This window comes from Microterricola pindariensis (assembly GCF_002936985.1).
Lineage (GTDB): Bacteria > Actinomycetota > Actinomycetes > Actinomycetales > Microbacteriaceae > Microterricola > Microterricola pindariensis.
On sequence record NZ_MPZN01000007.1, the window covers coordinates 1 to 55,338 of the forward strand.

A 55,338-nucleotide genomic window follows, 5' to 3' on the forward strand; every position below is an offset into this window, starting at 1 on the left:
TTGAAGCCGTGGCCGCCCCACGGCGGGTTGAGGTGTGCGGAGTCGCCCACCAGATAGACGCCGTCGCGGCCGTAGCTGGCGGCGAGGAGCATCCTGGCCGTCCAGCGGTCGGTCGCGATCACCTCGATGTCGACGTCGGTGCCGACGAGTTCCGTCACCAACGCCGCGGGGTCGGGGTGTGCGTCGGGCTCGATGTTCTGGATGATCACCCACCAGGTCGCCTCGAGGTCCATCCGGCCGATCATGCCGGCCGCGGACGGCCGGAGCACCCAGTACTGCACGGCGGGGTCCAGCGCAATCGTCTCGGCCAGGCGCTCGGAGCGAAACAGGAAGTTGAAGTTGGACTTGGCGGCCGAGCCGCCCTCCATGGCGATGCCGAGCTCGTGCCGCGCCAGCGAGGAGCCGCCGTCCGCGCCGACGAGGTGCTCGCACTCGACCCAGCGGGAGGCGCCGTCCTCGTCGACGACGAGGGCGCGCGGCCGGCGCCCCGGTGCGGCGTCGATGCGCTCGACCCGCAGGGTCGTCGCGAGCGCGGCCAGCGGCGAGGCGTCGACGCCGGCGCGCAGCACCTCCTCGACGATCGGCTGCGACACCTGCTGCCCGCACTCGGGCTGCAACTCGTAGCGCCCCCGCGCCAGCTGGAACGCATTGCGGAAGCGGGCCAGCTCGTGGCCGGTCAGGCTCGAGCAGAAGATGACGTCTTCGGAGTAGTCGGCCGTGAGCGGGGCGGCGCTCCGCAGCGGAGCGGCCAGGCCGAGCCGGCGCAGGTGGCTCATGGTGCGGGCGTTGGTGGTCTTCGCCTTCGGGCGGGTGTGGTCCACCGCGTCGCGCGGCTCGATGACGAGGCTCTGCACGCCGCGCCGGTCGAGATCGGCCGCCAGGAACAGGCCGCTCGGTCCCCCGCCGACGATCAGCACCGGCACGAAGTCGGGCAGCGCCGCGAGGGCGCCCTGGCCGGGCGTGGCCGTCGCGGACCCCAGGCCCTCAGGCACGGTCTCGGGCCGACGCGTCGACGATCGGCGTTGTCAGGGTTCCCAGCCGGTCCACTTCGACCTCGACGATGTCCCCCGGCTGCAGCAGCCACGGCGGGGTGCGCACGTAGCCGACGCCCTCCGGCGTCCCGGAGACGAGGACGTCTCCCGGGTGCAGGGTGAACGTCTGGCTGACGAGGGCAAGGATGTCGCCGACGGAGAAGATCATGTCGCGGGTGTTGCCGTTCTGCACCTCGATGCCGTTGACGCGCGTGCGCAGCTGCAGGCCGTCTCGCAGGTCGCCGACCTCGTCGCGGCTGACGAGCGGCCCCATCGGGCCGGAGAAGTCGCCGTTCTTGCCGAGCGTCCACTGCGCGGTGAGCTTCTGCGCGCGGCGCGAGGTGAGGTCGTTGAAGACGGAGTAGCCGAAGACGGCCGACTCGGCGGTGGCGGCATCCGCTGACTGGATGCGGGCGCCCACGACGGCGGCGATCTCACCCTCCCAGTCCAGGCCGGCCTCGCCGGTGGGAACGGGAGCCGGCACGCCTCCGACGCTGAGCGAGGCCGTCCAGCGGCCGAAGATCGTCGGGTATTCCGGCACCTCGAACTTGCCCTCTGCCGCGTGCGCCTTGTAGTTCAGGCCGACGCAGAGCACGCGGGCGGACGCGGGCACCAGCGGCACCTCGCGGACGCTGCTGAGCGGCAGGGCGGCACCCGCGGCGCCGGCCGCTGCGCGCTGCTGCCAGGCGAACGGGTCCTGCCAGAACTCGACGAGCGTGGTGAGCGGTGCGACCGAGTCGCCCTGAACGACGCCGATACGAGTGTCGTTGCTGTCATCGGCGGCGATGCCCATGAACTTCATGTCGTGTCCCTACTGCTTTCGGCCGGATCGGTGCGATCCAGCTGAGTTCAGCGTGGGCGAACGGCAGGGTTCTGAGGTACCCGCTTTTCATTGGATGGAACTTCGACCCCGGAGCTGCCGGCCGGCGCGGCATCCGTGGGGTGGCTCCCCCGTTTCCATTGCCCGGCAGCCACCCCGCTCCGGACGGTGGCGGCTCTCTACGGTGGGAGGGCCGCACATCGTCCGAAGGAGAGCACATGCCGAGCGCCATGAAGGTTCCGCACGCCGATACGTCCGCCGGGGCGCTCTCCGGCATCCGCCTCACCACCCCGCACGGACCGGTGGAGGCCTTCCTCGGCGTTCCCTACGCCACGCTGGGGCCCGGCCGACTGCGGTTTGTTCCCGGCCGGGCACCCGACGGGTGGGCGGGAGCGCGTGACTGCAGTCGGCCGGGGCCCGCAGCGCCACAGAACCCCAGCCCGTTCGGCAGCGGCGCGGATTCACCGAGCAGCCATCAGGACGACCTGCACGGGCTCAACCTGAACATCTGGGCACCGGCGGGTGCGAAACGTGGCCGGCCGGTGCTGTTCTGGATCCACGGTGGCGCCAACATCATCGGTTCCAACTCCGAGCCCCTGCACGACGGCGCTGCGCTCGCTGCCGGCGGTGACCTCGTCGTTGTCGCGGTCAACTACCGGCTGGGCGTCTTCGGCTTCCTCCATCTGGAGCGGGCCGCACACGGCAGCGCGCTCAGCAACGGGGCTGTGCACGACCTCATCACGGCTCTGAGGTGGGTCCGCGACGAGATCGCTCAGTTCGGCGGCGATCCCTCGAACGTGACCATCGGCGGCCAATCGGCTGGCGCGGCACTCGTCGGCACCCTGCTCGGGGTGCCGACGGCGACCGGGCTCTTCCGTCGGGCGATCATGCAGAGCGGAACCGCCGAACGGGTGCACGCCCCGGCTGAAGCGTCGGCGGTGACCTGCGACATCCTGCGGCACCTCGGCATCGATGTCTCGGAGGCGAGCACAGTGTTCGACCGGCCGACCAGCGAACTCCTCGCGGCGCAGTCCGCCGTCTGCCTCGAGTATCAGTCGCGGACAGTGGGGCTCTCGGTTCCGTTCCAGCCGGTCGTCGACGGCACGCTGCTGCCGGCCTCGCCGCTGGACGCCGTCCGCGCCGGCTTGAATCGCACCGTCGACCTCCTCATCGGCACGAACCGGAACGAGGCCTCCCTCAGCCTCGCCTTCGGCCCGCCGCGCGAGCCGAAGGAACTGGCCCGCACGTTGCGCGGGGAGATCGCCGCCGATCTGGGTGGGGCACTCAGCCCGGAGCAGTACGTGCGGGCAGTTCAGTCGGATGTCGGCCACCGCCCGTCGGAGGCCGAGGCCCTGGAGGCGTATCTCAGTGATCGCAGCTACCGTCAGCCGAGCAATCGACTCCTCGAGGCGCGCCTGGGCGGTGAGGGGCTCAATTTCTGTTACCTCTTCGATTGGGCGAGTCCGGCCATGAACGGTCGTCTCGGCGCCTGCCACGGTGCGGAGTTGCCGTTCGTCTTCGGCACACTTGACCGGGCCGCCGCGGCGTTCTTTGTCGGCGTGCAGCCGCCTCCGGAGCTGAGCTCACGGATGATGACGGCGTGGGCAGCATTCGCCCGCACCGGGCGCCCTGGCGGCTGGGCGACGTATCGCGAAGGATCCCGCCACACACAGGTCTGGGACGAGAACCCGATTGGTCGCTCGGATCCCAGGCCGGCGCTGCGAGCACTGTGGTCGGCTGTCTCGGCGCAGAGCCGCTCGGCGTAAGTCGTCGAGCAGCGCGTCATCCGTGATCGACGGTCGAGCCCCCGCCGCTCCGGCCTGGGGCTACGCGGCCTTCTTGCGGCCGAAGATCAGGCCCCAGATCAGGAGCACGATGAAGGCGCCGCCGATCGCGAGCAGCCACGACTGGATCGACCAGAAGTTCTCGAGGTCGGCGCCGAACAGCAGGCCGCCGAGCCAGCCGCCCAGCATCGCGCCGACCACTCCGAGCAGCAGGGTGGCGAACCAGCCGCCGCCCTGATTGCCGGGCATGATCATCTTGGCAATGGCGCCCGCAATCAGGCCTAGAAGGAGAAAAGCAAAGAACCCCATCGTCGTACTCCCTTCACCGTGCGAGCGTCACCGCGTGAACTCGACGCCGGTCACCGAACCCCACCAGTCCGCGAACGGCGTGCGTTCCCAATTTGGCACGCGCGGGTCGACAATGCAACCCTTTTGGGGGTCAGCGCGCCGGGGGTGCGCGGAGCGCGTGAGCTGGCGCTCAACCCTCGACGCGGATGCCGATGCTCTCGGCCAGCGCCGGGGCGAGCATGCCGAGCTGCAGCCCGTTGATGGTGACCCCGGCGAGGTTGCGGATGCCGGCGATCTCCTGCACGTCGGCCCCGCGCAGGTCGAAGTCGCTCAGGGTGGCCTGTTGCAGGTCGAGCGCCCGCACCGAGCAGCCGTCGAAGGCGACCCTCGCCGCCGTGGCCTGACCGAGGTCGAGTTCGTCGATGGTGCAGTCGACGAAGAGCACGTCGTTGAGGCTCGCGCCCCGCAGGTTCACATAGCCGAGCTTGCAGTTCTCGAAGCGCAGAGCCCGCAGTCCCGTCTCGTACAGCTCGGCGGAGCCGATCCGGGAACCGCGCACGACGACGTCCCGCCACGTGGAGCGGGCGGCACGGAGCACGGGCACGTTCACCGACTCCAGCACCGTGTCGACGATGCGGACGCTGCGCAGCTCGGCCTCGTCGGCGGTGACGCCGGCGAAGACGCTCTCGCTCACGGTGGCGTAGTCCAGCGCGAGACTGTCGAGTTCGAGCGCCTCGAAGGAGAGGCCGTCTACGGTGGAGTTCGCGCCGAGATCGCCCGCGTAGCCGGCGCCGAGGTTCTGCGGGTCTACCCGGTCGAGGCGGGGCGCCTTGGTCTGGGTGTTGCCGGTGCTGCGACGTGTCTGAGCCATGCTGCACCCCCTCCCGGTGGGCGTTCCCCCAGCCTACGTCGCGGCGCCGCGGGTGAATTCCTGCTACCGGGGATGCCGGCTAACGCTGCACGGGGGCCGGACTCACGGCAACGGCCGGCCGGCGCCGGCGCACCCGCGCCGGCAGCGCGGCGAGCCCCCACACGGTGACCCGCAGCATCGCCTCCACCACGATGCCGGCGCTCATCTTCGAGCTGCCATTGACCCGCTCCACGAAGGTGATCGGCACCTCGACCACGCGCAGCCCCTGCCCGACCGCCTGCCAGAGCGTCTCGATCTGGAAGCCGTAGCCCTGGCTGGTGGAGCGCTCGGCCCCGATCCGCGCCAGCGCGGGGGCGGTGAAGGCGCGGAATCCGCCCGTGGCATCACGCTGCGTCACCCCGAGGGCGAGGCGCGCATACTCGCTGCCGGCCAGGGAGATCAGCTTGCGGTGGGCGGGCCAGCCGCGCACCGCGCCGCCCGGCACCCAGCGGGAGCCGATCACGACGTCGGCCACGCGGAGCCCGTCCAGCAGGCGCGGCAGCTGCTCCGGCAGGTGCGAGCCGTCGGCGTCCATCTCGACGACGACGTCGGCGCCGTGCCCCAGCACCCAGGCGAAGCCGGCCCGGTAGGCAGCGCCGAGGCCGTCCTTGCCCGGGCGGTGCAGCACATGGATGCGCTCATCAGCGGCGGCCAGGTCCTCCGCCAGGCGCCCTGTGCCGTCTGGCGAGTTGTCGTCGACGACGAGCAGCTCGACCGCCGGCACCGCGTCCAGCAGCCGCCGGGCGACGGCTTCGAGGTTCTCGATCTCGTTGTACGTCGGAATCACGACGATTGTGCGGGTCATGGCTGCTCCTTCGTGAGTTTGAAAACGGTGTTGGTGTTGATCGGCATGGCCGCGTCCACGCGGTATCCGAGTGCCTCGAGCGCGGTGACATCTGGGCGGTCCGTGCCGCGCTCGACGGCCCACACCGTACCGTGGCCCTGCACCCGGGCGCCGAGCTCGGCGAGCGGGCGCACGGTGTCCCACAACCGGGTTCGCTGCACGTAACGAGTGTCGAGCATCACGTCGTCGTAGCCGGCGAAGAGTGCGGGGTAGAGGTCGATCGCCAGGCGCGGGCGGAGCGAGGGCCGCACGGATTCGTCGAAGACGACCGCATCGCCGCGCTGCCCGTTGGCGGCGACGGTCTCGGCCAGCTGGCGCAGGTCGCTGCCGCCCTGGGCGAAGGGGGTGCGCTGCCCGAGGTAGCCGGGTGCGGCGAGCGCCGCGATGACGAGCGTGCCGGCCAGCAGCCCGAGCTGCTGCCGGCGCGCCGAGGGGCGCCCAGGGCCGAGCGCCCACATGACGACGGCGCGCAGCCCCACCGCCATCAGCAGGGCGGCGGCCGGCGCGCTGAAGGCGAGGTAGCGCACGCTGTAGACCGGCAGCGCGACCGCATTCACGAGTAACACCGCGGCGGTCGGCAGCACCAGCCACGCGGTGACGATGAGCACCGCGTCGCGGTGTGGCAGTGCGGCTCCCTCTGCGGCCGGCATCCGCTCGGCGCGCTGCACCGCGGGGCCGTGCGACGCGGGTCGGGCTCGCGCCGCGCCCAGCAGCGCAATCACGATCAGCGCCCAGGCGAGAATCGCGAGGCCCGGCCAGCCGAACCACTGCGACACGAGCACCGCGTCGGGCGTCGCGTAGCCGCGCCCGGCGAGGAAGCTGATCTGCGCCCTCTGCAGCACGGCGGCCACGAGAATGGGGAGTGCCAGCAGCAGTGTCAGCGCGGCCGAGCGCGCCCAGCCCACCCAGATGCGCCTCGGTGCGCGCAGGATCACCAGCACGACCGCCCCGACGGGCAGCATCAGCCCGAGGTAGAGGAAGAGGTAGATCGAACCGGCGGTCGCCACCCCGTAGCCGGTCCACACCCGGGGGCGCTGCTCCTGCCGGTCGATCAACACGAGCAGCCAGATCAGCAGCCAGGTGGCCGCCGCCATGGTGAAGGCGTACGAGCGTGCCTCCGCGCCCATGTGGGTGGCCTGCGGCAGCACGGCGAAGAGGATGCCGGCGAGGAGCCCGGTCGCGGGCCCGAACAGTCGGCGGCCGAGCACGTAGCAGCCGGCGGCGGCGACCCCGATGGCGACGGCGCTCGGCGCCCTGACCACCCACTCCCCCGTGCCGAGCAGCTGCACCCAGAAGTGCAGGAACAGGTAGTAGGCGCCGTGCACGGCGTCGATCTGCCCGAGTAGCCCGAACAGCCCGGGCAGGGTGCGTTCCGCCGAGAGCACGCTGGCCGCCTCGTCGCCCCAATAGGACGGGATACCGCTGCCCGCGAAGGAGAGCAGTGCCGCGCCGGCGCCGAGCAGTGCCGCGGTGCGCGCCGGGTGCGCGCTGGCCGCCGCGTGCGGCATCCGCATGGCCACAGCCGAGCGCACATCGATCATGTCGGCGCTCCTCTCGCTGCGGGCTTCGGGCATTTCTCATCGTCTGAGTGCCAACTGGACCGCGCATGATTTCTGATGAACGTTTCGTGAGAGCCCTTTCAGAGAGGCGGCGCCTGCCCGGTCTGGCCGAGCGGTTCCGGTCCTAGGATGTGTGCAAGCCGACGGAGGGAGTGCCGTGAGGATCCTGGTGGTCGATGACGAGCCAGAGCTCACCGCGCTGCTGCGCCGCGGCCTCGGCGCCGACGGGCACCAGGTGGCCGAGGCCCACGACGGCATTGCCGCGATGGCGCTGCTGGCCGCCGAGGACTTCGAGCTGGCCGTCGTCGACGTCATGCTGCCCGGCATGTCCGGGTTCGAGCTCAGCCGGCGGCTGAAGGCGCACGACCCGACCATGGGCGTCATCCTGCTGACAGCGCGGGATGCCGTCGGCGACCGCATCCGCGGCCTCGACGCCGGTGCCGACGACTACATGATCAAGCCCTTCGACATCGCCGAGCTCTCCGCGCGGATCCGGGCGGTGCGCCGCCGCGATGCGCTCACGGCGCCGCGCGCGCTGACGGTCGGCACGCTCACCATCGACCTGTTGCGCCACCGCGCCAAGGCCGGCGACCGCGAGCTGGCGCTCAGCCGCACCGAGTTCGACGTGCTCCGCGCCCTCGCCGCGCAGGCCGGAGAGACGGTGAGCCGCTCCGAGCTGCTCGCCCAGGTGTGGGAGACCAACGAGCACATCGACCCGAACGTCGTGGACCAGTACGTGAGCTACCTGCGCCGCAAGCTCGAGCACAGCGAGAGTGGGGCGCAGATCGTGACCGAGCGCGGCGTCGGATTCCGGCTCGTCGCCGCGGAGCCCTGATGCGGCCAGCCGCCCACCCGGGGGCGCCCCGTCCGCTTCCGCGGGTGCTGACGATCCGCAACAGGATCGCCGGCGGCAGCCTCGTGATCGCCCTGCTCATCTCCCTCGCCGCGGGCATCGTGTTCAACGCGCAGATCGAGCGGATCCTGCGCGACGGCTCGATTGCCGTGCTGCAGAGCGACAGCGCGGCCTACGTGAGCGCGTTGCAGAACCAGGACGGCGGCCCGCTGGACCCGCCAGGGCTCGGCCAGCACATCGCCGTGGTCGCGCCCGACGGCAGCACCCCGGTGAACACACTGCCGAGCGCGCTGCGCGACATGCTGCCGAATCTCGTCGCGTCGCACACGCCGCGCTCGGTGACGCCGGAGAGCGCCCAGTCCGCCGGCATCAGCTACCTGGTGCTGTCGACGCCGATCACCACCGCGGGCGGCGAATGGCATGTCGTCGCGGCGCGCAGCGGGCACGAGGAGTCGACCGTGCTCGACGAGATGCGGCTGCTGCTGTTCGTCGGCCTCGCCCTCATCGTGCTGGGCACGGCGGCCACCGCTTGGCTGCTCACGTCGGCGGCGCTCGCCCCGGTGAAACGGCTGCGCGCCAGCGCGGAGGAGCTGAGCGCGAGCCCCGGCACGGAGCTGTTGCCGGTGGCATCCGCCCGCGATGAGATCGCGGAGCTCGCCGAGACGCTCAACGAGTTGATCGTGCGGCTGCGCGCCTCGGCATCGCGCGAGCGGCAGCTGGTCTCGGATGCCAGCCACGAGCTGCGCACTCCGTTGGCGATTCTCACCATGCAGTTGCAGCTGGCCGAGGCCGAGGCGTCGTCGGTGGAGCAGCTCCTCGAGGATGTGGCGGGGGCCCGCCGCAATGTGGCCCGGCTGACGGCGCTGGTGAACTCGCTGCTCGAGCTCTCGACACTGGAGGGGCTCGCCGCGCGCGAGGACGGCGGGCTCTCGGACGCCGCCGAGCTCGACAGGGAGGCCCGCGACGCCGTGGAGCGGGCCCGCTTCCGGTTCGGGGCCGCCGCCATCGAGCTCAGCTACGAGGGCCTCGCGGTGCCTGGCCCCGGCGCGCAGTTCGCGATCAAGGCGGAGGACTTCGGCCGGATCATCGACAATCTAGCCAGCAACGCGGTGACGGCGATGCCGGGCGGCGGGGCGCTCACCGTGACGCTCGCGCTCGCCCGCGGCGCCCTGGTGCTGCGCGTGGCAGACACCGGCGGCGGGTTGGAGCCCGGATTCGAGGCGCACGCCCTGGAGCGGTTCAGCCGCGGCGACGCCTCCCGCGCCGCCGGCCGGGGCACCGGGCTGGGGCTGGCCATCGTCGCAGCCATCGTCACGAACGCGGGCGGCACCATCGCGCTGGAGAACAGCCCGGGCGTCGGCCTCACCGTGACGGTCACGCTTCCCGCCGTCGGGGCGCCGCCGGCCGCCGCGGCGCCCCGGTAGGCCCGTTGCTCCCTTCGAGCGTGCGACAGGCAGTGGCCCGGACTGCCTCGGCGAAATGCCGGCCGGGGCAACGGCCCCTCGGTACAGTGACCGGGTGACGCACACTTCCGTTCGAAGGTCGCTGGTCGCGACTGCAGCCGCAGCCGCTGTGGCGCTCGCGCTGCTGCTCTCCGGGTGCATCTTCTCGTCCCAACCGCACCGGACGCCGACCGATCCGGGCATCCCCGAGGCGCGCGCCGAGGCCGCAGCCCAGCTTGCGGAGATGCGGACCCGGCTCGTGCTCTCCGACCGCGTCACCCTGCTGGGTGATGTGCAACAGGACAACTGCGACACCGCGGAGAACTGGTGGTTCGACGACACCACAGACCTCGGCTACCGCTGCGAGTCGGCGTGGACGGCCATCGCCGTCATCCCCGACGCTCGGACGCCGCACGAGACCGCGGCGGCCGTCGACGCCGAGATGGCGGCAACGGACCTCCCGTTCTCCCCCGGCGGCATGGTTCGAGACGTGATGTCGGTGTACCCGCCGGTGCGACTGGACGCAGAGATCGTGGTGCCCAGCGCCGGCGGGCACGAAGGCCCGGTTGCGTTCAGGGTCGTCTCCTCCGAGTTCCACCCAGAGGAGTGGCACGCCCCGTGGGCGGGGAACGTCACCGTCGGCAGCACCGCCGGCACCAGCGTGGCCGGCATCACGGCCTCCGACATCATGGCCACCGGAGCCAACCAAGTCATCGAGTTCACGGCCAGCGTCGAGTACTGGAACACCACAGGCCTGCCCGACCTCGATGACGTCGAGCCCCCGGACGCCGTCGGGATCGAGACCTGGAGATACGGTGACGAGTACGTGCTCGAGTTGGCCGACTGGGCACCCGCCGAGGAGCCGATCGCCTGCATCGCCGACCCCGCTGTTGACGAGGCCGCGATCATCCGGGTCGACGAGCCGTTCCCCTACCTGCGTGCCCCCTTCGCGCCCGGCGCACTGCCCGCTGAACGCCAGCGCGTGGCCGATTGCGTGCTCGCCGCCCTGGCATCCGGCACCGTGGTGATGACCTCCCCCGGCGACTGAATCGACGCCTGGGCGGCGCCTCCCACGGCACGCGAAACCCCCTGTCTCTGATCGAGACAGGGGGTTTCTGGCGGGCGGATGGCGGCCCGCGCCCGCTTCAAGGCGGGTGTGCGGTGGCCCCCGCCGGCCCGGAGAGCCCGGGCCGGCGGGGGCCGCTACAGGCTGCGGCTAGGCAGCCTTCTTGCGACCGACAATGAGTCCCCAAACCAGGAGCACGACTATCGCTCCTCCGATCGCAAGAAGCCAGGTCTGGATCGACCAGAAGTCTTCGAGGTTGGCGTTGAACAGCAGCCCGCCCAGCCATCCGCCGAGCATCGCGCCGAGCACGCCGAGCAGCAACGTGGCGAACCAGCCGCCGCCCTGGTCACCGGGCAGAATCAGCTTGGCGATGGCCCCGGCAAGCAAGCCGAGGAGAAGAAATGCAAAGAACCCCATGATCATGTCCCTTCTTGTTGGGAGTCGGGCGGTTCAGGCCCGATCCCGCCCCGCCGATGAACGACGAGCGGGTTCCACCGTCCCACCCCGCACCGCCGAATGCAACCCATTCGGGGGGCATCCTCCGCTTGTGGACCGAGGCGATTCCGCTCAAACACTGGCCTCGGTCCGACATCCTGTGAAAAAGCTGTGTACGTGTTGCAGGCGTGGAGAGCCTGCGGCGCCGGGGTGGCGACGCCGCTCAGATCTCGGGCGTGGAGTTCTCGCTGCGCGTGAGCCGTTCGCCGCTGGCCGGGTCCACCTGGGTGTGCGTCGTGGCGACGCTGCGCCGACGGCGTGCGAGCAGGACGATGCCGATGATCACGATGACGGCGCCAGCGCCCATCAGGATGTAGCCGACCATGTCGATGTCGATCCAGTCGACGGTGAAGTTGAGCGCGTAGACCAAGATGGCCCCGATCGCGATCAGCGCGATCCCCAGTCCGATGCTCATCAGCTGTTCCTCCGTCCAGAGAGAGACCGAATCAGCCAGGCGATGACCGCCACGATGAGCAGCACGATGCCCACCCAGAGGAGGAAGTTCAGCGACTGAACGAAACCTCCGGTGATCGCGAGCACGATCGCCACGACAATGATGATGACAAGCAGGATATTCACTCTGTTGCTCCTTTCGGAATGGCCGGAACTGCGGTGACCCGCAGAACCTCTCGCGAGACGCTACCGAAGTGGCTTCGCTCCGCGCACACCCTTGTGGCGGCGACAAAAACCGTGTATGGGCAGCGGAGCCGCGGGCATCCTCCGCCGGCGACGGTGGCGCCGCGTCCCGCGCCCAGGAGGTCGGACGCGGCCGACAATGAAGAAGACCCCCTGCCTCTGCAGTTTTCACTGAGATTCAGGGGGTCTTTCTGGCGGTACCGGTGGGATTTGAACCCACGGTGGACTTTCACCCACACAACTTTTCGAGAGTTGTACCTTCGGCCGCTCGGACACGGTACCGAGGACAAGTTTAGTAGCCAGCGGCCCGCAGCGCGAATCGAGCGCCCGAGCGCGTGTCGGGCCCGGTGTCGGAGGGGCAAGCTACCCTCGGATCATGGCCAAATCCGTGAGTTCCTTCCGCTGCGTCGAGTGCGGCTGGACCAGCATCCGCTGGGTCGGCCGATGCGGCGAGTGCCAGCAGTGGGGAACCGTGCTCGACACCGCAGACCAGGGTGCCTCGGCCCGGGCGCTGAAGCCGGCGCAGGTGTCCGACGCCCGTGCCGCCCGCCCCATCACCGCCGTCACGACCGAGTCGGTGCAGCACTGGCCGAGCGGCATCAACGAGTTCGACCGCGTCCTCGGCGGCGGCATCGTTCCCGGCGCCGCGATCCTCCTGAGCGGCGAGCCCGGCGTCGGCAAGTCGACCCTGTTGCTGGAGGTGGCGGCCCGCGCGGCGGCCACCGGGCAGAAGGTTCTGTACGTCAGCGCCGAGGAGTCGGTGCAGCAGGTGCGCCTGCGCGCCGAGCGCACCAATGCGCTCGTGCCCACGCTGTTCCTCGCCGCCGAGACCGACCTGGCCACGATCCTCGGCCAGATCGACGCCGTCGGGCCGCAGCTGCTCATCGTCGACTCGGTGCAGACCGTCGCCAGCTCGCTCTCCGACGGGCTCGCCGGCCAACCGAGCCAAGTGCGCGAGGTCGCCTCCACGCTCATCCGCGTTGCCAAAGATCGCCACCTGCCGGTGCTGCTGGTCGGCCATGTCACCAAGGACGGCTCGATCGCCGGCCCCCGCCTGCTCGAGCACCTGGTCGACGTCGTCTGCCAGTTCGAGGGCGACCGCCAGACGGCGCTGCGCTTCGTGCGCGCCCTGAAGAACCGCTTCGGCCCGACCGACGAGGTCGGCTGCTTCGAGATGACCGGCGACGGCATCGCCGAGGTGCCCGACCCGAGCGGGCTCTTCCTCAGCCGCGGCGCCACCGGCGTCAGCGGCACCTGCGTCACCGTGGCGCTCGAGGGCCGGCGCGCCCTGCCGGTCGAGGTTCAGGCCCTGCTCGTCAAGTCCACCGGCCCGCAGCCGCGCCGCGTCGTCAACGGCGTCGACCCGTCCCGCGTCGCAATGATCCTGGCCGTGCTGGAGCGGCGCGCGAAGCTCTCCGGCGTCGGCCAGCTGGACGTCTACATCTCCACGGTCGGCGGGGTGCGCCTGACCGAGCCCGCCGCCGACCTCGCGATCGCCGTGGCCATCGCCTCCGCGATGCACGACCGGCCCGTGCCGCACGACATGGCCGCCTACGGCGAGATCAGCCTCGCCGGCGAGGTGCGCCCAGTCAACGCCGGCAAGCACCGCGGGGCGGAGGCCAGACGGCTGGGCTTCAACAAGATTCTGGATGCCGAGCTCGGCAGCGTCACCGCCGCGCTCGAGCGCCTGCGCCTGGCCGGCCCCGGCACGCCGGCCGAGCAGCGCGAGCGGCGCGTCGAGAACCGGGAGCGCGAGCTGGACCGGGCCTTCTAGGCGCCCCGGCGTTCGTCAACCGTTCCGGCCTCCTCCGCGGCCGGTGCGCGCTACAGCTCGAGGGCGGCCAGCAGATCGGCGGGCGATGCCTGCATCGGGTGCGGCCCGGCGATGTCGAGGAAGACGGTGGTGATCTGCTCGCCATAGCGGCCGAGGAACACCTTCAGCCACTCCGGCCCCTGCAGGCCGACCGCCGGCGGCAGGTTGGCCGGCTTGTTGCGCGCATCGCTGAACAGCAGCAGGGCGATCTCGCCCGTGTTCGGGTCGCGGTACGTCCAGACCTCGCCGGACTCCAACGGCCGGTCGCGGTCGCCGGCTTTCATCAGCGGCACGACGGTGTTGCCGTTGCGCAGCGCCAGGGCGACGGCCGCCATGTCCTGGCGCTCCAGTGCCTCGGCCAGCGCCTGCGAGCGGAACTCCTCAGCGGTCGGGCCGCCCTTGCCCGCCTTCGCGGCCTTTGTCGCGGGGTGCCCGCCGACGCGCTTGGACTTCTTCTGAGCTCCGGATGCCATTGCTCCAGCCTACCGAGGCTCCACGGCGCTGGCCGGGCTGTTCGCTGCTGGCTGCTGGCTGCTGGCTGCTGGCTGCTGGCTGCTGGCTAGTTGAGGATGAACTGCTTCGAGGTGGTCGAGGTGATCCCGTCGAGGCTCACGACGAGGTGGTACGACGCGCCGCCGGCCGCAGCGGCCTCGCGCTCGTCCGAGTCGCAGGTGTCCGGCGCTGAGCGGGTGCGGTCCCACACGATCGGGGCGGAGGACTTGACGGCCACGCCGGGCTGCAGCTCGAACGGGATGTCGCTGGACTCCGTCTGGCAGTCGGTCGACGTCCAGTAGACGTCCTCGCCGCTCTTGACCGTGAACACCTGGGCGGCCGTGCCGACGTTGAGTGAGCAGGCGGTCGCGCCGGTGTTCGTCACGACGAGCGAGAGCGCGGGCTCCTGTTCGCCGGAGTAGTCGCTGGCGTCGGTGACGGCTTCCACGCTGACGCTGCCCGGTGCGCAGGCGCCGCCTGCGGCATCCGCCGCCGGGGTGCTGCCCGGGTCGGGCGTCGAGCTGGTGCCCGGGTCGGTGGCCGGCTTCCCGGCCTCTGCGCTGCGCCCGGGGCCGACGATGATCAGCACGACGATGACGATCACGGCGAGCAGGCCGAGCAACACAACGAGCCTGCGGCGCCAGTAAACCTTGTTCGGCTGTGGCCCGACGGGGTGCTTGATCGTCGACATGCCCTCAGGCTAGCCAGCCCGCCCCGCTTTGCCCGGCATTTGGCCGGTGATTCAGCGCTTTGGCCCGCGGCGGCGCGGTGCGGCGGCCCCGCAGAGGTAGCTCAGAGGCAGCTCAGAGCCGTTTGAGCATGCGGGTGTTGCCGAGGGTGTTCGGCTTGACCCTGGCCAGGTCCAGGAACTCGGCGACGCCCTCGTCGGGCGAGCGCACGAGCTCGGCGTACACGTCGGGCGCCACGGTCTCCTCGCCCATGTCGGCGAAGCCGTGTCGTTCGAAGAACGGCACCTCGAAGGTGAGGCAGAAGACGCGGGAGAGTCCGAGCTCAGCGGCGTCCTCGAGCAGCCGGTCGAGCAGGGCGTGCCCGACGCCGGTTCCGCGCCAGTCGTCGGAGACGGCCAGCGTGCGCACCTCGGCGAGGTCCTCCCACATCACGTGCAGCGCGCCGCATCCGATGATCTCACCGTCGGCGCTCTCGGCGACCCGGAACTCCTGCACCGCCTCGTAGAAGACCACGAGGTCCTTGCCGAGCAGGATGCGCTCCTGCACGAGCGGCTCGATCAGGGCCTGGATGCCGCGTACATCGCTCGTGCGCGCCCGGCGCACCGTGAATTCCTGGGCCACCCTGGCACCTTCCTGTTTGCGTGGGTTCCAGCGTACTGCGGTGCCCCGGGGTGCCGCGCACCCGCCCCCGCACGGCCGGGCAGGGCGCGGCGCCGGGCCGGGCCGGGCCGGGAACAACGAAGGGCCAGAAACGAAGAAGGGCCCGCCAGCCGAAGCTGACGGGCCCTGCACACGCTGTGCTGACTAGCCGGTGATCGCGATGTCGGGCGTGACCGAGCCGGTGCCGAGGGCGGCGTTGGCGTTCACGTTCGAGGTCGCGGCCAGCTCGCGCTGCGTGGTCGTGAAGACGAACTTGCCGTCCACGAAGTCCACGTGCACGTGGTCGCCGGCGTTGAGCGAGCCCTGCAGGATCTCCTCCGAGAGCAGGTCCTCCACCTCGTGCTGCACGGCACGACGCAGCGGCCGGGCACCGAGGGCCGGGTCGAAGCCGACCTCGATGAGGCGCTCCTTCGCGGCCTGGGTGAGCTCCACCGTCATGTCGCGGTCGAGCATCCGCTCGCTCAGGCGCTTGATGAACAGGTCGACGATCTGCAGCAGCTCGCTCTTGGAGAGCTGCGGGAAGACGATCGTCTCGTCGACACGGTTGAGGAACTCGGGCTTGAAGTGCTTCTTCAGCTCCTCAACGACCTTGCCCTTCATGATGTCGTAGCCCACGGCGCTGTCACCCTCGAGCTGGAAGCCGACGGGGCCGCCGGAGATGCCCTTCGAACCGAGGTTCGTGGTCATGATGATGACGGTGTTCTTGAAGTCGACGACGCGGCCCTGGCCGTCGGTGAGACGACCCTCCTCGAGCACCTGCAACAGCGAGTTGAAGATGTCGGGGTGTGCCTTCTCGATCTCGTCGAACAGCACGACGGAGAACGGCTTGCGGCGCACCTTCTCGGTGAGCTGGCCGCCCTCTTCGAAACCGACGAATCCGGGAGGGGCACCGAACAGACGGGAGACGGTGTGCTTCTCGCCGTACTCGCTCATGTCGAGCGAGATGATGGCGTCCTCGTCGTCGAACAGGAACTCGGCGAGCGCCTTGGCCAACTCCGTCTTGCCGACGCCGGTCGGGCCGGCGAAGATAAACGAGCCGGAGGGGCGCTTCGGGTCCTTGAGGCCGGCACGGGTGCGGCGGATCGTCTTGGACAGGGCCGAGATGGCCTCCTCCTGGCCGATGACGCGTTCGTGCAGGGCCTTCTCCATGAAGACGAGCCGCGAGGACTCCTCCTCGGTGAGCTTGAACACGGGGATGCCGGTGGCCTGTGCGAGCACCTCGGCGATCAGGCCCTCGTCGACCACTGCGGTGGTCTTGACGTCGCCGGACTTCCACTGCTTCTCGAGGCGCAGACGCTCGCCGAGGAGATTCTTCTCCTCGTCGCGCAGGCTGGCGGCCTTCTCGAAGTCCTGGTCCTCGATCGCGGCCTCCTTGGCGGAGCGCACGACGGCGATCTTCTCGTCGAACTCGCGCAGCTCGGGCGGGCTCGAGAGGATCGAGAGGCGCAGGCGGGCGCCGGCCTCGTCGATCAGGTCGATGGCCTTGTCCGGCAGGAAGCGGTCGGCGATGTAGCGGTCGGCCAGGTTGGCCGCGGCGACGATGGCGCCGTCGGTGATGGACACCTTGTGGTGCGCCTCGTAGCGGTCGCGCAGGCCCTTGAGGATGTTGATGGTGTGCGGCAGCGACGGCTCCGCGACCTGGATCGACTGGAAGCGGCGCTCGAGCGCGGCATCCTTCTCGAAGTGCTTGCGGTACTCGTCCAGCGTGGTCGCACCGATGGTCTGCAGCTCGCCGCGGGCGAGCAGCGGCTTGAGGATCGAGGCCGCGTCGATGGCGCCCTCTGCCGCACCGGCACCGACAAGGGTGTGGATCTCGTCGATGAAGATGATGATGTCGCCGCGGGTGCGGATCTCCTTGGTGACCTTCTTCAGGCGCTCCTCGAAGTCACCGCGGTAGCGGCTGCCGGCGATGAGCGAGCCGAGGTCGAGCGAGTAGAGCTGCTTGTCCTTGAGGGTCTCGGGCACATCGCCCTTGACGATGGCCTGGGCGAGGCCCTCGACGACGGCGGTCTTGCCGACGCCGGGCTCACCGATCAGCACTGGGTTGTTCTTGGAGCGACGGGAGAGGATCTGCATGACCCGCTCGATCTCCTTCTCGCGCCCGATCACGGGGTCGAGCTTGCCGTCGCGGGCAGCCTGGGTCAGGTTGCGGCCGAACTGGTCGAGAATCTGCGAGCCACCCTGCGGGGTCGTCTGCTCGTTCGCGCCGACGGCGACCTGCTCCTTGCCCTGGTAACCGGAGAGCAGCTGGATGACCTGCTGGCGCACGCGGTTGAGGTCGGCGCCCAGCTTCACGAGCACCTGGGCGGCAACGCCCTCGCCCTCGCGAATGAGGCCGAGCAGGATGTGCTCGGTGCCGATGTAGTTGTGGCCGAGCTGCAGGGCCTCGCGCAGCGAGAGCTCCAGCACCTTCTTGGCGCGCGGGGTGAACGGGATGTGGCCGGTCGGCTGCTGCTGACCCTGGCCGATAATATCCTGCACCTGCTCGCGCACGGCGTCGAGGGAGATACCCAGCGACTCGAGCGCCTTGGCTGCGACGCCCTCACCCTCGTGAATCAGACCGAGCAGGATGTGCTCGGTTCCGATGTAGTTGTGGTTGAGCATCTTGGCTTCTTCTTGGGCCAAGACGACGACACGGCGGGCTCTGTCGGTAAATCTCTCAAACATCTTCTACTCCTCGCAATGCCGTACCGGATACAGCACCGATACATAGAGAGTAACCAGCGCGCGGCGTGCATATGCCGCTGTTCGCCCAGAGCATGACGATGAGAGACGCGGATGCCGCCGGCTCGCGTCCCCGATCGGGCCCGCTGGTCGCAGCCGTCGAAACCCCGCACCGCCGCCGTCCCCTTGACAGCCGCGGAACACAGCCCTAGCTTAACGATTATCGTTGTTATCGATAATCGTTAGGAGATGCAATGGGCACGCAAACGGCCGGCCACCAGCTGCGGAGGGCGGAGCGGGGGTCGCTCTTCTTCTTCGCCGTCGTCGCAGCGGCCTACGGCGTGCTGGTCGCCGTCGGGAGCGCCGCCCGCATCGTCGCGGTGCTCGTCGCCGAGACCATCGAGGTGCAGATGAGCGCCGTGTTCGCGGTTCCGGACAGCGCCGTCACCGGTCCCGCCCGGCTCGTCTCCGGCAGCTTCGACAGCGCGCTGCTCGTGCTCGCCGACGTCTCGACGCCCGCCCGCCTCCTGCTGGCCGCGTCGGCGCTGGCGCTCGGCCTCGCCCAGGTGCTGATCGCCGGCACCATCGTGTTCGCCAGCATCGGGCTGGTGCGCGGGCGCCCGTTCGGGCGCAGCATGACCTGGCTGCTGGCGACGGCATCCATCACCCTGATCGCCGGCGGCCTGCTCGGCTACGCGCTCGGCATCGCCGCCCAATTCACCATCGCCGCCGAGCTCAATCCCGACCCCGTCGGCAGCGTCTTCCCGTTCGCCGGCGGCTTCGACCTCACGATCGTGTTCGTGGGCGTCGTGCTCGGCGTCGTCGCGGCGGCCTTCGAGATCGGCGAGCGGATGCAGCGCGACACGGACGGACTCGTCTGATGCTCGCCTGGAACATCATCGTGCTCGGCTCCCTCGTCGTTCTCATCGGCGTCGCCGTCGGCTACTGGCTGCTGCGTCGGCGCGGCGACGACGTGGCCTTCGACGAGCGGATGCCGGCCAGCACCCGCCCCGCAATCCTCGTATTCACGCGCTTCGGCGCGACCGCCGCCGCCGGCATCGCCGCCGCCACGGCCCTCGCCCTCGTGCTCCAGTCGCTGACCGCCCAGGCCGTGAGCGTCACCATCCCGGTGCAGACGTTCTGGCCGGGCGTCTACCCCTGGGTGCGGATCCAGCAGGGCCCGGCCGCCACGGTCACCGGGGGCGGCTTCTCGAGCGCGACCGTCGACATCGAAGGTCTGGATGCCAGCACCCGTGTGCTCCTGGCTGGCGGCCACTTGCTGCAGGGCGCGACAGTCGCCGTGCTCGCCGCCGCGGTGGCCGTGCTCTGCCACCGGCTTCTCGCCAACGAGCCGTTTCGCCCGATCGTGGCCCGCAGCTTCACCGTGGGCGCCGTCGCCCTGATGGTCGGCGGCATCGGCTGGCAAATCTGCTTCGAGACCGCGGGCTATCAGGCCGCAGAGCAGGCGCTGCTGGTCACCGCGTGGAGCTCCGAGCAGATCAGCGTCGGCGGCAGCGCGCTCGAACCCGGCACCGACACGGGCACCGGCGGGGTCCCGTTCGGCACCTTCGACCCGCTCACGACGGGGCTGCCGCAGCCGACGATGGACGCGAGCATCGAGTTCTGGCCGGTCTTCCTCGGCCTGGCCCTGCTGGCCGTCGCGGCGGCGTTCCGGCAGAGTGAGCGGATGCAGCGCGACACCGTGGGGCTGGTCTGATGGCCCCGGCAGACACCGGCGACGACGGCATCCGCTGCCGGCTCGACGAGCTGCTCGCCGAGCGCGGCATGACCCTCACCCGGCTGAGCGAGCTGGTCGGCGTGAGCGTCGTGAACCTCAGCGTGCTGAAGAACGACCGGGCGCGGGCGATCCGCTTCTCGACGCTGCAGGCGATCTGCGACGCGCTGGACTGCGAGGTGGGCGAGCTGCTCGTGCGCGCCGCTCGCTGATCCGACCGGCGCTCGGCGGCTGCCTAGTGGCTGGTGTCCTGGCCCGGGTTGTACGACTTGATCGGCAGCTCGATGGTCTGGTCGAGCACCGTGATCTGCAGCGGCTTCGTGGTGGTGACGTCCTGCGGGGTCCAGAACTCGGTCGTGTGCGGCACCAGGTCCATGGTGCAGGGCTGGTCGGGCAGTGCCGGAACCTCGATGCTCACCGCGTTGCCCTCGTCGGCCTTCTTCACAACGTTGATGGTGCTGGCGATGTAGGGGCAGGTCGAGCTGCCGAAGAGGGTGATGGCGATCTTGTCGCCCTCCGAAACCCAGGCGGCCTGCGGCTCGCCGGTCACGTCGCCGCTCGGCTCAGTCCCCTCGGGGAAACCGGGGAAGTTGCCCGTCGGAGTGTTGCCGATCGGGGCGCAGCCGGTGAGCAGCAGGGCGGACGCCGCAACCACGGTTGCGAGCACGAGACGACGGGTACGCAGGGTAGTAGCCATGCCGCCACTCTAGTGGCGGCGGCGGCGGCGTCACCAGCATCTCGCCGGGCGTGGCTAACGGCGCCCGGGCAGGGTCAGGCTGGTGCCGTCGAGCACGATCGTGACGTCGGAGCTCGTCGCCGTGTCGCTCGGCGTCGTGAAGACCGTGGTGTGCGGCACGAGGTCGCGCGTGCACGGCTGGTCGGGCAGCGGTGCCTGCTCAGCGGTGAACGCGTTCGAGGAGGTCTGCGTCAGCGACTCGACGATTGGCGGGCAGGTCGAGCTGCCCCAGAGCGTGATGCCGATCTGCGCCCCGTCCTGCAGCCAGTACAGCTGCGGCTCGCCACTCGGGTTCTGCGGTAGCCCGACCATGCCCTCCGGCAGGCCGGAGTAGTCCTCGACGGCGCTGAGCGAGCCGCCCGATCCGGCGCCCGGCGTGCTCGCACAGGCGCTGATTCCCACGACGACGGTGGCCGCGAGAAGCAGCGCGGCAGCGGCACGAAAGCTCTTCATGCGGCCAGACTACCGGCTCGGCGCAGGCCTAGGCTGGAGCCATGAGCAACCTCGAGCGTGACCCGGCCGAGCTCGTCTGCGAGTACATCGCGGCGGTGACGGATGCCGGGCCGCCCCCGGTCGAGGTGTTGCTGCCGCGCGACGTACCCCTCGGCGGGCCGCGGGCCATGCCGGTGCGGCGCACCCTGCCCCAGCGCGGGCGCACCACGATCGGCGCCTGGTGCTTCGCCGACCACTATGGCCCGGACGACGTCGCCGCCACCGGCGGGATGGTGGTGCCGCCGCATCCGCACACCGGCCTGCAGACGGCCAGCTGGCTGTTCGAGGGCGAGATCGAGCACCGCGACAGCGTCGGCAGCCACGCCATGGTGCGGCCGGGCGAGCTCAACCTGATGACGGCCGGGCGCGGCATCTCGCACTCGGAGGTGTCCACCCCGGGCACGACTGTGCTGCACGGCGTGCAGCTCTGGATCGTGCTGCCGGATGCCGCGCGCACCGTGCAGCCCTTCTTCGAGCGGCACGACGCCCGCCGCCTGCAGCGCGGCGACGCGACGGCCCAGGTGTTCGTGGGCGCCCTCGCCGACGAGCCCGCCCCGGCCGTCGGCCCCGACGCGGCGGCGCCCACCGTCTTCTCCGCCCTGCTCGGCGCGCAGCTCGACCTGCCGGCCGGCGGCACGCTGACGCTCGCGCTCGACCCGGGCTTCGAGCACGGCCTGTTGGTGGACGCCGGGCCGGTCACGCTCGACGACGCCGCCGGCAACGGCGGCACGCTGCTGGCCCGGTCAGAGCTCGGCTACCTGGCCCCCGGCCGGGCATCCGTCACGCTGCGCGCCGGCGACTCCCCCGTGCGCCTCGTGATGCTGGGCGGCGAGCCGTTCCCCGAGCAGATCGTGATGTGGTGGAACTTCATCGGACGCAGCCACGACGAGGTCGTCGAGTATCGCGACGACTGGCAGCATGACGTGATCGCGGGCGCGGCCGCATCCGGCCGCTTCGGCACCGTCGCCGACTACCCCGGCCCGGCGCTGCCGGCCCCGGCTCTGCCGACCGTGCGCCTCAAGCCCCGCGGCTAGCCCCGCGCCCCCGCGCCCTTCCCCCGTCCCCCGCCCCACACCCCTCGTCGAGACTGCGCGACTTGTAGTTCACGGCGCTTCGAACTACAAGTCGCGCAGTCTCGACGTAGGGACAGGGACAGGGGGTGGGGTGCGGAAGGAGCGGGCGAGGGGCGGGGGCTACTGCAGCGCCGAGGTGAGGCGGGCCAGCCCGTCGAGCACGGTGGAGCGGAGCGGCTGCTTCATCCACTCGTCCAGGGTGAGCTCCTTGCTGACGGAGCGGTAGTGGTCCTCGACGGCGCGCATGTCGCGCACGAAGCTCTCTCCGCGCACGAGCATCGAGACCTCCATGTTGAGGCCGAAGGAGCGCATGTCCATGTTGCTGGAGCCGATCACGGCCACGTCGTCGTCGATCGTGAAGTGCTTGGAGTGCAGGATGTACGGCGACTTGTACTGGTAGATGCGCACCCCGGCCCGCAGCAGGGCCTCGTAGTAGGAGCGCTGCGCGTGCCAGACCAAGGCTTGGTCGCCGATCTCCGACACGAACAGGTCGACCGGGACGCCGCGCTCGACCGCCGTGGTGATGGCGTAGAGCATCGACTCGTCCGGCACGAAGTACGGGCTGGTGATGACGATGCGGTGCTGCGCGCCGTAGAGCAGCGCGAGGAACAGGCGCAGGTTGTTCTCGCCCTCGAAGCCGGGCCCGCTCGGCACCACCTGGCACTCCAGCAGGGCGGGGTCGTCGATCGACTCGAGCACCCGCGCCTCGTTCTCGAGCAGCTCCTCGGACTCGATGTACCAGTCGGTGATGAAGATGAGGTTGAGGGCGTCGACGACGGGCCCCTCGACGCGGGTGACCAGCTCCTGCCACTTGAGGCCGCGCTTGATGTTGGTGCGCTTGTTGTAGCTGCGGTCGATCAGGTTGAGCGAGCCCATGAACGCGGACTTCCCGTCGACGACGAGGATCTTGCGGTGGTTGCGCAGGTCCGGCCGCTGGAAGTGGCCGCGGAACGGCTGCACGGGCAGCATCTGATGCCACGTCGCGCCCATCTCGGTGAGGCGGCGTACCGTGTGCTTGAAGCCCTTGCTCCGCCAGGACGCCCAGTGGTCGAACAAGACGCGCACGGTCACGCCGCGCGCGACGGCCCGCTCGAGCGCGTCGAAGAAGACGGCCGTGGTCTGGTCGCAGGAGAGGATGTAGAACTCGACGTGCACGTACTTCGTGGCGCGGTCGACCTCGTCGGCCATCGCCTGGATCGTGCCGTCGTAGTCCTCGAGCAGCGTCGCGGAATTGCCGTCGACCATCGGCATCGAGGTGAGGTTGCGGTTCAGCTGGGCCACCGAGGCGAACCACTCCGGCCACTCCTCGTTGTGCGGCCGGCCGCCCGGCACATCGGAGTTGGCGCGGATGAACGCGTCCATCCGGCGTTGCTTGGCCATTCGCTTGCGCGGCAGCTTGGGGTTGCCGATCAGCAGGAACAGCAGGATCCCGATGTACGGGATGAAGAAGACCGCGAGCAGCCAGGCCATGCCGGCCGTTGGACGGCGGTTGCGCGGGATGATGATGATCGCCGCAACGCGGACCGCGAGGTCCACGAACAGCAGAAGGAAGATGATGACGAGCGACGTGTCCGAGGGATCCGTGAAGTCAATCAGCATGGAGCTCAGTGAGCCGGCTTGTCGAGACCCAGCCGGGCGCGCTCTTCGGCCTCAATCTTGGCGTACACCTTGCGCTCCGTGCGGTCTGCGCGAATGATCGAGCGCATCACGAGCCAGAAAATGCCTCCGACAAGCAGCGTCGGCAGAACCGACCACACCGCGTTCACCCAATAGATATCCATAGCCACTCCAGAATACGTTGCTTTCGGCGCCGCCGTGGGCGCACGCGCTGATTGAGGGGCGGATGCCGGCTGCACCGGCATCCGCACCCTCACATCAGGATCCGCCGGTGATGATTCCCCAGATGCCGCTGCCCAGCATGTACACGCCGATGCCGCCGGCGATGATCCAGAAGGCGAGCCGGTTGTTCGAGACCCGCTTGGGGTCCTTCGGCGGGTCCGTCTCGCTCTTCGGCAGGAACTCGTTGCTCATGGCGTGCCTCGTTCTACTTGACCAGCGGGAACAGGATGGTTTCGCGGATGCCGAGGCCGGTGAGGGCCATCAGCAGGCGGTCGATGCCCATGCCCATGCCGCCGGTCGGCGGCATGCCGAACTCGAGGGCGCGCAGGAACTCCTCGTCGAGGCGCATCGCCTCGGGGTCGCCGCCGGCGGCCAGCGTCGCCTGCTCGACGAAGCGCTCGCGCTGGATGACGGGGTCGACGAGCTCGGAGTATCCGGTGGCCAGCTCGAAGCCGCGGATGTAGAGGTCCCACTTCTCGACGACGCCCGGGATGGAGCGGTGGCCGCGCACGAGGGGGCTGGTGTCGACGGGGAAGTCCATCACGAAGGTGGGCCGCACGAGGTCGCCCTTGACGAAGTGCTCCCAGAGCTCTTCGACGTACTTGCCGTGGATCGGGTGGTCGATCTCGATGCCCTCGCGCTCGGCCAGGGCCTTGAGCTCGGCGATCGGGGTCTCCGGCGTGAAGCTGGTGCCGGCGGCCGCGTTGAGGCTGTCGTACATCGAGATGCGGTCCCACTGGCCGCCGAGGTCGAACTCGGTGCCGTCGGCCCAGGTCACGACGTGCCCACCCGCGATGGAGGTGGCGGCATCCTGGATCAGCTTCTGGGTGAGGTCGGCGATCGAGTTGTAGTCGCCGTAGCCCTGGTAGGCCTCCAACATGGCGAACTCGGGGCTGTGCGTGGAGTCAGCGCCCTCGTTGCGGAAGTTGCGGTTGATCTCGAAGACGTGGTCGATGCCGCCGACGACGGCGCGCTTGAGGTAGAGCTCCGGCGCGATGCGCAGGAACAGCTCGGTGTCGAAGGCATTCGAGTGGGTGACGAAGGGGCGTGCGGATGCGCCGCCGTGCATGACCTGCAGCATCGGGGTCTCGACCTCGATGAATCCGAGCTCGTCGAAGGTGCGGCGGAGGCTGGCGACGGCCTTGGCGCGGGCGATGACGTTGGTGCGGGCCTGCTCGCGGGCGATCAGGTCGAGGTAGCGGCTGCGCACCCGGTTCTCTTCGCTCAGGTCGTTGTGCAGGTTCGGCATCGGCAGCAGCGTCTTGGATGCGATCTGCCAGCTGTCGGCCATGATCGACAGCTCGCCGCGACGGCTGGAGATGACCTCGCCATGTACGAAGACGTGGTCGCCGAGGTCGACGAGGTCCTTCCACTCGGCCAGGCTCTCCTCGCCGACCTCGGCGAGGCTGACCATGGCCTGGATGCGGCTGCCGTCGCCGGCCTGCAGCGTGGCGAAGCAGAGCTTGCCGGTGTTGCGCAGGTACATGACGCGGCCGGCCACGCCGACGATCTCGCCGGTGGCGGTGTCGGGCTCGAGCTCGCCGAAGCGGGCCCGCAGTTCGGGGATCGTCGTGGTGACGGGGACGCTCACCGGGTAGGCGCCGCCACCGAGGTCGGCCGCGGCTGCGATGAGCCGCTCGCGCTTGGCCAGTCGCACGGCCTTTTGCTCAGAGACGTCTGCTGCAATCTCTTCGGCTGTGGGCTCGGGCGAGGTGGGGGCGTCGGCCATGTCTACTCCGTGAACTGGGGCTGGATGCGGGGTATCAAGACGTATACACACGCAGCTTCAAGAGTACCGGCAGTGGACTGGGCATCTGCCCGGCTGATTCGGCGGTGCACTTCAGCGCCGCCGCTGCCGTCCCGCACCCGGGCTGCCGCCCTCCCCGCCGGCTGGAGAGAGTGCCAGCCGACGCGCGCATCCCGTTGGCTCGAGGGAGCGCCAGCGACCGAAGCCCTGGGCGTCTCGCGGGATCGGGTTGCGCGCGTCTCGATTCGGCCGCGGGTCTACTCGACGAGCACGGGCTGGCGCTCGCGCTGCTGTTCGAGGAGGTCGGCCAGTTGGGTGCGGGACTTCGTGGATCTTCGCCACGGGGTGTCGGCCTCGCTGCGGCCGTTCCGCAGCCAGGGCGGCGGCTTCACGAACGGGACGCCGCCGATCATCAGGATGTGCCAGCCGCTGGTCTCGATGGTGCGGTGGTGGAACCAACAGAGCAGCACCCCGTTGCAGGTCTCAGTCTCGCCACCATCCCGGTACGCGATGACGTGGTGGATCTCCGACCACGCCGCGGGGATCGTGCAGCCGGGAATGATGCAGCCGCCGTCGCGGAGGCTGATCGCCCGCCGCTGGGCCGCGTTGAACACCCGGTCGGTGCTGCTCAGGCTGACCAGGCGCCCGTCGTCGCCGATCAGCACGTGCTGGAGGCCACCCGCACAGACGAACTGCTCGACGGCGCGCAGGGAGATTGGCGCCTCGCAGCCCTCAATGAAGCCGGCGCCGCTGCCGGCGGCCAGGTCGGCCTGCCGCACCGACACCAGCACGGTCGGGGCGGCGCCGCCCATCGTCGGGGCGGCCGCGCTGCGGGCGGCCCCGTCGATCAGGCTCGCGAAGACATCGTGCCGGGCCTGCGCGGTCGCCCGCGGGTCCTTCGGCTGGTCCGGGTCGGGGTCGGGGTCGGCGAAGGTGGGCTTCGAGCGCGGGCTCAGGTACGCGTTCAGCAGGGTCTCGAACTTGGCGTCGATCTCCGGCAGGAGTGCCATCTTGCGGTGCACCAGGCCGTCCCGGGTGAGGCCGCCGCTGATGCCGCGGGCGCCCATCGCCCGCTCCTCGGCCGGGATCGTGCCGTCCTCATCGAGGACGCTCTCCCAGACGCGGGCCTGGCCGCGGACCTCGTCGGCGCCGAACGGCAGCGCGGATTCGAGGGTGGGGCCGGTGGCGGCCGCGACGAGCGCGGTCTCAGCGAGCTCGACGTTGAGATCGCCGACCCGGCCGCGGATCGGGTCCAGGGTGTCGACGATGGCCAGGGCACTGTCGTAGCCGAGGGTGCCGGACCGGAGTGCCGTACTTGCCTCCGGGAACGCGGCGGGGAGAGTTTCGCCGCTCAGCGCGGTGCGCGGCCGGGTGGCCGCCCCGAGGCGCATCCGTTGCGTGATCGTCCGCTCGGAGGCCAGCGTCACGCGGGCGAGGAGTTCGACCCCGTTGCGGCAGCCCTTCTTGGCCGAGAGCCGGTCGTCGCCGAGTTCCCGGCGGGAGCGGGCGCCGACTTCGCCGGCCAGGCGCACCCGCCAGGAATCGACCAGCATCCCGACCCTCTCGACGGCCGCTGTCAGCTGCAGGAGCGGGCCGTCGTGCAGCAGCCGCTCGTCCACCCCGGACAGCGCCGCGGCCAGCCCGAGGTGGGCGGCGGCGACGTCTTCTGTGGCTTCCGGGATGGCTGTTCGCATACCACAATTCTACGGAAGAATGGGCGCCCCAAACGGATTAAATCCCTGATGTGGATAACTTTTAGTCGTGTCGGTCGGGTGCGGTAGCGTCGGAAGTGGCGCCGTGGCCGGGCTGGAAACCGGGCTTCGGTCGCTCGTTCCTCGCTCCCTCAGCCGACGTGGTGAGGCATCGCTCCCTCAGCCGACGTGGTGAGGCATCGCTCCCTCAGCCGACGTGGTGAGGCATCGCTCCCTCAGCCGACGTGGAGAGAGGGACGCGGGAGTCGCACGCTGGCTGGAGGGAGTACCAGCGACCGAAGCCAACACCGTTGAGCGGTCCCAGAAAGCTGAGGACCGCTGCCCCGATAAGCGGGTGAGGGCCGCAGGGTGGCCCCTCGCCCGAGCTCTCCGGACGCCCCTGCCGGCTGGCGCCGCGGGCGCGCGCCGAGTGAGGGATCTAGCCGATCGTGATGGCGGCGTTGTCGATCAGCCGCGTGGCGCCGACGCGGGCCGCGATGAGGGCGAGCGCCCGCCCGCGGTAGTGCTCGTCGACGGGCAGGAACGTCTCCGGGTCGACGACGACGAGGTAGTCCAGCGTGACCTGGTCGTGGTCGCCGAAGCTGGCCGTCGCCTCGGCGAGCAGCTCGACGAGGCCCTCGCGCGCCGCGGCATCCGCCGCCTGCAGGGCCGCGCTCAGCGCCAGCGCGGCCTCCCGCGCGGTCGCGTCGAGGAAGCGGTTGCGGCTGGAGAGCGCCAGCCCGTCGGCCTCGCGCACGGTCGGGACGACCTCGAGATCGAGCGGTAGGTTGAGGTCGGCGAGCATTCGGCGCACGAGGAAGACCTGCTGGGCGTCCTTCTGGCCGAACAGCGCCACGTCGGGGCCGACGATGTTGAACAGCTTGGCCACCACGGTGAGCATGCCGTCGAAGTGGCCGGGCCGGGTCGCGCCCTCGAGCAGAGTGCCGACGTGGCCGGCGGTCACCCGAGTCTCGCTCTCGCCGCTCGGGTACATCTCGCGCGCAGAGGGGGCGAAGACGAAGTCGACGCCCTCCGCGGCGAGCAGAGCCAGGTCGGCGTCGAGCGTGCGCGGGTAGGCGTCGAGGTCCTCCCCCGCGCCGAACTGCAGCGGGTTGACGAAGATCGACACGACCACGACATCGGCCAGCTCGCGGGCGCGGCGCACCAGGCTGAGGTGCCCCTCGTGCAGGGCGCCCATCGTGGGCACGAGGGCGAGGGTCATTCCCCCCGCCCGCTTCCGCTCGAGTGCCGCGCGGGTGGCGCGGACGGTGGTCAACAGCTGCGGGGCGGTCACGCCTGCTCCTCTGGGTCGTCGTTTTCGTAATACTGGCTGCTCGGGAATGCCTCGTCGAGCAGCTCGCGGGACGGCTCGGCTCCCCCGCTCTGCGCCAGGGCCCGCTCGACGGCAGAGCGCACGAGCGGCGCGAGCACGGTGCCCGGCGCCTCGACGCCGATTCCGGCCAGGATGCCGGCGGCCTGCTCGACGATGGCGGTGGAGAACGACACGGCGGTGTCGATGGCCTCGGCGTAGCCGGCGCGGTCGGCCTCGGCGATCACGAGCGGCTCGCCGCCCATCTCGACGACGAGGGCCTGCCCGATCGGGAGCACGGGGGCGGGAGCGGTCACCGCGAACCACGTGCCGGCCAGCCGGGCGAGGTCGAGACTGGTGCCGGTGAACGTCATCGCCGGGTGCAGTGCAAGCGGGATCGCTCCGGCCGCGAGGGCCGGGCGCAGCACGCCGATGCCGTACCGGGCCGCCGTGTGCAGCACGAGCTGGCCCGGCTGCCAGGCGCCGCGGGCGGCGAGGCCGGCGACGAGCGGCTCGAGCTCGGCATCCGGCACCGCCAGGATCACGAGTTCGCTGCGCTCGACGAGCACGTCGACGTCGAGGATCGGCGCCCCGGGCAGGATGGTCTCCGCCCGCTCCTTGCTCTCGGCCGAGATCGCCGAGATGCCGACGATCGCATGCCCGGCCCCAGCGAGGGCGGCGCCGAGGATCGGCCCGACCTTGCCCGCGCCGACGATGCCGACGCCGAGTCGGCCCGCACGTTGCCCGGTCATCAGAAAGCCTCCTGAGGGGTGCCCCAGTGGTGGCTGGTGTCGCTGGCACCGGATGCCACGGCGCCGGCCGCGAGCTGTTCGAACAGTTCGGCCGAGACCGCGCGGTCGATGACGCCGAGCCGGGCGGAGACGGGCCCGGCAACCGTGTGCAGCTGCACGCCGCCGAGGCCCAGCCGTCGCTGGATCGGCCCCTGCGAGGCTCCGACGCTCTGCACCCGGGCGAACGGCACGAGGGTGAGCTCACGGGAGATCACGCCGCGGCGCAGCAGCACGGTGCTCGCGGTGAGTGCGAAGCCGGTGCGGCGCCAGGAGAACGGCCGCAGCCAGGCGGCCCGGCTCGGCGCGTTGGTGTAGCCGTCGGCGCCGCCCCTGGAGGTGAGGCCGCGCTCGATGAGCGACGGCGTCGCCGCCACCGGGGCGACGGGCGCGGCGCCCGGCAGGCCGGAGAGTGCGCCGTCGGGTGCTCCGGCGAGTGCTCCGTCGCCGGCGGCGGGCGGCATTCCCACCGACACCGCGAGGGCGGGCGCCGCGGCATCCGCCGGCTCGGGCTGCAGCCCGGCCCCGGGCAGCAGCAGGGCCAGCACGCGCTCGACGTCGTCGATGCGACCGACCGGCAGCACCGTGGTGTTGGAGGCGTTCTGCCCGTTCTGCTGGGAGCGCCCGGCGGTGTTGATGCGGATCGTCCACCAGCCGAACGGCCGCCAGAGCAGCGGCTGGGTGACGGCGATGGCGTGCACGCGGCCGGGCGGGATCGTCTCGTTGCTGGTGGAGAGCAGGCCGAAGCCGACCCGCACGCCGTCCGGCGTTCCGGCGATCGTGTAGCGCAGCCCCTTGGTGAAGCGGTTGATGTAGTAGCTGGCGACACCGATCAGGGCGGGGATGAAGCTGAAGAGCATCCAGTACTGCCGGTTCGCGACGCCGATCGGCACCACGATGAACAGGGCGATGACCACGACGCTGAAGCCGCTGACCACGATGGAGGCGATCAGGCGCAGCGGCGGGATGTGCACCACCGACTCCGGCGGGGCGGCGTCCGGGTCCAGCTCGGGGGCGAGGAACTCGTTGGCGCGCTGGGTGACGAGGGCGCCGACGGATGCCGCGAGCCGGTGCCCGCTGTGGGCCCCCGCCTCGCCCTCGGGCCCCGCGTGCGGCGCCGTGTCGGCGTGCGCAGCGGCAACAGCTGGACCGGCCGCGGTCCCCGCTGTTGCCACCGCCTGCGCGCCGGAAACGGCACCCTGCCGCGCGCCGGAGGCGAGCCGCAGGATGTCGCGGCGCAGAGCGTCGGTGTGGCCGGATCCGAGGTAGGCCAGCTGGACGTTGGCGTCCTGACCGGCGACGCCGACCTCGAGCTTGGCGGCGCCGAAGATGCGCGGCAGCACCGGCCGGTTGATGTTGACACCCTGGATCCGGTCGAGGCGGGCCTTGCGGTTCGTGCGGAACAGGATGCCGCTGCGCACCTCGACGGCCTCCGGCGTCACCCGGAAGCTGTGCATCCGCCAGGACAGGTAGAAGCCGGCCATCACGAGCAGCAGCACGCCGAGCACGGCCAGCAGGGCCCAGCCGACCATGCCGCGGCGATAGATCTCGTCGAGGGGGTCGCCGCCGTAGGTGGGCACGCTGAAGAACAGCTCCAACAGGCGCTCGCGCAGGTTGGCGATCACGATTCCCGTGATCGCGATCAGCGCGACGCCGCCCTTCAGCAGCGGGGTGGCCGGGTGCAGCCGGTGCCACTCCCCGTCGGCGAGGCTCGTCTCCACGGCCCGCACCGCCCCCGGCTGGCCGGGCAGCGGGTCCTGCAGCGGACCCTGCGCCGAGCCCTGGGCCATGCTCACAGCCCCGCCCGGCGGCTCTCGGCCAACGCGACCAGCCGGTCGCGCAGCTCCTCCGCCTCCTCCAGGGGCAGGCCGGGGATCACGACGCCGGTGGCGGCGGCCGCGGTGACGAACTTGAGCTCGGCCAGACCGAGCGCGCGGGCGATGGGGCTCCGCGTGATGTCGACGAGCTGCATGCGCCCGTAGGGCACCGACACGAAGCGCTGGAACATGATGCCGCGGCGGAACAGCAGGTCGTCGGCCCGCAGCTGGTAGCCGATGGAGCGCACCCGGCGCGGCTCGACCACGAGCGTGACGAGGAAGATCGCGATGAGGCCGACGAGCACCCAGAGCGCCCACTGCTGGTCTCCGAGGATCCACACGGCGGCGGCTCCCGCACAGAACAGCAGCCCGCCGATCAGAGTGCCGACGACCTCGACGACGAGGTACTTCGGCGAGACCCGGTGCCACACGGTGGGGTCGCCGAGGTCGAGGCGGCCGGTGGCCGGGGCGGCGTCCGCGGCGGCCTCCGGCTCCGGGGCAGGTGCAACCGGTGCGGCCGGCGCTCCGGCGGGTGTCGTGGGTGCGGCATCCGTCATTGGCTCGGTCATGGCATCTCTCTCATCGGACGCGGGCATGGCGGCCCTACGCTTTCTCGGTGTCGGGGTCGTGCTTGTCTGGCGGCAGCGTGCAGAAGTGCTCGGCGACGAGCCCCGCGATGAGCAGCAGGGTTCCGCCCGCCGCGGTGGCGATCGCCATCCAGAGGGTCGCGGCCGGCGGTGTGCTCTGCCTGCTGAGCAGGTAGACGAGCAGGCCGAGCCCCGCCCCGCCGAGCAGCGCACCGGAGAGGCTGGAGGCCTTGGCCAGCACCGCCACGCGCAGCGCCCGGAACGGGTCGACGTGGGTGCTGACGGTGGCCTTGACGGCGCGGCGGATCGGCCAGGCCAGCGCGACGACGACCACGCCGAGGGCGACGAGCGTCAGGGCCAGCGTGATCGGGGGCACGATGATCGGGCGACCGGATGACGCGATCGCCAGCTCTGCCAAGAAGGCGAGCACCGTGCCGCCGAGCGCCAGCAACGCCAGCGTCGCCGGGGCGGTGCGTCTCATTGCGGGGCCCCGGAGCCGGGCGCCTGGCCGTCGGCCTGGGAGGCGGGCAGTGCGTCGACCCGACCGTGGCCGGGCAAGGTGGCGTCCGGGTCGAGCTCGAGCCAGGGCACCAGCACGAAGTCGCGCTCCGCGGCGCGCGGGTGCGGCAGGGTGAGGCGCTCGTCGCTCTGCTCCAGCTCGCCGTAGCTGATCAGGTCGAGGTCGAGGGTGCGGTCGCCCCAGTGCTCCGTGCGCTGGCGGCCGTGCTCGTTCTCGATGGCGTTGAGGGCGTCGAGCAGGGCGTGCGGGGCGAGGCTGGTGAGCACCGTCACCACGCCGTTGAGGTAGGCGGGGGCGTCGTGGTCGACACCGTGCGGCTTGAGCGCGGGGGTCTCGATCAGCGCGGAGACGCCGGTGAGCTCGGTGCCGGGGAGCTCGGCGATGGCCACGACGGCTTGGCTCAGCGTCTCGTCGCGGTCGCCGAGGTTGGCGCCGAGGGCGATGACGGCCGGCTGCATGGACTGGTCGGCGGTGCTCATGAGCGCTCCCGGGTAATCGTGACGGAGACGTCGTCGAAGGGCACCGTGATCGGTGCGTCTGGTTTGTGCAGGGTCACCCGCACGCGCTGGGCGGCCGGGTGGGCGAGCACGGTCGCGGCGATGCGCTCGACAACCGTCTCGATGAGGTCGACGGGGTCGCGCTGCACCGCGGCGGCGACCTCCTCGGCAAGCACGCCGTAGTGGATGGTTGCGGCAAGTTCGTCGCCGGCGGCGGCCGCGGCGAAGTCCAGCCACACGGTCACGTCGGCGACGAAGGCCTGGCCGTTCTCCCGCTCGAAGTCGAAGACGCCGTGGTGGGCCTGCACGCGCAGCCCGGTCAGCGTGATGTGGTCGCGCGCCGCCCAGTCCACGACGGCGGATGGGGCGTCAGGGCTCTGGCGAACCGCATTGAGATCAGGCACGTGCTCCACTTTGCCACGAAGCGAGCACATCGAGGGCAACCCGCGTGCCCGCCACGTCGTGCACGCGCAGCGCCCACGCCCCCTGCTGCGCGGAAAGCGCGCTCACCACGGCGGTCGCGAGGTCGCGCTCTGCGGGCGCGGTGCCGTCCGGCAGCAGCTCCCCGAGGAACCTTTTGCGCGAGGCACCGACCAGCACGGGGTAGCCGAGGGCCCGCAGCTCGCCGAGTCGGCCGAGCAACGCCCAGTTGTGCGCGGCGGTCTTGGCGAAGCCGAGCCCGGGGTCGAGGATCAGCTTGTCGGCGGCGACGCCGGCCGCCTTCATCACGTCGACGCGCGCGGTGAGCTCGGCGCACACCTCGGAGACCACATCGCCGTACTGTGCGAGCTGCTGCATGGTGTCGGCGTGCGCGCGCCAGTGCATCGCGACGTAGTGCAGCCCGCTCGCGGCAACGGCATCGGCCATCGCCGGGTCGGCCAGCCCGCCCGAGACGTCGTTGATGATCAGCGCGCCAGCGGCCGCGGTGGCGAGCGCTGTCGAGGCGTTCATGGTGTCGACGCTCACCGCGATGCCGGCCTCGGCCAGGGCGGCAACGACGGGGACGACGCGCGCCTGCTCTGCCGCCGGGTCAACGCGCGGGGCGCCCGGCCTCGTCGACTCCCCGCCGACGTCGATGATGTCGGCGCCGGATGCCACCAGCTGCCGCGCGTGGGCGACGGCCGCGCTCGGCTCGGCCCAGCGCCCGCCGTCGCTGAATGAGTCCGGTGTGACGTTGACGATGCCCATGACGAGCGGTGCGGCATCCGACCGGTCGAACAAGGCGTGGCTGGACGGGGTGCCGGCGGGGAGCGCCGGGTCAGACACCGTGGCCGCCCGATGCGATCAGCGCCATCAGCTCGGCGCGGGCAGCGGGCTCTGCGAGCTCGCCGCGGCTGGCGATCGTGACCGTGGAGCTGGAGGCCTGCCGGGAGCCGCGGGCGACGACGCAGCGGTGCACGGCGTCGAGCACGACGAGCACGCCGCGGGGGTCGAGCCCCTCCTGCAGCGCGTCGGCGATCTCCTCGGTCAGCCGCTCCTGCAGCTGCGGCCGGGCGGAGAGGGTGTCGACGACCGCCGGCAGCCGGCCGAGGCCGACGACGCGGTCGCTCGGCAGGTAGGCGATGTGCACGACGCCGACGAAGGGCAGCAGGTGGTGCTCGCAGACCGAGCGGAAGTCGATGCCGCGCAGCAGCACCGCGTCGCTGGTCTGGGGCGCCCCGTCCACGTCGGCGCCGATCGGCACCGAGTCCCGCAGGTGCTCCAGCGGGTCCTGGGTCAGGCCGCCGAAGAACTCCGCGTAGGCGTCGGCCACGCGGGCCGGCGTCCTGGCCAGGCCCGGGCGGGCCGGGTCCTCACCGATCGCGAGGATGATCTCGTTCACGGCTGCCTCGATGCGAGCCCGGTCGACTCCGCTCACGAGCGTCGCCTACGCCGTGGCCGGGCGGGGGTTGATCGTCGGGGTGCGGCCGGGCGCGGGTTCCGTGCCCACGCCGCCCGACTCCACGCCGCCGTCGGTCGCCCCGGGGTTCACCGGGGAGGTGAGCACGGGGAAGTCGATCGGGGGGCGCTCCGAGAGCGGCCGCTTGTCGCTGGAGAGCCACTGCGGGCGCTCGGGCAGCTTCTTCACGTCCTTGAAGATCTCGGCGATCTGGTTGTGGTCGAGCGTCTCCTTCTCGAGCAGCTCGGCGGCCAGGCGGTCCAGGATGTCGCGGTTCTCGTTCAGAACCTCCCAGGCCTCGTCGTGCGCCTGCTCGATGAGCGCGCGCACCTCCTGGTCGACACGCTCTGCGATGCGCTCGGAGTAGTCGCGCTGGTGACCCATGTCACGGCCGAGGAACATCTCGCCGCTCGACTGGCCGAGCTTGACCGCTCCGACGTCGGTGCTCATGCCGTACTCGGTGACCATCTTGCGCGCGGTGGCGGTGGCCTTCTCGATGTCGTTGGAGGCACCCGTCGTCGGGTCGTGGAAGACGATCTCCTCGGCGACGCGGCCGCCCATGGCGTAGGTCAGCTGGTCGAGCAGCTCGTTGCGGGTGATCGAGTACTTGTCCTCGAGCGGCATCACCATCGTGTAGCCGAGGGCGCGGCCGCGCGGCAGGATCGTGATCTTGGTGACCGGGTCCGTGTAGTTCATGGCCGCGGCCGCGAGGGCGTGCCCGCCCTCGTGGTAGGCCGTGATCAGCTTTTCCTTGTCCTTCATGACGCGAGTGCGGCGCTGCGGGCCGGCCACGACGCGGTCGATGGCCTCGTCGAGGGCGCGGTTGTCGATCAGCTGGGCGTGCGAGCGCGCGGTGAGCAGCGCGGCCTCGTTCAGCACGTTGGCCAGGTCTGCACCGGTGAAGCCGGGCGTCTTGCGCGCGACGACCTCGAGGTCGACGCCCTTCGCGAGCGGCTTGCCCTTGCCGTGCACCTCGAGGATCTTCTTGCGGCCGAGCATGTCCGGGGCGTCGACGCCGATCTGGCGGTCGAAGCGGCCGGGGCGCAGCAGCGCCGGGTCCAGGATGTCGGGGCGGTTCGTGGCCGCGATCAGGATGACGTTCGCCTTGGGGTCGAAGCCGTCCATCTCGACGAGCAGCTGGTTGAGCGTCTGCTCGCGCTCGTCGTGTCCGCCGCCCATGCCGGCGCCGCGGTGGCGGCCGACGGCGTCGATCTCGTCGACGAAGATGATGGCCGGGGCGTTCTCCTTCGCCTGCTGGAACAGGTCTCGCACACGGCTGGCGCCGACACCGACGAACATCTCGACGAAGTCAGAACCGGAGATCGAGTAGAACGGCACGCCGGCCTCACCCGCGACGGCGCGGGCGAGCAGGGTCTTGCCGGTGCCGGGAGGGCCGTAGAGCAGCACACCCTTGGGGATGCGCGCGCCGACGGCCTGGAAGCGGGCCGGGTCCTTGAGGAAGTCCTTGATCTCCTCGAGCTCCTCGATCGCCTCGTCGGCGCCCGCGACGTCCTCGAAGGTGACCTTCGGGCTCTCCTTGGTGACGAGTTTGGCCTTGGACTTGCCGAACTGCATGACCTTGTTGCCGCCGCCCTGCATGCTGGAGAGCATCCACCAGAAGAACAGGCCGATGAGCAGAACGGGCAGCAGGATGCCGAGCAGGGAGAGCAGCCAGTTGGGCTGCGGGACCTCGTCGTCGAAGCCCTGCGGCGGGTTGGCCGCGGTGACCGCGTCGATGACCTCGGTGCCGCGCGGGGCGACGTAGTAGAACTGCACCTGGTCGCCGAGCTTCGGGTCGGCCTTGCTCAGCGTCAGGTCGACGCGTTGCTCGCCATCGACGATCTTGGCACTGGCGACCTTGCCGTCCTTCAGGAACGCGAGGCCCTCCTGCGTGGAGACCTCTCGGAACCCGGACATAGTGATCAGGCTGGACCCGATCCACACGGCAACAACCGCGAGCACGATGTAGAGCAGCGGACCGCGAAGAAGCTTCTTGACGTTCATGGTGCTGCAAGGCTACCGCGACCGCGCTGCACGATTGCCGCATGTTCGCTGCAGGCTCACCCTGTGCCCTGCGCGGCCGCCTCTGCGGCCCCCGGCGGCGGGTCGAAACCCGGCCCCGCGAGCCGATTTCGACAGGCTCATTCAGCGGGGCGCCCGCTGGTTCAGCCTGTCGAGACCCCACCGGGGTCGCGGGAACGCGAAAGGCCCCGGATGCCGCGCGATGCGTCGTCCGGGGCCTGGGGTCTCGCGCCCAGAGAGGGGGCGCAGGCGCTAGCTGTAGATGTGCGGGGCGAGGATGCCGACGCTGCGCATGTTGCGGTACTGCTCGTTGTAGTCGAGGCCGTAGCCGACGACGAACTTGTTCGGGATGTCGAAGCCGAGGTACTTGACGTCGATGTCGACGCGGGCGGCCTCCGGCTTGCGCAGCAGGGCGCAGATCTCGACCGACTCCGGGCCGCGCGACTTGAGGTTGGAGATCAGCCAGCTGAGGGTCAGGCCGGAGTCGATGATGTCCTCGACGATGAGCACCTTGCGGCCGGTCAGGTCGCTGTCGAGGTCCTTGAGGATGCGCACGACGCCGCTGGAGGTGGTGCCGGAGCCATACGAGGAGACGGCCATCCAGTCCATGGTGACCTGCATGTTCAGCTCGCGGGCGAGGTCGGCCATCACCATGACGGCGCCCTTCAGGACGCCGACCAACAGCACGTTCTCGCCGGCGTAGTCGGCTTCGATCCGGCGGGCCAGCTCGGCCAGGCGGCCCTGGATCTGCTCCTCGGTCAGCAGGACTTCCTCGAGGTCACCGGCGATGTTGTGCGATTCCATGGACGTTCGATCCGTTCTGGCTTCGGCTGCGCCGAGGCCCTGCTGCTCTGTCGTGCGGGGAGTAGTGCCGTGTGGCTTGGAGGTCTGGCTAGGCGGCCGTGAACACGAGCAGCCCAGCGCTCCTCTCAACCCTAACGCCTGGCAAGTTGAGAGCCTTCTGACCGTGCCAGTCGGTGACCAGCCGGGCGACCGCCAGCGTGTGCACGCGCTCGAGCGTGACGCCGAACTCGCTCTGCACCACGAACCGGATGACGCGCTGCCGCAGGGCAGCCGGATTGGCCGCCAACGCCGCGGCCGAGACGGCGATGCCCGCCTCCGCCGGCTCGCAGATCTCCTCGATGAACTCGAGCACCATCTCGTCGAGCGCGGCGGAATCCTCGCGCAGCTGCTCGGCGGTGCGGGCCAGCGCCTCGGCGATCCCGGGGCCGAGCTCGGCCTCCAGCACCGGCAGAACGGTGTCGCGCACCCGCACCCTGGCGTAGGCGGGGTCGGCGTTGTGCGGGTCCCGCCACGGCTCCAGACCGGCATCCGCGCAGAACTGCACGGTGTCGGCACGGCGGATGCCGAGCAGCGGGCGCAGGTACGGGCCGGTCTGCGCGGCCATGCCATGCATGCTCGTCGGCCCGGAGCCGCGCGCCAGCCCGAGCAGCACCGTCTCGGCCTGGTCGTCCAGGGTGTGCCCGAGCAGGATGCCGCTGGCGCCGGCCTCGGCCTGCAGCCGAGCGAACGCGGCGTAGCGGGCGGCGCGGGCCGCGGCCTCCATGCCCCCCTCGTCGCCGACGGCGACCGCGACGACGTGCACGGGGTCGAGCCCGAGCCCGCGCGCCTGCTCGGCGGCCCGGGCGGCGATCGCGGCGGAGCCGTCCTGCAGCCCGTGATCGATCACGACGGCGCCGGCGCGGAGCCCGGCCCGCGGCGCCTCGAAGGCGGTCGCGGCGGCCAACGCCAGCGAGTCGGCGCCGCCGCTCAGGGCGACCAGCACGAGCGGGGAATCGGCGGCATCCGGCGCCTCAAACGCGGCGAGCAGCCCCTCGCGCACCGCCCGTCGGACGTCGGCAATGGCCGGGGTCAAACGGGGTCGGCGCAGGGATTCCATCAAGTAACCTTATTCCGGACTTTCCCCACTCGGGGTTTGCGCTGCATCCACACCCATTTCATGGATTCAAGGAGACCCCACCATGGCTGAGTACCTCGCCGTTATCGAGATTCCCAAGGGAAGCCGCAACAAGTACGAGGTCGACCACGAGACCGGTCGCGTCTTCCTCGACCGCGTGCTCTACACGACCTTCGTCTACCCGACCGACTACGGCTACTTCGAGAACACGCTGGGCCTGGACGGCGACCCCGTCGACGTGCTCGTGCTGCTCGACTACCCGCTGTTCCCGGGCGTCGGCGTCAAGGTTCGCCCGGTCGGCGTCTTCAACATGACCGATGACGGCGGCAGCGACGCCAAGGTCATCGCCGTGCCCGCCGGCGACCCCCGCTGGAACCACATCCAGGACGTCACCGACATCCCCGAGTTCCAGCGCAAGGAGATCGAGCACTTCTTCGAGCACTACAAGGACCTCGAGCCCGGCAAGTGGGTCAAGACCGAGGGTTGGGGCGACGCCGCCGAGGCCACCGCGATCATCGAGGCCGGAATCGTCGCCTTCCCCGGCCACTGATCACCGCCAGTACGCGCTACTGAACGCAGAAGGGGCACGCCGCATGGCGTGCCCCTTCTCGCGTCCCAGCCCGGCGGTTAAGGCTGACTGCCCCGGGCCCGACTCTCTTGGGCCGGGCGGATGCCGCGGCATCCACCCGGCGTCCGGCTCTAGCCCGGGCGCCCCACGTACGACACCACGTCGCCCATGCCCCAGATGAAGTACTCGCGCACCGGGGCGTTCTCGTTCGGCGCCTCCACGATGCGGCCGTTGCCCAGGTAGATGGCGACGTGGTAGACATCGCCAGGGCGCCCCTCCCAGAAGATCAGGTCGCCGCGCTGCCGCTCGCTGAACGGCACGAGCCGCCCCTGGTTGCGCATCGTGTTGTACTGGGCGGTCGCACCGTGCGACCCGATGCCGACGCCGGCGGAGCCGTAAGCCTTCATGGTGAGGCCGGAGCAGTCCCAGACGTCCGGGCCCGCACCGCCCAGCTGGTAGCGCTTGCCGGTCTGGCTGAGGGCGAAGGAGATCGCCTGCTCGACCGCACTGGCGTTGCTCGGCGGCGACACGGGCGGCGTCACCGGCGGCGTCACCGGCGGGGCCACCGGAGGGGTGACCGGGGTCGTGGGCGGCGTGACCGGGGTCGTCGGCGGGGTGACCGGAGTCGTGGGCGGGGTGGTCGGCTTGGGCGTCGAGCCTCCCCCGCTGCCGGAGCCGCCGTTGGAGCCGCCGGCCGGCGGCGTGATCGGGGGCGCGACGGGCGGCGGGTTCTTCGCGGCCTCCTCGGCGCGCTCACCCTCGACCCTGGCGCGCTCGAGCTCGGCGGTGCTGTCCCGCAGCAGCGCCAGCTGGGCGTAGAGCTCGTCGGACTTTCGCTGCTCGGCGTCGTAGGCGTTGACCGCCACCTGGGCCGTGCTGTTGGCGGTGTCGAGCCGGCTCTGCGCCTCGGCGCTGAGCCGCTGGCGCTCCACGGTGGCCGCCGCGGCCTGATCGGCGAGGGAGGCCGCGGTGTTGCTGTCCTGGATCGCCTCGCTGTAGATCTCGCGGGACTGCTCGCTCAGCTTGCTGGCGACGCCGAGCTGGCGCAGCAGGTCGTCGGCGCCGTCGCCCTGCAGGAACAGGTTGACCGACATGTCCTGGCCGCCGCTGCGCGCCAGGTGCGAGGCCAGCAGCCCGGCCCGCATCTTCGACGTCTCGGCCTTCTTGGCCGCGGCCGCCTGTTGCGACTTGAGCGTCTTCTCGCGCTCCGTCGCGGCGGTCAGCTGCTCCTGGTTGACCCGCCATGCCTCGGCGGCGACCATCGAGTCCTTCATCGCGGCATCCGCCGTCGCGCGCAACGCGTCGAGGAAGCCGGTCAGCTTGGCGATCTCGGCCTTCTTGGTGGCCTCGTTGTTCTTCGCGTTCTGCACGTCGCTCCACGACGGGTAGTCGGGGGCGGCGGAGACGGGTCCGACCAGGCCGACCGTCGCCGCGACGGCGCCGATCGTGACGGCGGAGAAGATCGTCGCGGGCTTCACCCTCGACAGCGGTCTGGTGCGCGGATCAGCCAAGGGGAACCCCCCGGTCGGCCATGAACGGAACAGGGTTCACTCTGTTTCCTCCGATGTAGACCTCGAAATGCAGATGGCATCCGGTCGACGCCCCTGTCGTGCCCGAGCTGGCGATGTTCTGGCCGACCTCGACCCATTCGCCGACGCCGACGAAGCGGCCGCCGTCGCGGATATGGGCGTAGCCGGTGCTCACGCCGCCGCCGTGGTCGATCTCGATCCAGTTGCCGTAGGTGCCGTTTCGGCCAGAGTAGGTGACGGTTCCGGAGGCGGCCGCGTAGATCGGGGCGGAGCAGCCGGTGCCGAGGTCAGTTCCACGGTGGGTGCTGTTCGAGCAGCCGCCGCTCGTGCAGATGCTCGGGCGCGGGCCGAAATTGTCGGTGATGCGTCCGGATGCCGGCACGGCCCAGCCGTTGTTGATGTAGCCGCCGCCGAGCCCGGGCCCGGGGCCGCTGCCACCGCCGCCACCGCCCCCTCCGCCTGCCGCCGCCTCAGCGGCCGCGGCCGCCGCGGCAGCTGCAGCTTCGGCGGCGATGCGCTGGCGCTCGCCCTCCTCGTAGGCCGCCGCCGTCTTGGCCTGCGTGTCCAGCATGAAGGCGAGCTGCGCGTCCAGCACGACGCTGCGGTCCTGCGACTCCTGCAGCGCGGCGTCTGCCGCCTGCTGCGCGGCGACGGCGACGGCGAGTGCAGCCTCGGCCGCGACGCGGAGCTTCTCCCGCTCGGCGGTCGCGATCTTGGCCTGGTCGCCGAGTGAGGCGGCCGTGTTCGTGGTGGTCTGCGCGCTGGCGTAGATGTCCGTGCTGCGCTCGACCATCTTGCTCATGCTGCCGAGGCGCGACAGCAGGCCGTCCGCGGCGTCGGCGCCGCCCTGGCCGCCGTCGAGGAAGAGGTTCACGCTCAGGTCTCCCCCGCCGGAGCGGTAGAGCTGCGCGGCCAGCAGGCCGGCCTGCTTCGTCGCGGCGTCGGCGGTGGCCTTGCTGGCGTCGGCCTGCTCCTGCAGAGCAGCGGCGCGCTCGGCCGCATCGTCGTACTTGTTCTTGGCGGTGAGCAGCTCCTCGCTGCGCTTGTCCGACTCCGCCTGGGCGGTCTGCGCCGCGGCGTCCAGCTCAACGATCAGCGAGCGGATGTTCTCGACCGCCTGCTGGGCGGAGGCCGAGTTGGCCTTGGCGGCCTGCACGTCTTCCCAGCTGGGGAACCCCGCCGCGTTCGCCGGCCCGCCGAGGGCGAGGGTCGCCGTCAGGGCGAGCGCCAGCCCGGCGCCGATGCCCGTTCGGGCGCGGTGGCGAGTGAACCCCCATCGCAGTGCAGCGCGGCCGCGCTTCTCTCTCTGGTCTGTGCGCTTCATCTCTCCCCCGTTCGAGAGTCCCGAAACCCTCGACAAGTAACTTCCGTCACAGCGGTAGCACTGGCAACTCTGACAACAGTAACAACTCGGTTCGGCGAGCGTGCGGAAGCGCACACTGCGCAGTCACGGCGACACTAGCCCGGAAGAGGGCCGAAATCGGGGAGATTTGCGGCCGTGGCGGCAACTTCGACCCGCGCGAGACACGCCCGGGCGCAGGCGTTTTTGCACCGGCCCAAAATCCACGTATGCTTATGCCTCGGTTGTCCTGCAGTTCAAGACAATCCGGCCCCATCGTTTAGTGGCCTAGGACACCGCCCTTTCACGGCGGCAGCACGGGTTCGAATCCCGTTGGGGTCACATAACTGAATAGGTCATAATAGAAACACAGCAGCATATATAATTGAATAGCTTCTCACGAGGCCCTGTAGCGCAGTTGGTTAGCGTGCCGCCCTGTCACGGCGGAGGTCGCGGGTTCAAGTCCCGTCAGGGTCGCTCAGGCGACAAGCCCCTTCGAAAGTTGGGGCTTTCTCCTTCTCGGCAGCATTTTCGAATGCTCCGGGCTCTGTAGCTCAGTTGGTAGAGCGTTCGACTGAAAATCGAAAGGTCACCGGATCGACGCCGGTCGGAGCCACAAGACAAGCCCCCGCAGAACTTCGGTTCTGCGGGGGCTTTTTGTTGCCTAGGCACCGCTGCCCGGCCACGCCGGCACCCGGCAAGATCACCCGACCTGCGTGATGCCCGCCCTCTCACAGCCTCAGTACCGTGACGGAAACCCGTCGAAGCGCACCGCAACGGCCGTGCGCGCGTCGGCATTGTCCGGGAGGTGCGAGATGTCCGAGACTTCATCGAAGACCGAGACCACAGGCTGGGTCGGCTGGGGATGGTTCGCTGGGTTCGTCCTGATGACGGCGGGCATCTTCGACGCGTTCTACGGCCTCATGGCCATCATCGGGCCCGACAGCGCGTACTTCGCGACGTCGAGCGGGTCCCTCTTCCTCCTCGACGTTCAGGGGTGGGGGTGGTGGCACATGATCACCGGCCTCGCCCTCATCGTGGTCGCGCTGGCGCTGCTCGCCGGAGCGACCTGGGCCCGCATCGTCGCCATCGTCCTCGTCATCATCAACGCCGTCGGGCAGCTTTTCCTGTTGCCGGTCCAACCCTGGTGGTCGCTCATCGTCATCGCCCTCGACGTGCTCGTGATCTACGCGCTCACCGTGCACGGCCACGAGCTGCGCAAGGCCGCCTGAGAGCCAAAATGGCTCGTGCCACACCCGCGCCCTCCGCATGACGGGACTTCACAGGGAGCGGGAGATCGGCGCGAAATCACGCGGTTTTCGGCACTTTTGTAACGATCCGTATCACGCTTCAAAAAAAGTTCACCATTATCACGCCTTCATGAGCTAGTGTTGACGCTCAAGTTGTTGTGTTGCGCATTGTATTTCAAGCAACCACGAACTAACCCGGTTCATGGTCGCTTTTCTGAGGGCGAATCAAGACACGCGACGCTCGGATTCGAAGGTCGAATTCGATCGAGACCTCATGAATGAGAGACAAAAATGGCAACCGGCACCGTGAAGTGGTTCAACGCTGAAAAGGGCTTCGGCTTCATCACCCCCGACGACGGAAGCGCCGACGTGTTCGCGCACTTCTCCGCAATCGCAACCGATGGCTACCGCAGCCTCGACGAGAACCAGAAGGTCGAGTTCGAGACCGCCCGTGGCCCCAAGGGCCTGCAGGCTGAGAACATCCGCCCGCTCTAGTCTGAGTACCGCGCACCGCCCTCGGGCCGTGCGCTAGACCTCCAAGGTCACTGAACGGCCCCGCTTCGGCGGGGCCGTTTTTTCGTTGAGCGGCATGTGCCCGAACAACAGATCGGGCCACCACCCCCATACTGGGGTATTCCCGGCTTCCCGCCGGGGCGTAGGGTCATGGACGAGATTAGCTGAGATGTTTTCACTTCTTGATCGGGCTGTCCTAGCGGCTCCGTCGGGGCTGATCTCACGTCCACCCGAAGAAGTACCTGTAAACCCGAAATGCAGGGATATCTGTGACCGCTATAGCAATTTGTCGACCGTTCCGGCGACCCGCAACTGAAGAATCCATCGCATCCGCCTCTCAGGAGGCGATGTTCACACCGCTCGCATCTCGCGCTGTTCTGCGGTGGGAACATGAGTGAGGCACGCCCCCTCGAGCCCGACGCGCCCCGGCTGCCCCGCCGGCTCAAGCTCGTCGCCGCTCCGCCCACGCCGGCACGCGCAGTGCAGGCAGACCAGCCAGCCTCTGGCCTGCGCTGGGCCCGGCTCTACCGCGACCGTCTGCGGCTGACCGATGTCGGCATCATCCTCGCGGTGGTCGTCGCCGTCGGCCTGGTCGGTTACTTCTCCGGCGACTCGCTCCGCCAGTCCGAGCTGGTCGCGGGCCAGTACATGGCCGTGACGGCGCTCGTCGTGGCGGCGTGGCTGCTGACGCTGGCCGCCTTCCACACCAGGGATCCCCATGTGGTCGGGGTCGGGGTGCTCGAGTACAAGCGGGTTGTGAACGCCAGCGCACTCGCGTTCGGGCTGCTCGCCATTGCCTTCCTCGTGTTCCAGGTCGATGTCGCCCGCGGCTATTTCGTCATCGCCCTGCCCATCGGCATCGCCTCCCTGCTGCTGGCTCGTTGGTTCTGGCGCAAGTGGTTGCTGCACCAGCGGACCTTCGGCCACTACCTGGCCCGTGCCATCGTCGTGGGCACACGCGAGGACGTCAGCTACGTCATCGCACAGATCGAGTCCAAGTCCGGTGCCGCCTTCCACGTGGTCGGGGTCTCCCTCCCCGGCGACGGGATCGGGTTCCTCGACGTCGGCACGCAGAGCGTGCCGATCGTCTCGGATCTAGCCGGCATCGCCGACGCGGCCGAGGCCGTCGCCGCCGACACCGTCATCGTCGCCGGCCAGCCAGAGGGCGGCAGCGACTTCATCCGCACGCTCGGCTGGGATCTGGAGGGCACGGCGGCGGAGCTGGTGCTCTCCTCCCGGCTCACCGACGTGGCCGGGCCGCGCATTCACTTCCGCCCGGTCGATGGCCTCCCCCTCATCCACGTGGAGATCCCACGGTTCGAGGGCGGCAAGCACATCCTCAAGCGCACCCTGGATGTCTCGCTGTCGGCGCTCGCTCTCATCGCCCTGCTTCCGCTGATGCTCGTCATCGCCGCGGTGGTCAAACTCGACAGTCCGGGGCCCGCGCTGTTCCGGCAGGAGCGCTGCGGCCGCAACGGGCGCACCTTCCAGATGCTCAAGTTCCGCTCGATGGTGCAGACAGCCGAGGATGACCTCGCCGGCCTGCTCGATCAGAACGAGGGATCCGGCGTGCTGTTCAAGCTGCGCAACGACCCCCGGGTGACTCGCGCCGGTCGCGTCCTGCGCAAGTACTCGCTGGACGAGCTGCCGCAGATCTGGAACGCCCTCATCGGCGACATGAGCGTCGTGGGTCCGCGGCCGCCGCTGGCGACGGAGGTCGAGAGCTACGAGGGCAGCGTGCACCGCCGCTTGTTCATCAAGCCGGGCATCACCGGCCTGTGGCAGATCAGTGGCCGCTCCGACCTGAGCTGGGAGGAAAGCGTCCGGCTCGACCTCTACTACGTCGAGAACTGGTCGCTCACCGGCGACGTCATGATCATCTGGCGCACGTTCAAGACCATCGCCAATCCCCAGGGGGCGTACTGATGGCGCACGCGGATGCCGGCGGACGAATCCGCCATCGTGTCGGATACGCCGGCGGGGCCTTCGACCTCTTCCACGTCGGCCACCTGAACATCCTCCGGCATGCACGGAGTCAGTGCGACTACCTGATCGCCGGCGTCGTCTCCGACGAGGTGCTCCTGCACACGAGGGGAACACGTCCGGTCGTGCCCCTCAGCGAGCGGCTCGAGATCGTCCGGCACATCTCCTTCGTCGACGAGGCGGTGGCCGAGACCGCGCTCGACAAGCTGGAGACCTGGCAGCGCGTGGGGTTCGACATCTACTTCAAGGGCGACGATTGGAAGGGCACGGATCGCGGCCAGGCCCTCGAGTTGGCGTTCGCCGACGTCGGCGTGGAGGTCATCTACTTCCCGTACACGATGACGACCTCGAGCACCGCGCTGCGCCGCGCTCTCGACGCGCTCACCGCCGGGCCGCCCGCCGTCCACGGCCGCGTCGAGCCGCGGCGCGCCTCGCGGTGAACACGTGGTGGCCGCTCTCCCGACCCCGAAGCGCCTCCGTGGCACTCCCGGCCCCTGAGGACGAGCCGCGTCGTCATCCGCCGCCGGGCCACGTCGCCCGGTGGAAGCCATCCCGTGCGGCCGGCGCCCTGGCCATCGTCGCGGCGACCGGACTCGGGCTGACCGGGCTGAGCACTGCGGACGCACGGGTGACGGACACCGCGCAGCCCGCGCAGAGCGCCCCGCTCACCGACCGGGCGAGCCCGGGGCGGCCGAGCACGCCAGCTCCGACCGGCTGGACGCTGGTCTGGAACGATGAGTTCACCGGCAACGCCCTGAACCGCGCCTCTTGGAACGTCGAGAACGACTCGACCTTCGGTGACGGCAACCAGGAGCTCGCGTGCCTGCTGGACCGCCCGGAGAATGTGAGTGTCGCCGACGGGCTGCTGACCATCACCGCCAGGGATGAGCCATCGCCGATCGTGTGCGGCGGCCGGGACGCCCGCTTCCCGGACGGCCGCCGGTACACCTCCGGCATGCTCACCACGAAGAACAAGGTCGACTTCGAGTACGGCCGCTTCGAGATCCGAGCCAGAACCCCGCTCGCGCAGGGCACGTCGAAGGGTCTCTGGCCGGCCTTCTGGCTGCGCCCGAGTGCCAGCAAGGTCGGCGAGGTCGACATTCTCGAGGCCATCGGAACGGGCGCGAGCGACCCGTTCCGCGCCAACCGCGTCGTGCAGACGATTCACTACGACTACGAGCCGACATTCCTCCAGGAGGGCACCGACTACGACATGCTCGCCGGCACCACCGCCGGCGGCTTCCACGACTACGCGCTCGAGTGGGCTCCGGGCTCCCTCATCTGGTTCGTCGACGGCGTGCGGACGTTTGAACGGAACACTGCAACCACGCCCTGGCTCGACACGGCCTTCGTCGGCCGGTTCTTCATGCGCCTGAACTTGGCCGTCGGCGGCAGCTGGCCGGGCTCGCCGGATGCCGACACCAGCTTCCCCGCGAGCTTCCAGGTCGACTTCGTGCGGGTCTACCAGCGCTAGCCCCTGGCCTCGGCGCTCAGAGCCCCCGGCCGCGCCGGTTCACGGCGCTGACCAGTGCGCCAGCAGGCACGAGGCGCGCAGAGATGGCCAGGGCCGCGTAGGCGCGCAGTTGGGAGCGGTCATGTCGAATCGTCTGGCGCGCCCAGGTGCGCGCTTCCGCGTGCCGGCCGAGCGCCGCAAGAGCGAAGGCAATCTGCCCCTCGATCCGGGCCGAGCCGGCGGCGCTGTCTGAGAACTCCGGGTGTTTGTTGAGCAGATAGGTGAGCCCCTCCGCGATCCCCAGCCACTTGCCGTCGAAGAACGACGCCCGATTCCAGTGCACGATGACAAGGGGCTCTGGCACGGCCAGGATGTGCCCGAACCGAGCCGCGCGGAGCAGGAAGTCGTAGTCCTCGCCATACGAGGCCGGCAGCTCCTCGTCGACGAGCCCGAACCGCTCGAGCACGTCCGCACGCCGGAAGAGGAACGAGGACGGGTGGAGCTCGGTCGTGCGCGAGCGAATCAAGTCCGCGAACACCGTGCTCTCCGGCGGCACCCGCTCCACCGAGCGGCCAGCAGTCTCGATGCGGATCCCGGTCGCCACCAGGATTGCGGCGGGGTCGCCGCGCCAGGCCTCCAGCTGCAGCCGCAGCTTGCCCGGCATCCACTCGTCGTCATCGTCGCAGAACGCGATGAGCTCGCCGCTCGCGGTCAAGATGCCCGTGTTGCGGCCCCCGGCCAGCCCCGGGTGTCGTTGGTTTGACACGGTGCGCAGCACGCGCCCCTCGTGCGGCACGTCGACATCGCTCAGCGGATCGATCTCGATCTGGTCGAACACGACGGTCAGGTCGATGTCGCCGGCGTAGTCCTGAGCGAGGATCGACCGCACAGCCATGCGCAGGAGTTCGGGCCGACCGCGCGTGGCTATCACGACGCTCACGCTCGGCAGGGTGGCACGGTGCTGGGCTGACATGGGCTACCGCCTCTGTAACTCAGTGTTGCGAACGTGGCACGGCGGCCACCTTCGCGCCAGTGTAACCGACTCCCTGAGCGGGACTCAGGTATTGCTCCTCCGGGCGCTGCCCCGACCGCATCGTGAGCGCTGCCGCGATCATCGCCACCGCGATTCCGGCCGTCATGATGCCGTAGTAGCTCGATTCGACGATGATCACCAGCAGCACCGTGTTGCAGGCCAGCCCGATCGGATCCCGCGCAGGGAGCGAGCGGAAGAACGCCCACACGAACCAGCCGACGAAGAACAGCACGCCAGGGAACCCCTGCGAGAACATCACCATCCAGATCTGCCCCTGCGTTCCGGCCGACGGCACCCCCGCCTTCTCCGACGGGCGCGGGGCGCCGTAGCCGAACAGTGGCGCATCGAGCGTGCGCGTGAAGGTCTCCTCGTACAGGCCCGCCCGGTCCTCCGTCGTTGAGCTCGTGGACACCCGATCGGTCAGCCTGTCGGCGATGGGCAGGGTTGCGAACGCGCCGGCAACGACGAGCAGCAGTGCGCCCAGCGCGAGGATCACCCGCAGGTTCCCCCGGATGACCGCGCGCGCGGCGACGTAGACGAGGGCGAGGCCGAGGCCGATGAACATCCCCCGGTTGAGCGTGAGGAACGCCGGCACGAAGGAGACGGGGATGGCGATGAGCAGCCACCAGAAACGGCGCTCCCGGCGCACCTCCACCATGTAGCCGATCACGATCGGCAGCAGCATCGAGTAGGCGTTGCCCCAGCCGTTCGTGTACAGGAACGGCGCGCTCGGCCGCGGGTCGAGCTTGAGCCAGCCGTCCGGGTTGTACTGCGTGGTGCGGCGCACGACCATCTCCTGCACGAGCTCGTTTGAGCTGATCGACTCGGGCAAGACCAGGCCGAAGGGCGTGTGGATCGCGAGCACCGGGAAGAACACGCCGAGGTAGCCGCCGGCGACGACGATCAGCCAGAACACGGTCAACACCCCGGCCACATACCGTGCGCTCAACGTCGTTCGAGCGTTGAAGACGTACAGGAAGATGACGGTGACGGCCAGATAGAGCAGCGCTCGATAGAGGAACCCGACCAGCCGGCCGCCGGTGTCGATCCCGATGACAGAGAAGACCATCCAGAGCAGGAACAGCAGCCAGATGCCGAAGCCGCGCGGCACCTCGATGTGTCCGCGACGCAACAGGTAGAGCAGCATGATCGCAGCCAGAACGATCCACATCACCTCGCCGGGGCCAAGCAGCCACCAGAGCGGGAAGAGCGCGAACATGGCGGTGAACGGCCAGCGAGGGAGCCCGGGCAGCGTCGCGGCATCCCGGCCGAACAGCCGACCCTGGCCCGTTCCGGCCCGGCGGATCGCGCCACGCGAGCTCGGCAGTGCAGCAACCATTCGCATGGGTCGAGCACCTCCCCGCAGACTAAATCCACCGGCCAACTCGCTATTTCGCGTATGGAGCACATTAGTATATGAGGCAAACTCGTCAACGGCAGCGGAGTTCGAGGTAGTCATCCGACGCCGGCCGGCGAGGCCAGACAGTCCGGCAGGCGCGTCGCCGGGGGCGGGGGTGCATGAGCATGTCGGAGCCGTTGGAGCGCACCGCGTTGGGGCTGGACTACTACGGCTTCGTGCTCAGGCGGCAGTGGTCGGTCATTGCGCTCGGTGCGGTGCTCGGCATTCTGGCCGCCCTCGCCTACCTCGTCATCACCCCGGCGACGGTGACGGCCACGGCAGACGTCAACATCAACATCATCTCGACCGATCCCTTCAATACGACGAAGCAGGCATCCAACCTGCTCGACGCGTCGACGGAGATGCAGATCGCCACCTCATACTCCGTCGCCCAGAACGCCGCCGAGGCGCTGCAGTCCGGGGCCGACCCCGCCGATGTGCGGCGCCAGATCTCGGCGAGCGCCGTCACCGGCGCCCCCGTCGTGCACATCTCCTTCACCGCGCCGACGAGCGCCCAGGCGCAAGCGGGCGCGGATGCTGCCGCCACGGCCTATCTGGCCTACCGGACCACCCAGGCCCAGACGAAGCTCGACAGCATCCTGAAAGGCGTGGGGGATCGTCGCGTTCAGCTCGGCGCCGAGCTGGCGGACGCGAACTCGCGCATCAGCACGTCGGCGCCGGGCAGCTCTGCCGCCAACCAGGCCATCAGCGACAGGGACCTCGTCACCATTGAGCTGAACGCCCTCCTGTCGCAGAAGAGCATGCTCGAGCAGATTGACACCGCCGGCGGCTCGATCCTCACCACCGCCGCCCGCAACGACGTCGTGTTCGCGCCCAGCCGGGCGCGGGCGCTGGGCATTGGTGCGCTCGCCGGCCTCGTGCTGGGCATGATCGTGGCATTCGCGATCAATCCGCTGGACCGCCGACTGCGCAACAGCCGCGAGATCCACCGTGCAACGGGAGCGGAGATTCTCGCCGACATTCAGGGAGTCGATGCCGTCATCCCCGAGCGCGAGACGACCCTCGAGCAGCTCCGCATGGCACGGGAGCGCATCATGAGTGGCCTGCCGCAGAACGCCAAGACGTTGACACTCCTCAACGACACCTCGGCCGGCCACCCCGACGTCCCGGCCAACCTGGCCTCTGTGATGGCAGAGGGCGGGGCGGCGACGGAGCTGATACTGCCGGACCTGCCCGCTGAACTGCGGCTCGCCGTGTGCGACGGCCTCCGCCTGGTGCTCGCACACGCGGACGAGCGCGGGGATCTCTACCAGTCCGCGACCGTCCCCACCCTGCAGGTCTACTTCCCCCTGCCGGTGACCGAGGATGCGGCAGCCCCCTACATCGCACAGGCGACGTGGGACCGGATCGAGGGGGCGGCCCCTGGCACGTTCCACATCCTCGCGCTGGGGGCTGCGGCCCCGCCGTCCAGCGTCCTGGGCGCCCTCCGCATCTCGGACTGCCTGGCCATCATCGCGACGGCGCACCGCACGCGGGCCGACACGCTCGTGCAGGTGCTGACCGAGGCCGCGCGGATCGGAACGGTGTTCCTCGGCATCATCACGGTCTCCCACAGACGCCACATGAGCGTCGCGCCCCACCCGGCGAGCGCCCCGGCCGACACGGGGTCGGCGGCGCCGACCGGCCACCGCTCCGATTCGCGGACCGCGTCCGCCGGCGCTGCGCGATGAGCGGCTTCGCACAGGCCGAGCGCGCCCACGTTCTCGGCGTCTCCATCGACCCGCTCAGCCAGGATGAGCTCGTCGACGCCATCCTGGCCTGGACTGACCCGCTGACGCCCCGCGTCGCCACCGGAGTCAATGCGGCCGTGTGCAATCTCGCCGCCTCCAACACCGAGTTCGCCGCCGACCTGGCCGAGGTCGAGCTCCGCTACGCGGACGGCCAGTCGATCGTCTGGGCGGCGCGGCTGTTGGGGTTCAGGATTCCGGAACGGGTCGCCACCACTGATCTCATCTACCCCCTCGCCGCGCGCGCCGCCGCGAGCGGCACGAGGCTCTTCCTGTTCGGGGGAAAGCCGGGGGTCGCCGAGCGCGCCGCCGAGCGCCTCCTGACCGACGCGCCCGGACTGCTCGTCGAGTGCAGCGACGGCTATGTCTCGGCCGCGGAGACGGAGGCGTTGATCGCGCGCATCAACGCGTACCGGCCGGGCATCCTCTTGGTCGGCCTGGGCGACCCGCTGCAGCAGCGCTGGGTGGCAGAGCACCGGCGGCGGCTCGCGGTGCCGGCCATCCTCACCTGCGGCGGCCTCTTCGACTGGACGAGCGGAGACAACCCTCGTGCGCCGGGCTGGATGCTCTCCGCCGGGCTGGAATGGCTGTGGCGCCTGCTGATCGAGCCGCGGCGGCTCGGGGCCCGCTACCTCCTCGGCAATCCCGCCTTCCTGTTCCGGCTCGCCCGACAGATGGTGAGCAGCAGGCCCGGTCCTCGATGAGCGGCGCGCCGACGCAGCTCACCACGGCGGACACGCGCACGCTCGCCCGGGAGGGCACGGCGAGCCTGCTCGGCTCCGCGATCAGCGCAACAATGGGCTTCGCGCTCATCGTGGTGCTCGCGCGCACCCTGGGCGACGTCGGCGCCGGGGTCGTGCTGCAGACGATTGCGGTCTTCACCATCGTCCTCAGCCTCGCCCGCGCCGGCATGGACTCGGCTGCCGTCTGGATCATGCCGCGCCTCGCCGCCCACAACCCGGCGGCCATCCGCGGGACGCTGGCGTCGATGCTCCTCATCACGGCCATCAGCGGCACCGCATGCGGGGCCCTGACGGTTGCCCTCGCGCCGCAGCTGGCCCAGCTCGGCGACAGCGAGGCCTCGGCTGTCGCCGATGCCGTCGCACTGGTCGGCTGGTTCCTGCCCGTTGGGGCGCTCGTCCTCGTCGCCCTCGCGGCGACCAGGGGGCTCGGCGGCATCATCCCGTACGTCAGCGTCGGCAGCATCGGCCTCCCCGTCATCCGCCCGGTCGCCGTCTGGCTGGTGGCCATAGCCGGCGGCTCCTACGCCAGCGTGGCCCTCGCCTGGGCGGCGCCGCTGCCCATCGCGCTCGTGGCGGCCGCGGTCGTGCTGCGCGTGCAGGTCGCCCGCCACGAACGCGCGGCCGGGGTGCGCGGCGCATGGCGGGTCGACCCGGCCGTCCGCCGGAGCGTCGTGGCCTACGCCCTCCCCCGCACCTTGTCGGCCGGCATGGAGCAGTCACTGATCTGGCTCGACGTCCTCATCGTCGGCATCCTGGCCGGCTCGGCGGCCGCCGGCATCTACGGAGGCGCCAGCCGGTTCATCGCGGCGGGCCTCATCATCGACACCGCACTGCGCGTCGTGGTCGCGACCCGCTTCAGCAGCCTGCTGTTCCACGAGAAGTTCGGCGAGGTCCAGGCGCTGTACCGCATAGCGGCACGCTGGCTTGTGCTGCTCAGCGCCCCGATCTACCTGGTTCTGGCGGTCTTCGCCCCCGTTGTACTCGGATTGCTGGGGCCGGAGTTCGTGCACGGGTCGACCGCGCTCGCCATCCTCTGCATCGGGGCGGTGCTCACCTGCACCACCGGGAACATCCAGTCGGTGCTGCTGATGAGCGGCCGCAGCGGCTGGGCCGCGTTCAACAAGGCCGTCGTGCTCGCGCTCAACGTCGGCGGGAATCTGGTCCTGATCCCACTGCTCGGCATCAACGGCGCGGCCATCACCTGGGCGTTCAGCATGCTCGTCGACGCGCTGCTCGCCGTCGTCGAGGTGCGCCGCTTCATCGGCATCCGAATGGAATTCGGCACCATCGCATACGCCCTGCTCATCGCGGTGACGACCTTCGGGCTCCCGGCCCTCGCGTTCCGTTTGGCGCTCGGCGCCTCCCCGCTCGCGCTCGCGCTCTCGCTCGCTGTGTCCGCCGTGCTCTTCGTCGGCTGGTGTGCGCTCGACCGCGACCGCCTGCAGCTTCGCGACTTCGCGCTCCTGGCCCGCCGCCAGGCGCCGACGGGAGGCGACACCCGAACGGGGGGCTTATCGGAGGCCGTCGGCCGGGGCTAGTGTGCTGGTGTTGCTGAAGCATTCTCACCTTTGCCCGGCAGCGTGTCACCCATTGCCTGTAACCCGAAGTACAGGAGAACGCTCGTGAACTCGAGTCCCATCTGCCCGAAGCCCTGCCGTCTCGCGCCGCGCTTCGCCCCCGTCGCGGCCCCGTGCCCGCCCTGCGCCCAGTCTCGGGCGCAATGATCGGCGAGCCGGAAGACGACGACGACTTCCGCTACGGGTTCGGCTCGGCATCTCGCGCCGACCAGAATCGCACGTCGTCCGTCCGACGGCGCATCCTCACCGCGCTCGCCGCTCTCGCGGTTCTGGCCGTCGCCGCAACCGCCTGGGTCGCCCTGACCCAGTCGGCGCCGACCAGCACAGCCGGCCCGCTCGCGTCGGCTCGGCCGTCGGCCGCCACGCCGGTTCCGACTCCGACTGCCAGTGCGCCAGCCGCCGCAACGCCCGCGCCGCCGGCGGGGGTCGCGGCGCCGCTCACTCCCGAGGCCGTTGCCGACACCGTGACAACCCTGGTCACCGCGGCCGCTGAGCTCAGTCCCAACGCCACCGAGGCGCCCGATCAGCTGACGGCCGTGGCATCCGGCGCGATCCTCGACGAGATCAAGAACGACCAGCTCGAGCTGCAGGCCAACGGCTGGACGCGGACGGGCACACCCCAGGTACTCAACGTCACCATCGTGAGCAGCGACACCACGGCCACGCCCGCGACCGTCGTCGCGCAGGCGTGCGTCGATTCCAGCGATGTGCAGACGCTGGACTCCGACGGCGCATCGCTCCAGGGCGCCGGCAGTGCCGGGTCCCACCGCGCGCTGAACCTCTTCACGTTCGAGCAGAGCGGCGACAGCTGGCGCATCATCGCCAGGTCCTTTCCCGATGAAACGGCCTGTTGACGGCCCCGTCAACGGTCACAGACCCCACCACAAGGAGAACTGAGATGACGCTTACCCGAAGCGTTTCCGTCCGGTCCAGGAAGAACTGGCTAGGCCCGCTGTTCGCGACGGGCATCGTCGTCGCCGCGTTGCTCACGCCGATCAGCGCGACGGCGGCGACGACCCTGCCGGCACCCGACGGGCTCTCCGAATACACGGCGGCGGCCTCCTGCTGGGAGATCAAACAGCTGAAGCCCACCGCCCCGAGCGGCAGCTACTGGCTCAACACCCCCGCGATGGGCGCAGCCGAGCAGTTCTACTGCGACCAGACGACGAGCGGCGGCGGCTGGGTGCTGATCGGGCGCGGCCGTGAGGGCTGGTCGGAGACGAACGAGGGGGCGGGAACCCCGGCCGAGGTGCGGAACACGCTCACCGGCCAGGCGGCGTTCGCGCCCAAGCAGCTGACCGCCGGCATGATCGACAAGCTGCTCAACAACCAGCCGGTCACGTCCATGACGGACGGCGTGCGCCTGCGCCGGGCCACGAACACCACGGGCACAGCGTGGCAGGAGGCGACCTTCACATTCGCCTCCCCGCGCGTCGAGTGGAGCTGGATGTTCGAGAACGAACAGCGTGCGGGCGCCTGGACGATCGGCACCGCCTCCGGCACCGGC

56 protein-coding genes and 4 tRNA genes (1 of these 60 only partly in view) are annotated in these 55,338 nt (G+C 70.2%); 23 read left to right on the forward strand and 37 right to left on the reverse strand.

What is annotated here, in order from left to right; translation table 11 throughout:
• A partial coding sequence (locus GY24_RS03530) for an FAD-dependent monooxygenase (RefSeq protein WP_233279178.1) occupies positions 1-992 on the reverse strand: 992 nt, incomplete at its 3' end.
• On the reverse strand, positions 985-1,833 hold the full coding sequence (locus GY24_RS03535; protein ID WP_104474399.1) for a fumarylacetoacetate hydrolase family protein: 849 nt from the start codon (positions 1,831-1,833) through the stop codon (positions 985-987). The genes GY24_RS03535 and GY24_RS03530, both read right to left, overlap by 8 nt.
• Before the next feature lie 158 nt (positions 1,834-1,991).
• Between GY24_RS03535 and GY24_RS03540 the strand changes: the two genes are divergently transcribed.
• The gene (locus GY24_RS03540; protein ID WP_133161094.1) at positions 1,992-3,617 is read left to right on the forward strand and encodes a carboxylesterase/lipase family protein; all 1,626 of its coding nucleotides are present in this window, start codon (positions 1,992-1,994) and stop codon (positions 3,615-3,617) included.
• Positions 3,618-3,677: 60 nt separating this feature from the next.
• Here GY24_RS03540 and GY24_RS03545 read toward each other — a convergent pair whose 3' ends face one another.
• From GY24_RS03545 to GY24_RS03560, 4 genes are all read right to left on the reverse strand, one after another.
• The gene (locus GY24_RS03545; RefSeq protein WP_083362960.1) at positions 3,678-3,944 is read right to left on the reverse strand and encodes a GlsB/YeaQ/YmgE family stress response membrane protein; all 267 of its coding nucleotides are present in this window, start codon (positions 3,942-3,944) and stop codon (positions 3,678-3,680) included.
• A 169-nt stretch (positions 3,945-4,113) separates the two neighbouring features.
• Complete coding sequence (locus tag GY24_RS03550; protein WP_104474401.1) at positions 4,114-4,794, reverse strand: pentapeptide repeat-containing protein; 681 nt, start codon at positions 4,792-4,794, stop codon at positions 4,114-4,116.
• 79 nt (positions 4,795-4,873) lie between these two features.
• Complete coding sequence (locus GY24_RS03555) at positions 4,874-5,638, reverse strand: polyprenol monophosphomannose synthase (RefSeq protein WP_104474402.1); 765 nt, start codon at positions 5,636-5,638, stop codon at positions 4,874-4,876.
• Positions 5,635-7,218, reverse strand: a complete 1,584-nt coding sequence (locus GY24_RS03560) for a glycosyltransferase family 39 protein (protein WP_161498674.1) — start codon at positions 7,216-7,218, stop codon at positions 5,635-5,637. Before GY24_RS03560 ends, GY24_RS03555 begins: the two co-directional genes overlap by 4 nt.
• A 187-nt stretch (positions 7,219-7,405) precedes the next feature.
• Between GY24_RS03560 and GY24_RS03565 the strand changes: the two genes are divergently transcribed.
• From GY24_RS03565 to GY24_RS03575, 3 genes are all read left to right on the forward strand, one after another.
• Positions 7,406-8,071, forward strand: a complete 666-nt coding sequence (locus GY24_RS03565) for a response regulator transcription factor (RefSeq protein WP_231919338.1) — start codon at positions 7,406-7,408, stop codon at positions 8,069-8,071.
• 44 nt (positions 8,072-8,115) lie between these two features.
• Entirely contained in the window at positions 8,116-9,513 is a 1,398-nt protein-coding gene (locus GY24_RS03570; protein ID WP_161498675.1) for a sensor histidine kinase, read from the forward strand.
• A 94-nt stretch (positions 9,514-9,607) separates the two neighbouring features.
• Positions 9,608-10,579: a hypothetical protein gene (locus tag GY24_RS03575; RefSeq protein WP_133161095.1), complete on the forward strand. Its 972-nt coding sequence runs from the start codon at positions 9,608-9,610 to the stop codon at positions 10,577-10,579.
• 168 nt (positions 10,580-10,747) lie between these two features.
• On the opposite strand, the gene GY24_RS03580 is transcribed toward GY24_RS03575, so the two are convergent.
• From GY24_RS03580 to GY24_RS03590, 4 genes are all read right to left on the reverse strand, one after another.
• Entirely contained in the window at positions 10,748-11,014 is a 267-nt protein-coding gene (locus GY24_RS03580) for a GlsB/YeaQ/YmgE family stress response membrane protein (RefSeq protein WP_067231803.1), read from the reverse strand.
• Positions 11,015-11,255: 241 nt separating this feature from the next.
• Positions 11,256-11,507, reverse strand: coding sequence for a DUF6458 family protein (locus GY24_RS03585; RefSeq protein ID WP_104474406.1), 252 nt, complete (start codon positions 11,505-11,507; stop codon positions 11,256-11,258).
• Positions 11,507-11,671: a hypothetical protein gene (locus tag GY24_RS17820; RefSeq protein ID WP_162842920.1), complete on the reverse strand. Its 165-nt coding sequence runs from the start codon at positions 11,669-11,671 to the stop codon at positions 11,507-11,509. Before GY24_RS17820 ends, GY24_RS03585 begins: the two co-directional genes overlap by 1 nt.
• 249 nt (positions 11,672-11,920) lie before the next feature.
• Positions 11,921-12,010 (reverse strand) — tRNA-Ser (locus tag GY24_RS03590).
• Between the two features lie 94 nt (positions 12,011-12,104).
• Here GY24_RS03590 and radA point away from each other — a divergent pair.
• Entirely contained in the window at positions 12,105-13,502 is a 1,398-nt protein-coding gene (gene radA / locus GY24_RS03595) for a DNA repair protein RadA (protein ID WP_104474407.1), read from the forward strand.
• A gap of 50 nt (positions 13,503-13,552) precedes the next feature.
• On the opposite strand, the gene GY24_RS03600 is transcribed toward radA, so the two are convergent.
• From GY24_RS03600 to GY24_RS03615, 4 genes are all read right to left on the reverse strand, one after another.
• Positions 13,553-14,014 carry a dehydrogenase gene (locus tag GY24_RS03600; protein WP_231919337.1) on the reverse strand — a complete coding sequence of 154 codons (462 nt, stop codon included), beginning with the start codon at positions 14,012-14,014 and terminating at the stop codon, positions 13,553-13,555.
• 86 nt (positions 14,015-14,100) lie between these two features.
• Positions 14,101-14,724, reverse strand: a complete 624-nt coding sequence (locus GY24_RS03605) for a hypothetical protein (protein ID WP_104474408.1) — start codon at positions 14,722-14,724, stop codon at positions 14,101-14,103.
• Between the two features lie 112 nt (positions 14,725-14,836).
• On the reverse strand, positions 14,837-15,343 hold the full coding sequence (locus tag GY24_RS03610; protein WP_104474409.1) for an amino-acid N-acetyltransferase: 507 nt from the start codon (positions 15,341-15,343) through the stop codon (positions 14,837-14,839).
• Between the two features lie 183 nt (positions 15,344-15,526).
• Positions 15,527-18,049: an ATP-dependent Clp protease ATP-binding subunit gene (locus tag GY24_RS03615; protein WP_104474410.1), complete on the reverse strand. Its 2,523-nt coding sequence runs from the start codon at positions 18,047-18,049 to the stop codon at positions 15,527-15,529.
• A 251-nt stretch (positions 18,050-18,300) separates the two neighbouring features.
• On the opposite strand from GY24_RS03615, the gene GY24_RS03620 reads away from it, so the two are divergent.
• The 3 genes from GY24_RS03620 to GY24_RS03630 are packed head-to-tail and all read left to right on the forward strand — an operon-like array spanning position 18,301 to position 19,993.
• On the forward strand, positions 18,301-18,927 hold the full coding sequence (locus GY24_RS03620; protein ID WP_104474411.1) for a hypothetical protein: 627 nt from the start codon (positions 18,301-18,303) through the stop codon (positions 18,925-18,927).
• Complete coding sequence (locus GY24_RS03625; RefSeq protein ID WP_104474412.1) at positions 18,927-19,763, forward strand: hypothetical protein; 837 nt, start codon at positions 18,927-18,929, stop codon at positions 19,761-19,763. The genes GY24_RS03620 and GY24_RS03625 overlap by 1 nt, the downstream gene beginning before the upstream one ends.
• Positions 19,763-19,993, forward strand: coding sequence for a helix-turn-helix domain-containing protein (locus GY24_RS03630; protein ID WP_104474413.1), 231 nt, complete (start codon positions 19,763-19,765; stop codon positions 19,991-19,993). Before GY24_RS03625 ends, GY24_RS03630 begins: the two co-directional genes overlap by 1 nt.
• Before the next feature lie 23 nt (positions 19,994-20,016).
• On the opposite strand, the gene GY24_RS03635 is transcribed toward GY24_RS03630, so the two are convergent.
• Positions 20,017-20,478, reverse strand: a complete 462-nt coding sequence (locus tag GY24_RS03635) for a hypothetical protein (RefSeq protein ID WP_133161096.1) — start codon at positions 20,476-20,478, stop codon at positions 20,017-20,019.
• Positions 20,479-20,532: 54 nt separating this feature from the next.
• Positions 20,533-20,970: a hypothetical protein gene (locus tag GY24_RS03640; RefSeq protein ID WP_104474415.1), complete on the reverse strand. Its 438-nt coding sequence runs from the start codon at positions 20,968-20,970 to the stop codon at positions 20,533-20,535.
• Between the two features lie 41 nt (positions 20,971-21,011).
• Here GY24_RS03640 and GY24_RS03645 point away from each other — a divergent pair, with 41 nt between their 5' ends.
• On the forward strand, positions 21,012-22,043 hold the full coding sequence (locus GY24_RS03645; protein ID WP_104474416.1) for a pirin family protein: 1,032 nt from the start codon (positions 21,012-21,014) through the stop codon (positions 22,041-22,043).
• A 159-nt stretch (positions 22,044-22,202) separates the two neighbouring features.
• Here the strand turns inward: GY24_RS03645 and cls are convergent, their stop codons facing one another.
• The 17 genes from cls to tilS all read right to left on the reverse strand — a co-directional run bounded on the left by cls (position 22,203) and on the right by tilS (position 38,678).
• Positions 22,203-23,681, reverse strand: a complete 1,479-nt coding sequence (gene cls / locus GY24_RS03650) for a cardiolipin synthase (RefSeq protein ID WP_083362942.1) — start codon at positions 23,679-23,681, stop codon at positions 22,203-22,205.
• Between the two features lie 5 nt (positions 23,682-23,686).
• Positions 23,687-23,863 carry a hypothetical protein gene (locus tag GY24_RS17825; RefSeq protein WP_162842921.1) on the reverse strand — a complete coding sequence of 59 codons (177 nt, stop codon included), beginning with the start codon at positions 23,861-23,863 and terminating at the stop codon, positions 23,687-23,689.
• Positions 23,864-23,957: 94 nt separating this feature from the next.
• A complete protein-coding gene (locus GY24_RS17830; protein WP_162842922.1) occupies positions 23,958-24,113 on the reverse strand; it encodes a hypothetical protein in 156 nt (51 codons plus the stop codon).
• Positions 24,114-24,126: 13 nt separating this feature from the next.
• Positions 24,127-25,650: a lysine--tRNA ligase gene (gene lysS, locus GY24_RS03655; RefSeq protein WP_104474417.1), complete on the reverse strand. Its 1,524-nt coding sequence runs from the start codon at positions 25,648-25,650 to the stop codon at positions 24,127-24,129.
• Positions 25,651-25,925: 275 nt separating this feature from the next.
• Positions 25,926-27,362, reverse strand: a complete 1,437-nt coding sequence (locus GY24_RS03660; protein ID WP_104474418.1) for an HNH endonuclease signature motif containing protein — start codon at positions 27,360-27,362, stop codon at positions 25,926-25,928.
• A 436-nt stretch (positions 27,363-27,798) separates the two neighbouring features.
• A complete protein-coding gene (gene panC / locus GY24_RS03665; RefSeq protein ID WP_104474419.1) occupies positions 27,799-28,653 on the reverse strand; it encodes a pantoate--beta-alanine ligase in 855 nt (284 codons plus the stop codon).
• Positions 28,650-29,420: a Rossmann-like and DUF2520 domain-containing protein gene (locus tag GY24_RS03670; RefSeq protein WP_104474420.1), complete on the reverse strand. Its 771-nt coding sequence runs from the start codon at positions 29,418-29,420 to the stop codon at positions 28,650-28,652. The genes panC and GY24_RS03670 overlap by 4 nt, the downstream gene beginning before the upstream one ends.
• Positions 29,420-31,246: a PH domain-containing protein gene (locus tag GY24_RS03675; protein WP_104474421.1), complete on the reverse strand. Its 1,827-nt coding sequence runs from the start codon at positions 31,244-31,246 to the stop codon at positions 29,420-29,422. The genes GY24_RS03670 and GY24_RS03675 overlap by 1 nt, the downstream gene beginning before the upstream one ends.
• 2 nt (positions 31,247-31,248) lie before the next feature.
• Entirely contained in the window at positions 31,249-31,842 is a 594-nt protein-coding gene (locus GY24_RS03680) for a PH domain-containing protein (protein WP_233279179.1), read from the reverse strand.
• A gap of 34 nt (positions 31,843-31,876) precedes the next feature.
• Positions 31,877-32,341, reverse strand: a complete 465-nt coding sequence (locus GY24_RS03685) for a DUF3180 family protein (protein WP_104474422.1) — start codon at positions 32,339-32,341, stop codon at positions 31,877-31,879.
• Positions 32,338-32,859, reverse strand: coding sequence for a 2-amino-4-hydroxy-6-hydroxymethyldihydropteridine diphosphokinase (folK, locus tag GY24_RS03690; RefSeq protein WP_104474423.1), 522 nt, complete (start codon positions 32,857-32,859; stop codon positions 32,338-32,340). The genes GY24_RS03685 and folK overlap by 4 nt, the downstream gene beginning before the upstream one ends.
• Positions 32,856-33,281, reverse strand: coding sequence for a dihydroneopterin aldolase (gene folB, locus GY24_RS03695; RefSeq protein WP_233279180.1), 426 nt, complete (start codon positions 33,279-33,281; stop codon positions 32,856-32,858). The genes folK and folB overlap by 4 nt, the downstream gene beginning before the upstream one ends.
• Positions 33,274-34,065 carry a dihydropteroate synthase gene (gene folP / locus GY24_RS03700; RefSeq protein ID WP_104474460.1) on the reverse strand — a complete coding sequence of 264 codons (792 nt, stop codon included), beginning with the start codon at positions 34,063-34,065 and terminating at the stop codon, positions 33,274-33,276. The genes folB and folP overlap by 8 nt, the downstream gene beginning before the upstream one ends.
• Positions 34,066-34,135: 70 nt before the next feature.
• Positions 34,136-34,735: a GTP cyclohydrolase I gene (gene folE / locus GY24_RS03705; protein WP_083362933.1), complete on the reverse strand. Its 600-nt coding sequence runs from the start codon at positions 34,733-34,735 to the stop codon at positions 34,136-34,138.
• Between the two features lie 9 nt (positions 34,736-34,744).
• The gene (gene ftsH, locus GY24_RS03710; RefSeq protein WP_104474425.1) at positions 34,745-36,760 is read right to left on the reverse strand and encodes an ATP-dependent zinc metalloprotease FtsH; all 2,016 of its coding nucleotides are present in this window, start codon (positions 36,758-36,760) and stop codon (positions 34,745-34,747) included.
• Between the two features lie 270 nt (positions 36,761-37,030).
• A complete protein-coding gene (gene hpt, locus GY24_RS03715) occupies positions 37,031-37,582 on the reverse strand; it encodes a hypoxanthine phosphoribosyltransferase (RefSeq protein ID WP_104474426.1) in 552 nt (183 codons plus the stop codon).
• 88 nt (positions 37,583-37,670) lie between these two features.
• Entirely contained in the window at positions 37,671-38,678 is a 1,008-nt protein-coding gene (gene tilS / locus GY24_RS03720) for a tRNA lysidine(34) synthetase TilS (protein ID WP_104474427.1), read from the reverse strand.
• Between the two features lie 82 nt (positions 38,679-38,760).
• On the opposite strand from tilS, the gene ppa reads away from it, so the two are divergent.
• On the forward strand, positions 38,761-39,246 hold the full coding sequence (gene ppa / locus GY24_RS03725; RefSeq protein ID WP_067225426.1) for an inorganic diphosphatase: 486 nt from the start codon (positions 38,761-38,763) through the stop codon (positions 39,244-39,246).
• A gap of 149 nt (positions 39,247-39,395) precedes the next feature.
• On the opposite strand, the gene GY24_RS03730 is transcribed toward ppa, so the two are convergent.
• Positions 39,396-40,742 (reverse strand): C40 family peptidase, encoded by a 1,347-nt coding sequence (locus tag GY24_RS03730; RefSeq protein ID WP_104474428.1) that lies wholly within the window; start codon positions 40,740-40,742, stop codon positions 39,396-39,398.
• A gap of 25 nt (positions 40,743-40,767) precedes the next feature.
• Positions 40,768-42,117, reverse strand: a complete 1,350-nt coding sequence (locus GY24_RS03735; RefSeq protein ID WP_104474429.1) for a M23 family metallopeptidase — start codon at positions 42,115-42,117, stop codon at positions 40,768-40,770.
• Between the two features lie 284 nt (positions 42,118-42,401).
• Here GY24_RS03735 and GY24_RS03740 point away from each other — a divergent pair.
• From GY24_RS03740 to GY24_RS03775, 8 genes are all read left to right on the forward strand, one after another.
• Positions 42,402-42,474, forward strand: a tRNA-Glu gene (locus tag GY24_RS03740).
• 61 nt (positions 42,475-42,535) lie between these two features.
• Positions 42,536-42,609: transfer RNA gene (locus GY24_RS03745), tRNA-Asp, on the forward strand.
• Between the two features lie 66 nt (positions 42,610-42,675).
• Positions 42,676-42,748 (forward strand) — tRNA-Phe (locus GY24_RS03750).
• A gap of 199 nt (positions 42,749-42,947) precedes the next feature.
• Positions 42,948-43,364 carry a DUF7144 family membrane protein gene (locus GY24_RS03755; RefSeq protein WP_104474430.1) on the forward strand — a complete coding sequence of 139 codons (417 nt, stop codon included), beginning with the start codon at positions 42,948-42,950 and terminating at the stop codon, positions 43,362-43,364.
• 309 nt (positions 43,365-43,673) lie between these two features.
• Positions 43,674-43,877: a cold-shock protein gene (locus GY24_RS03760; protein ID WP_047405211.1), complete on the forward strand. Its 204-nt coding sequence runs from the start codon at positions 43,674-43,676 to the stop codon at positions 43,875-43,877.
• A gap of 408 nt (positions 43,878-44,285) precedes the next feature.
• Positions 44,286-45,821 (forward strand): sugar transferase, encoded by a 1,536-nt coding sequence (locus GY24_RS03765; RefSeq protein ID WP_104474431.1) that lies wholly within the window; start codon positions 44,286-44,288, stop codon positions 45,819-45,821.
• A complete protein-coding gene (locus tag GY24_RS03770; RefSeq protein ID WP_104474432.1) occupies positions 45,821-46,318 on the forward strand; it encodes an adenylyltransferase/cytidyltransferase family protein in 498 nt (165 codons plus the stop codon). The genes GY24_RS03765 and GY24_RS03770 overlap by 1 nt, the downstream gene beginning before the upstream one ends.
• Positions 46,319-46,356: 38 nt before the next feature.
• Positions 46,357-47,352 carry a glycoside hydrolase family 16 protein gene (locus tag GY24_RS03775; RefSeq protein WP_161498676.1) on the forward strand — a complete coding sequence of 332 codons (996 nt, stop codon included), beginning with the start codon at positions 46,357-46,359 and terminating at the stop codon, positions 47,350-47,352.
• A 16-nt stretch (positions 47,353-47,368) separates the two neighbouring features.
• On the opposite strand, the gene GY24_RS03780 is transcribed toward GY24_RS03775, so the two are convergent.
• On the reverse strand, positions 47,369-48,304 hold the full coding sequence (locus GY24_RS03780) for a glycosyltransferase family 2 protein (protein ID WP_104474434.1): 936 nt from the start codon (positions 48,302-48,304) through the stop codon (positions 47,369-47,371).
• A gap of 19 nt (positions 48,305-48,323) precedes the next feature.
• On the reverse strand, positions 48,324-49,703 hold the full coding sequence (locus GY24_RS03785; RefSeq protein WP_104474435.1) for an O-antigen ligase family protein: 1,380 nt from the start codon (positions 49,701-49,703) through the stop codon (positions 48,324-48,326).
• Between the two features lie 179 nt (positions 49,704-49,882).
• On the opposite strand from GY24_RS03785, the gene GY24_RS03790 reads away from it, so the two are divergent.
• From GY24_RS03790 to GY24_RS17900, 5 genes are all read left to right on the forward strand, one after another.
• A complete protein-coding gene (locus GY24_RS03790) occupies positions 49,883-51,454 on the forward strand; it encodes a YveK family protein (protein WP_104474436.1) in 1,572 nt (523 codons plus the stop codon).
• Positions 51,451-52,215 carry a WecB/TagA/CpsF family glycosyltransferase gene (locus GY24_RS03795; protein ID WP_104474437.1) on the forward strand — a complete coding sequence of 255 codons (765 nt, stop codon included), beginning with the start codon at positions 51,451-51,453 and terminating at the stop codon, positions 52,213-52,215. Before GY24_RS03790 ends, GY24_RS03795 begins: the two co-directional genes overlap by 4 nt.
• Complete coding sequence (locus GY24_RS03800) at positions 52,212-53,792, forward strand: flippase (RefSeq protein WP_104474438.1); 1,581 nt, start codon at positions 52,212-52,214, stop codon at positions 53,790-53,792. The genes GY24_RS03795 and GY24_RS03800 overlap by 4 nt, the downstream gene beginning before the upstream one ends.
• A 182-nt stretch (positions 53,793-53,974) precedes the next feature.
• Positions 53,975-54,685 carry a hypothetical protein gene (locus GY24_RS03805; RefSeq protein ID WP_104474439.1) on the forward strand — a complete coding sequence of 237 codons (711 nt, stop codon included), beginning with the start codon at positions 53,975-53,977 and terminating at the stop codon, positions 54,683-54,685.
• A 44-nt stretch (positions 54,686-54,729) separates the two neighbouring features.
• A protein-coding gene (locus tag GY24_RS17900; protein ID WP_161498677.1) for a fibrinogen-like YCDxxxxGGGW domain-containing protein crosses the window boundary here: on the forward strand, positions 54,730-55,338 show its 5' portion. 2,826 nt of this gene lie beyond the right edge of the window; only the first 609 of its 3,435 coding nucleotides appear in the window; the start codon lies at positions 54,730-54,732; its stop codon lies off the right edge, out of view.

What these genes read in the sequence shown, in the direction of transcription:
- GY24_RS03585 (WP_104474406.1), bottom strand. Translation starts at nt 11,507, where the DNA reads ATGAGCATCGGACTGGGGATCGCGCTGATCGCGATCGGGGCCATCTTG.
- GY24_RS03550 (WP_104474401.1), bottom strand. Translation starts at nt 4,794, where the DNA reads ATGGCTCAGACACGTCGCAGCACCGGCAACACCCAGACCAAGGCGCCC.
- GY24_RS03760 (WP_047405211.1), top strand. Translation starts at nt 43,674, where the DNA reads ATGGCAACCGGCACCGTGAAGTGGTTCAACGCTGAAAAGGGCTTCGGC.
- GY24_RS03630 (WP_104474413.1), top strand. Translation starts at nt 19,763, where the DNA reads ATGGCCCCGGCAGACACCGGCGACGACGGCATCCGCTGCCGGCTCGAC.
- GY24_RS03535 (WP_104474399.1), bottom strand. Translation starts at nt 1,833, where the DNA reads ATGAAGTTCATGGGCATCGCCGCCGATGACAGCAACGACACTCGTATC.
- folP (WP_104474460.1), bottom strand. Translation starts at nt 34,065, where the DNA reads ATGGGCATCGTCAACGTCACACCGGACTCATTCAGCGACGGCGGGCGC.
- GY24_RS03580 (WP_067231803.1), bottom strand. Translation starts at nt 11,014, where the DNA reads ATGGGGTTCTTTGCATTTCTTCTCCTCGGCTTGCTTGCCGGGGCCATC.
- GY24_RS03545 (WP_083362960.1), bottom strand. Translation starts at nt 3,944, where the DNA reads ATGGGGTTCTTTGCTTTTCTCCTTCTAGGCCTGATTGCGGGCGCCATT.
- GY24_RS03660 (WP_104474418.1), bottom strand. Translation starts at nt 27,362, where the DNA reads ATGCGAACAGCCATCCCGGAAGCCACAGAAGACGTCGCCGCCGCCCAC.
- lysS (WP_104474417.1), bottom strand. Translation starts at nt 25,650, where the DNA reads ATGGCCGACGCCCCCACCTCGCCCGAGCCCACAGCCGAAGAGATTGCA.
- cls (WP_083362942.1), bottom strand. Translation starts at nt 23,681, where the DNA reads ATGCTGATTGACTTCACGGATCCCTCGGACACGTCGCTCGTCATCATC.
- GY24_RS03685 (WP_104474422.1), bottom strand. Translation starts at nt 32,341, where the DNA reads ATGAGACGCACCGCCCCGGCGACGCTGGCGTTGCTGGCGCTCGGCGGC.
- GY24_RS03560 (WP_161498674.1), bottom strand. Translation starts at nt 7,218, where the DNA reads ATGATCGATGTGCGCTCGGCTGTGGCCATGCGGATGCCGCACGCGGCG.
- GY24_RS03620 (WP_104474411.1), top strand. Translation starts at nt 18,301, where the DNA reads ATGGGCACGCAAACGGCCGGCCACCAGCTGCGGAGGGCGGAGCGGGGG.
- ppa (WP_067225426.1), top strand. Translation starts at nt 38,761, where the DNA reads ATGGCTGAGTACCTCGCCGTTATCGAGATTCCCAAGGGAAGCCGCAAC.
- GY24_RS03555 (WP_104474402.1), bottom strand. Translation starts at nt 5,638, where the DNA reads ATGACCCGCACAATCGTCGTGATTCCGACGTACAACGAGATCGAGAAC.
- folK (WP_104474423.1), bottom strand. Translation starts at nt 32,859, where the DNA reads ATGAGCACCGCCGACCAGTCCATGCAGCCGGCCGTCATCGCCCTCGGC.
- GY24_RS17825 (WP_162842921.1), bottom strand. Translation starts at nt 23,863, where the DNA reads ATGGATATCTATTGGGTGAACGCGGTGTGGTCGGTTCTGCCGACGCTG.
- ftsH (WP_104474425.1), bottom strand. Translation starts at nt 36,760, where the DNA reads ATGAACGTCAAGAAGCTTCTTCGCGGTCCGCTGCTCTACATCGTGCTC.
- GY24_RS03675 (WP_104474421.1), bottom strand. Translation starts at nt 31,246, where the DNA reads ATGGCCCAGGGCTCGGCGCAGGGTCCGCTGCAGGACCCGCTGCCCGGC.
- GY24_RS17830 (WP_162842922.1), bottom strand. Translation starts at nt 24,113, where the DNA reads ATGAGCAACGAGTTCCTGCCGAAGAGCGAGACGGACCCGCCGAAGGAC.
- GY24_RS03800 (WP_104474438.1), top strand. Translation starts at nt 52,212, where the DNA reads ATGAGCGGCGCGCCGACGCAGCTCACCACGGCGGACACGCGCACGCTC.
- GY24_RS03780 (WP_104474434.1), bottom strand. Translation starts at nt 48,304, where the DNA reads ATGTCAGCCCAGCACCGTGCCACCCTGCCGAGCGTGAGCGTCGTGATA.
- GY24_RS03795 (WP_104474437.1), top strand. Translation starts at nt 51,451, where the DNA reads ATGAGCGGCTTCGCACAGGCCGAGCGCGCCCACGTTCTCGGCGTCTCC.
- radA (WP_104474407.1), top strand. Translation starts at nt 12,105, where the DNA reads ATGGCCAAATCCGTGAGTTCCTTCCGCTGCGTCGAGTGCGGCTGGACC.
- GY24_RS03645 (WP_104474416.1), top strand. Translation starts at nt 21,012, where the DNA reads ATGAGCAACCTCGAGCGTGACCCGGCCGAGCTCGTCTGCGAGTACATC.
- GY24_RS03640 (WP_104474415.1), bottom strand. Translation starts at nt 20,970, where the DNA reads ATGAAGAGCTTTCGTGCCGCTGCCGCGCTGCTTCTCGCGGCCACCGTC.
- GY24_RS03805 (WP_104474439.1), top strand. Translation starts at nt 53,975, where the DNA reads ATGATCGGCGAGCCGGAAGACGACGACGACTTCCGCTACGGGTTCGGC.
- GY24_RS03670 (WP_104474420.1), bottom strand. Translation starts at nt 29,420, where the DNA reads ATGACCGGGCAACGTGCGGGCCGACTCGGCGTCGGCATCGTCGGCGCG.
- tilS (WP_104474427.1), bottom strand. Translation starts at nt 38,678, where the DNA reads ATGGAATCCCTGCGCCGACCCCGTTTGACCCCGGCCATTGCCGACGTC.
- hpt (WP_104474426.1), bottom strand. Translation starts at nt 37,582, where the DNA reads ATGGAATCGCACAACATCGCCGGTGACCTCGAGGAAGTCCTGCTGACC.
- GY24_RS03785 (WP_104474435.1), bottom strand. Translation starts at nt 49,703, where the DNA reads ATGGTTGCTGCACTGCCGAGCTCGCGTGGCGCGATCCGCCGGGCCGGA.
- GY24_RS03765 (WP_104474431.1), top strand. Translation starts at nt 44,286, where the DNA reads ATGAGTGAGGCACGCCCCCTCGAGCCCGACGCGCCCCGGCTGCCCCGC.
- GY24_RS03680 (WP_233279179.1), bottom strand. Translation starts at nt 31,842, where the DNA reads ATGACCGAGCCAATGACGGATGCCGCACCCACGACACCCGCCGGAGCG.
- GY24_RS03600 (WP_231919337.1), bottom strand. Translation starts at nt 14,014, where the DNA reads ATGGCATCCGGAGCTCAGAAGAAGTCCAAGCGCGTCGGCGGGCACCCC.
- GY24_RS03635 (WP_133161096.1), bottom strand. Translation starts at nt 20,478, where the DNA reads ATGGCTACTACCCTGCGTACCCGTCGTCTCGTGCTCGCAACCGTGGTT.
- GY24_RS03615 (WP_104474410.1), bottom strand. Translation starts at nt 18,049, where the DNA reads ATGTTTGAGAGATTTACCGACAGAGCCCGCCGTGTCGTCGTCTTGGCC.
- GY24_RS03735 (WP_104474429.1), bottom strand. Translation starts at nt 42,117, where the DNA reads ATGAAGCGCACAGACCAGAGAGAGAAGCGCGGCCGCGCTGCACTGCGA.
- GY24_RS03755 (WP_104474430.1), top strand. Translation starts at nt 42,948, where the DNA reads ATGTCCGAGACTTCATCGAAGACCGAGACCACAGGCTGGGTCGGCTGG.
- GY24_RS03770 (WP_104474432.1), top strand. Translation starts at nt 45,821, where the DNA reads ATGGCGCACGCGGATGCCGGCGGACGAATCCGCCATCGTGTCGGATAC.
- GY24_RS03605 (WP_104474408.1), bottom strand. Translation starts at nt 14,724, where the DNA reads ATGTCGACGATCAAGCACCCCGTCGGGCCACAGCCGAACAAGGTTTAC.
- GY24_RS03625 (WP_104474412.1), top strand. Translation starts at nt 18,927, where the DNA reads ATGCTCGCCTGGAACATCATCGTGCTCGGCTCCCTCGTCGTTCTCATC.
- GY24_RS03790 (WP_104474436.1), top strand. Translation starts at nt 49,883, where the DNA reads ATGAGCATGTCGGAGCCGTTGGAGCGCACCGCGTTGGGGCTGGACTAC.